The 45,142-nt window shown below is 71.8% G+C and carries 35 protein-coding genes and 1 pseudogene; 21 read left to right on the top strand and 15 right to left on the bottom strand.

The genetic code is table 11. From position 1 onward, the window contains the following. The first annotated feature begins 493 nt into the window (after nucleotides 1-493). The 7 genes and pseudogenes from CM1CMNOD_RS10465 to CM1CMNOD_RS10435 all read left to right on the top strand — a co-directional run bounded on the left by CM1CMNOD_RS10465 (nucleotide 494) and on the right by CM1CMNOD_RS10435 (nucleotide 8,412). A complete protein-coding gene (locus tag CM1CMNOD_RS10465; protein ID WP_013873621.1) occupies nucleotides 494-871 on the top strand; it encodes an ArsR/SmtB family transcription factor in 378 nt (125 codons plus the stop codon). A gap of 177 nt (nucleotides 872-1,048) precedes the next feature. Continuing rightward, complete coding sequence (locus CM1CMNOD_RS10460) at nucleotides 1,049-1,531, top strand: NADH-quinone oxidoreductase subunit B family protein (protein ID WP_013873620.1); 483 nt, start codon at nucleotides 1,049-1,051, stop codon at nucleotides 1,529-1,531. Then, nucleotides 1,528-3,608 (top strand): annotated as a pseudogene (locus tag CM1CMNOD_RS24405) (proton-conducting transporter membrane subunit). The gene CM1CMNOD_RS10460 and the pseudogene CM1CMNOD_RS24405 overlap by 4 nt, the downstream one beginning before the upstream one ends. Next, nucleotides 3,605-4,558 (top strand): respiratory chain complex I subunit 1 family protein, encoded by a 954-nt coding sequence (locus tag CM1CMNOD_RS10450; RefSeq protein ID WP_013873619.1) that lies wholly within the window; start codon nucleotides 3,605-3,607, stop codon nucleotides 4,556-4,558. The pseudogene CM1CMNOD_RS24405 and the gene CM1CMNOD_RS10450 overlap by 4 nt, the downstream one beginning before the upstream one ends. Before the next feature lie 61 nt (nucleotides 4,559-4,619). Continuing rightward, nucleotides 4,620-5,279: a hypothetical protein gene (locus tag CM1CMNOD_RS10445; RefSeq protein WP_013873618.1), complete on the top strand. Its 660-nt coding sequence runs from the start codon at nucleotides 4,620-4,622 to the stop codon at nucleotides 5,277-5,279. Beyond that, complete coding sequence (locus CM1CMNOD_RS10440; RefSeq protein WP_013873617.1) at nucleotides 5,279-6,862, top strand: proton-conducting transporter membrane subunit; 1,584 nt, start codon at nucleotides 5,279-5,281, stop codon at nucleotides 6,860-6,862. Before CM1CMNOD_RS10445 ends, CM1CMNOD_RS10440 begins: the two co-directional genes overlap by 1 nt. Nucleotides 6,863-6,867: 5 nt before the next feature. Beyond that, the gene (locus tag CM1CMNOD_RS10435) at nucleotides 6,868-8,412 is read left to right on the top strand and encodes an NADH-quinone oxidoreductase subunit C (RefSeq protein WP_013873616.1); all 1,545 of its coding nucleotides are present in this window, start codon (nucleotides 6,868-6,870) and stop codon (nucleotides 8,410-8,412) included. Nucleotides 8,413-8,500: 88 nt separating this feature from the next. Here CM1CMNOD_RS10435 and CM1CMNOD_RS10430 read toward each other — a convergent pair whose 3' ends face one another. Continuing rightward, the gene (locus tag CM1CMNOD_RS10430) at nucleotides 8,501-8,944 is read right to left on the bottom strand and encodes a winged helix-turn-helix transcriptional regulator (protein WP_013873615.1); all 444 of its coding nucleotides are present in this window, start codon (nucleotides 8,942-8,944) and stop codon (nucleotides 8,501-8,503) included. A gap of 81 nt (nucleotides 8,945-9,025) precedes the next feature. On the opposite strand from CM1CMNOD_RS10430, the gene CM1CMNOD_RS10425 reads away from it, so the two are divergent. Then, nucleotides 9,026-10,495, top strand: a complete 1,470-nt coding sequence (locus CM1CMNOD_RS10425; protein WP_013873614.1) for a DHA2 family efflux MFS transporter permease subunit — start codon at nucleotides 9,026-9,028, stop codon at nucleotides 10,493-10,495. A 149-nt stretch (nucleotides 10,496-10,644) separates the two neighbouring features. Then, complete coding sequence (locus CM1CMNOD_RS10420; protein WP_043603483.1) at nucleotides 10,645-11,154, top strand: hypothetical protein; 510 nt, start codon at nucleotides 10,645-10,647, stop codon at nucleotides 11,152-11,154. Nucleotides 11,155-11,234: 80 nt separating this feature from the next. On the opposite strand, the gene CM1CMNOD_RS10415 is transcribed toward CM1CMNOD_RS10420, so the two are convergent. The 3 genes from CM1CMNOD_RS10415 to CM1CMNOD_RS10405 form a co-directional block, all read right to left on the bottom strand. Then, on the bottom strand, nucleotides 11,235-12,311 hold the full coding sequence (locus tag CM1CMNOD_RS10415) for an MFS transporter (RefSeq protein WP_013873613.1): 1,077 nt from the start codon (nucleotides 12,309-12,311) through the stop codon (nucleotides 11,235-11,237). A gap of 430 nt (nucleotides 12,312-12,741) precedes the next feature. Next, nucleotides 12,742-13,542 (bottom strand): HAD family hydrolase, encoded by an 801-nt coding sequence (locus CM1CMNOD_RS10410; RefSeq protein ID WP_013873612.1) that lies wholly within the window; start codon nucleotides 13,540-13,542, stop codon nucleotides 12,742-12,744. Nucleotides 13,543-13,705: 163 nt separating this feature from the next. Next, nucleotides 13,706-14,374 (bottom strand): HD domain-containing protein, encoded by a 669-nt coding sequence (locus CM1CMNOD_RS10405; RefSeq protein WP_013873611.1) that lies wholly within the window; start codon nucleotides 14,372-14,374, stop codon nucleotides 13,706-13,708. A 230-nt stretch (nucleotides 14,375-14,604) separates the two neighbouring features. On the opposite strand from CM1CMNOD_RS10405, the gene CM1CMNOD_RS10400 reads away from it, so the two are divergent. Beyond that, the gene (locus tag CM1CMNOD_RS10400; RefSeq protein ID WP_013873610.1) at nucleotides 14,605-14,799 is read left to right on the top strand and encodes a hypothetical protein; all 195 of its coding nucleotides are present in this window, start codon (nucleotides 14,605-14,607) and stop codon (nucleotides 14,797-14,799) included. Here the strand turns inward: CM1CMNOD_RS10400 and CM1CMNOD_RS10395 are convergent. Further along, nucleotides 14,788-15,108, bottom strand: a complete 321-nt coding sequence (locus CM1CMNOD_RS10395; RefSeq protein WP_131769537.1) for a hypothetical protein — start codon at nucleotides 15,106-15,108, stop codon at nucleotides 14,788-14,790. The two genes, CM1CMNOD_RS10400 and CM1CMNOD_RS10395, sit on opposite strands and share 12 nt — an antisense overlap. 38 nt (nucleotides 15,109-15,146) lie before the next feature. Here CM1CMNOD_RS10395 and CM1CMNOD_RS10390 point away from each other — a divergent pair, with 38 nt between their 5' ends. Both CM1CMNOD_RS10390 and CM1CMNOD_RS10385 read left to right on the top strand, forming a co-directional pair. Beyond that, nucleotides 15,147-15,575 carry a hypothetical protein gene (locus tag CM1CMNOD_RS10390; RefSeq protein WP_013873609.1) on the top strand — a complete coding sequence of 143 codons (429 nt, stop codon included), beginning with the start codon at nucleotides 15,147-15,149 and terminating at the stop codon, nucleotides 15,573-15,575. Further along, nucleotides 15,572-16,120: a GNAT family N-acetyltransferase gene (locus CM1CMNOD_RS10385; protein ID WP_013873608.1), complete on the top strand. Its 549-nt coding sequence runs from the start codon at nucleotides 15,572-15,574 to the stop codon at nucleotides 16,118-16,120. Before CM1CMNOD_RS10390 ends, CM1CMNOD_RS10385 begins: the two co-directional genes overlap by 4 nt. Before the next feature lie 136 nt (nucleotides 16,121-16,256). On the opposite strand, the gene metH is transcribed toward CM1CMNOD_RS10385, so the two are convergent. After that, nucleotides 16,257-19,775 carry a methionine synthase gene (metH, locus tag CM1CMNOD_RS10380; protein WP_431307083.1) on the bottom strand — a complete coding sequence of 1,173 codons (3,519 nt, stop codon included), beginning with the start codon at nucleotides 19,773-19,775 and terminating at the stop codon, nucleotides 16,257-16,259. Nucleotides 19,776-20,086: 311 nt separating this feature from the next. Here metH and CM1CMNOD_RS10375 point away from each other — a divergent pair, with 311 nt between their 5' ends. Beyond that, the gene (locus tag CM1CMNOD_RS10375; RefSeq protein WP_013873606.1) at nucleotides 20,087-20,926 is read left to right on the top strand and encodes a PAC2 family protein; all 840 of its coding nucleotides are present in this window, start codon (nucleotides 20,087-20,089) and stop codon (nucleotides 20,924-20,926) included. A gap of 116 nt (nucleotides 20,927-21,042) precedes the next feature. Here the strand turns inward: CM1CMNOD_RS10375 and CM1CMNOD_RS10370 are convergent, their stop codons facing one another. The 5 genes from CM1CMNOD_RS10370 to CM1CMNOD_RS10350 all read right to left on the bottom strand — a co-directional run bounded on the left by CM1CMNOD_RS10370 (nucleotide 21,043) and on the right by CM1CMNOD_RS10350 (nucleotide 25,950). Next, the gene (locus tag CM1CMNOD_RS10370) at nucleotides 21,043-21,912 is read right to left on the bottom strand and encodes a hypothetical protein (RefSeq protein WP_013873605.1); all 870 of its coding nucleotides are present in this window, start codon (nucleotides 21,910-21,912) and stop codon (nucleotides 21,043-21,045) included. Nucleotides 21,913-21,957: 45 nt separating this feature from the next. After that, nucleotides 21,958-23,199 carry a cysteine--1-D-myo-inosityl 2-amino-2-deoxy-alpha-D-glucopyranoside ligase gene (gene mshC / locus CM1CMNOD_RS10365; RefSeq protein WP_013873604.1) on the bottom strand — a complete coding sequence of 414 codons (1,242 nt, stop codon included), beginning with the start codon at nucleotides 23,197-23,199 and terminating at the stop codon, nucleotides 21,958-21,960. 94 nt (nucleotides 23,200-23,293) lie between these two features. Further along, nucleotides 23,294-24,079 carry an SCO1664 family protein gene (locus CM1CMNOD_RS10360; protein WP_043603479.1) on the bottom strand — a complete coding sequence of 262 codons (786 nt, stop codon included), beginning with the start codon at nucleotides 24,077-24,079 and terminating at the stop codon, nucleotides 23,294-23,296. Between the two features lie 68 nt (nucleotides 24,080-24,147). Next, a complete protein-coding gene (locus tag CM1CMNOD_RS10355; protein ID WP_013873602.1) occupies nucleotides 24,148-24,939 on the bottom strand; it encodes a histidine phosphatase family protein in 792 nt (263 codons plus the stop codon). A 156-nt stretch (nucleotides 24,940-25,095) separates the two neighbouring features. Then, on the bottom strand, nucleotides 25,096-25,950 hold the full coding sequence (locus CM1CMNOD_RS10350) for an undecaprenyl-diphosphate phosphatase (RefSeq protein ID WP_050803478.1): 855 nt from the start codon (nucleotides 25,948-25,950) through the stop codon (nucleotides 25,096-25,098). Nucleotides 25,951-26,481: 531 nt separating this feature from the next. Here CM1CMNOD_RS10350 and CM1CMNOD_RS10345 point away from each other — a divergent pair. Both CM1CMNOD_RS10345 and CM1CMNOD_RS10340 read left to right on the top strand, forming a co-directional pair. Next, nucleotides 26,482-28,716, top strand: a complete 2,235-nt coding sequence (locus CM1CMNOD_RS10345) for an AAA family ATPase (RefSeq protein WP_013873600.1) — start codon at nucleotides 26,482-26,484, stop codon at nucleotides 28,714-28,716. Beyond that, complete coding sequence (locus CM1CMNOD_RS10340; RefSeq protein WP_013873599.1) at nucleotides 28,713-30,626, top strand: glycosyltransferase family 39 protein; 1,914 nt, start codon at nucleotides 28,713-28,715, stop codon at nucleotides 30,624-30,626. Before CM1CMNOD_RS10345 ends, CM1CMNOD_RS10340 begins: the two co-directional genes overlap by 4 nt. Here CM1CMNOD_RS10340 and CM1CMNOD_RS10335 read toward each other — a convergent pair. Further along, nucleotides 30,584-32,128 carry a glycosyltransferase 87 family protein gene (locus CM1CMNOD_RS10335; RefSeq protein ID WP_131772479.1) on the bottom strand — a complete coding sequence of 515 codons (1,545 nt, stop codon included), beginning with the start codon at nucleotides 32,126-32,128 and terminating at the stop codon, nucleotides 30,584-30,586. The genes CM1CMNOD_RS10340 and CM1CMNOD_RS10335 overlap by 43 nt on opposite strands. Before the next feature lie 245 nt (nucleotides 32,129-32,373). On the opposite strand from CM1CMNOD_RS10335, the gene CM1CMNOD_RS10330 reads away from it, so the two are divergent. The 5 genes from CM1CMNOD_RS10330 (at nucleotide 32,374) to CM1CMNOD_RS10310 (ending at nucleotide 38,695) form a co-directional block, all read left to right on the top strand. Continuing rightward, a complete protein-coding gene (locus CM1CMNOD_RS10330) occupies nucleotides 32,374-33,873 on the top strand; it encodes an NAD(P)/FAD-dependent oxidoreductase (RefSeq protein ID WP_013873597.1) in 1,500 nt (499 codons plus the stop codon). 30 nt (nucleotides 33,874-33,903) lie between these two features. Further along, nucleotides 33,904-35,496: a glycosyltransferase family 39 protein gene (locus CM1CMNOD_RS10325; RefSeq protein WP_013873596.1), complete on the top strand. Its 1,593-nt coding sequence runs from the start codon at nucleotides 33,904-33,906 to the stop codon at nucleotides 35,494-35,496. A 40-nt stretch (nucleotides 35,497-35,536) separates the two neighbouring features. Continuing rightward, on the top strand, nucleotides 35,537-36,904 hold the full coding sequence (locus CM1CMNOD_RS10320) for a mannosyltransferase family protein (protein WP_013873595.1): 1,368 nt from the start codon (nucleotides 35,537-35,539) through the stop codon (nucleotides 36,902-36,904). A 105-nt stretch (nucleotides 36,905-37,009) separates the two neighbouring features. Then, nucleotides 37,010-37,204 carry a DUF5703 family protein gene (locus CM1CMNOD_RS10315; protein WP_013873594.1) on the top strand — a complete coding sequence of 65 codons (195 nt, stop codon included), beginning with the start codon at nucleotides 37,010-37,012 and terminating at the stop codon, nucleotides 37,202-37,204. A gap of 417 nt (nucleotides 37,205-37,621) precedes the next feature. Further along, entirely contained in the window at nucleotides 37,622-38,695 is a 1,074-nt protein-coding gene (locus tag CM1CMNOD_RS10310) for a DUF2637 domain-containing protein (protein WP_050803477.1), read from the top strand. A 221-nt stretch (nucleotides 38,696-38,916) separates the two neighbouring features. Here the strand turns inward: CM1CMNOD_RS10310 and CM1CMNOD_RS10305 are convergent, their stop codons facing one another. The 3 genes from CM1CMNOD_RS10305 to CM1CMNOD_RS10295 form a co-directional block, all read right to left on the bottom strand. Further along, the gene (locus tag CM1CMNOD_RS10305; RefSeq protein WP_013873592.1) at nucleotides 38,917-39,273 is read right to left on the bottom strand and encodes a four-helix bundle copper-binding protein; all 357 of its coding nucleotides are present in this window, start codon (nucleotides 39,271-39,273) and stop codon (nucleotides 38,917-38,919) included. 351 nt (nucleotides 39,274-39,624) lie between these two features. Next, nucleotides 39,625-41,016 carry a metal-dependent hydrolase family protein gene (locus CM1CMNOD_RS10300; protein ID WP_013873591.1) on the bottom strand — a complete coding sequence of 464 codons (1,392 nt, stop codon included), beginning with the start codon at nucleotides 41,014-41,016 and terminating at the stop codon, nucleotides 39,625-39,627. A gap of 674 nt (nucleotides 41,017-41,690) precedes the next feature. Next, a complete protein-coding gene (locus CM1CMNOD_RS10295; RefSeq protein ID WP_013873590.1) occupies nucleotides 41,691-42,971 on the bottom strand; it encodes a hypothetical protein in 1,281 nt (426 codons plus the stop codon). A 585-nt stretch (nucleotides 42,972-43,556) separates the two neighbouring features. Here CM1CMNOD_RS10295 and CM1CMNOD_RS10290 point away from each other — a divergent pair. Beyond that, nucleotides 43,557-45,038, top strand: a complete 1,482-nt coding sequence (locus tag CM1CMNOD_RS10290; RefSeq protein WP_013873589.1) for a multicopper oxidase domain-containing protein — start codon at nucleotides 43,557-43,559, stop codon at nucleotides 45,036-45,038. Nucleotides 45,039-45,142: the final 104 nt, after the last annotated feature.

Here is a 45,142-nt window from a genome sequence, read left to right as displayed (position 1 = left end):
AGACAACGGTTTCCACCGACGGCTTCCACTGGTGTAGGTGGAAACCGCTGTCATAACGACGGAAACCACCTACGCTTTGCGCCGCTTGCGACGGGAGTGTCCGACGATCTTTACGGGTGATCTTCGGAGCGAGGCCATGAGCCGTGGAGGCAGGTGAACGTCGCTGTCCGTCACACCGTTTGGTGAGCGGACCCCGCCGCCATAGGGCTCGTGGGCGGTGGCGTGCACCACCCATTTTTGGCGTCTCCTTCAGTTGCTAATGTTTGCAATTGGTAAGGTCGCCGTGCCGCGTGCGGGGAACAGCCAGTGGCCGGCCACGGGCCACCGGGCGCGCCAGACGCCGGCAACACGGACCGTGGCGACACGAACCGTGCCGTGGCGATGCGGGGCATCTCGGCCTGGGCGCGATGGGGCGGGTAGCCGGGCACGAACAGCGAGGGGGGCGTACGAAAGGTGAGCCGGTGACGCGACGGTGAGCGGCGGGGCTGCGTCGGTGACCGCGCCTCTCTACCAACTGAAGGCGGAGCTCTTCAGGACGCTGGGGCATCCGGTGCGTATCAGGGTGCTGGAGCTGCTCAGCCAGCGTGAACACGCGGTGGCGGAACTGCTGCCGCAGGTTGGTGTGGAACCAGCCCACCTCTCCCAGCAACTGGCGGTGCTGCGCCGGGCAAACCTGGTCGTGGGCCGCAAGGAGGGCTCCTCCGTTCACTACTCGCTGACGAGCCCCCACGTCACCGGCCTGTTGACGGTCGCGCGGACGATCCTGACCGGAGTGCTGACCGGCCAGGCCGAGTTGCTCCAGGACCTGCGTGCCGTCGCGCCGGAGACCGGGCCGCCACCACACCAGCCACACCAGCCGCAGCTGCCGTAGCTGTCGTACGGTCCCGCGGCACCACCCGGCGGGCATCCCGCGCCAAGCCCCGTCTCCGGCCAGGGCGGTCACCGCGGGTACGGGTTCCGGCTCGAGTTCCGAGCCGGTCCAGACCAGTTCCAGAGCATTTTTTCGACCACCACGAAGGACGTCGTCACCGAACATCAGGAGCATGTGGTGAATCTGCTGCGCAAGATCCGCAAAACCGGGCGGGTGGCCGAACAGGCCCCGCCAGCGCCGCAGGCGGAGCGCCTACCGGCGGCCCGCGAGCTCGCCGGCTCGGTACAGGTCCGATGTGTCGATGCCGGGTCCTGCAACGGGTGCGAGATCGAGATTGCCGCCGCGTTCGGCCCGGTCTACGACGCCGAGCGGTACGGGGCGCGCGTGGTGGCGTCACCCCGGCACGCGGACGTGCTGCTGGTCACCGGGCCGGTGACACGCAACATGGCCGAGCCGCTGCGCCGCACGGTGGAGGCGACACCACGGCCACGGCTGGTGATAGCGGTGGGTGACTGCGCGCTGAACTGCGGGGAGTTCGCCGGCGGCTACGGCGTGCAGGGCCCGGTGGCCGACGTGGTGCCGGTGGACCTGCAGGTGCCGGGCTGCCCACCGGAGCCGGACGCGATCGTGGCCGCGCTACGCACCGTGACCCGCCGGTGAGCGGTCTGGTCGGGCCTGCGCTGGCCACCGCCACCGGGCTGGCCGGCGCCGGGACGCTGGCCGGGGCGTTCACCCCCGAGCGGGTGCGGCCGGCCCTGGTGGGGGTGTGCACCGCCGGGGTCGGCGTGGCCGGGCTCACCGCCGGGCTTGCGGCGCTCGGCGGTGGCGCGCCGTGGCCGGCGAGCCTGCCCGACCTGCTGCCGTTGGCCGGGGTGCATCTGACGGTGGACGCCCTGTCCGGGCTGTTCATGGCCGTCTCCGGCGCGGTGGTGGCGCCGGTGGCGCTCTACGGGATCGGCTACACCGGGCACGGGGTGTCCGCCCGCGGGGTGCAGGCGGTGTTACCCGTCTTCGCGGCCACGCTGCTGCTGGTGCCGGCGGCGTCCAGCGTGTCGTCCTTCCTGCTGTTGTGGGAGCTGATGGCGGTCGCCTCGCTGCTGCTGGTGCTGGCCGAGCACCGGTCGCGGGCCGCGGTGCGCGACGCCGGGGTGTGGTACGCGGTGATGACGCATCTGGGCCTGGTGGCGCTCCTGATCGCCTTGGCGCTGTTCGCGGCCCGCGCCGGGGGTGAGACGTTCACGGCGCTGCGCGCGGGCGCGGGCGAGGTGTCACCGGCCGTCCGTAGCACGGTCTTCGTGCTGGCGGTTGCCGCGTTCGCGTCCAAGGCGGGCACGGTCCCGCTGCACGCCTGGCTGCCGCGGGCGCATCCGCAGGCGCCCAGCCACGTCTCGGCGCTGATGAGCGCGGCCATGGTGAACCGGGCGTCTACGGGGTGATCCGCGTCGGGTTCGACCTGCTCGGGGGCGGGCCGCGCTGGTGGTGGCTGGTGCTGCTGACCGCCGGGGCGGTCTCGGCGGTGTACGGGATGTTGCAGGCGGCGATGGCCACCGACGTCAAACAGCTGCTGGCGTACTCGACGAGCGAGAACATGGGCCTGGTCCTGATCGGCGCCGGGGCGGCGGGGATGTTCGCCGCCGCCGGGGAACGGCCCCTGGCCGCCCTGGCGCTCGCCGCCGCGTTACTGCACGTGGTCAGCCATGCCGCGTTCAAGGCGCTGCTGTTCTGCGCGGCCGGGTCGGTGCTGCGGGCCACCGGGGTGCGTGACCTGGACGCGCTGGGTGGGCTGCGGGCCCGGATGCCGGTGACGGCCGGGCTGTTCGCGGTGGGCGCGCTGGGGGCGGTGGCGCTGCCGCCGGGCAACGGGTTCGTCAGCGAGTGGCTGCTGCTGGAGTCGCTCGTCCACGGGCTGGGGGTGCCGGGGACGGCCAGCGCCGTGGCGCTGCCGCTGGCGGTTGCCGCGATCGCCCTGTCCGCGGGGCTGGCCGCCGCCACCTTCGTCAAGGCGCTCGGGGTGGGGTTCTTCGCCCGCCCGCGCGGTGCCGAGGCGGCCGCGGCGCGGGAGAGCCCGCCGGTGATGCTGGCCGGGATGGGGCTGCTCGCCGCCGGCTGTGTCGCCCTGGCGCTGGTCCCGGGGACGCTGACCGGCGGTCTGTCCGACGCGGTGGCGGCGACCGGCCTGACCGGGCCGATCGGGCCCGCCGGGACGGCCGGAGCAACTGGCCCAACCGGGGTGGACGTCGGGCGGGCGTTGTCCGACAGCGGGGTGGACATCCGGCTGGACCGGCTCGCCACGACGCTGTCGCCGCTGTGGGTGGCGGTCGCGCTGGCGGTCGCGATACTCGCCGTGGCGACGGCGACACGCCTGCTTACGCGCCACCCCCGTCGCGTCGGGGCCGAGCTGTGGGACTGCGGCGGCGGCGCGCCGAGCGCCCGCATGCAGTACACGGCCACATCGTTCGCCGAACCGTTACAGCGTGTGTTCGACGACGTGCTCGCGCCCGAGCAGGACGTCGACGTCACCCCGACCCGCGAATCGGCCTACCTGGTCGAACGGGTCCGCTTCCAACGGAGGATCCCGGACCGGATCGAGTACCGCCTGTACCGGCCGGTGCTGGCGGCGCTGGCCGGGGTGGGCGCGTCCGCACGGAAGCTGGCCAACGGCAGTGTGCACCGCTACCTCGGCTACGGGTTCTGCGGGCTGGTCGCCGTCCTGCTGGTGCTGGCGGTGACCCGGTGAGCGCCGTCGGGACGGTGGCGGTGCTCACCCAGGTCACCGTCGTGGTCGCCGGGGCGCCGCTGCTGACCGGGCTGATGCGGCAGGTACGGGCCCGGATGGAGGGGCGCGCCGGCGCCGGCGTCGGGCAGCCATGGCGGGACCTGCGCAAACTGCTGCGCAAGCAGCCCATCACCCCGGTGGGTACCGGCCCGGCCTTCCGGCTGGCACCGCTGCTGCTGGTCGCCACCACCCTCGTGGTCGCCGCACTGGTGCCACTGGCGTCCACCGCCACCCCGGTGCGTGACAGCGCGGACCTGCTCGTCGTGGTGACACTGCTGGCGCTGGGCACGGTGATCCTGGCGCTGGCCGGCCTGGACACCGGGACCGCCTTCGGTGGCATGGGCGCGTCCCGTGAGATGACCGTGGTCGCCCTGGTGGAGCCGACCATCCTGCTGTCGGTGGTCGCGCTGTCGATCCCGGCCGGGTCGACCAACCTGCCCGCCATCGTCGCGCACGGCGTCCACGACCCGGCCCGGCTGGCCTCCCCCGCCAGCCTGCTGGCCGGTGTCGCCCTGGCCGTGGTCACCCTCGCCGAGACCGGCCGGCTGCCGGTGGACAACCCGTCCACGCACCTGGAACTGACGATGATCCACGAGGCGATGATCCTGGAGTACGCGGGTCCGGATCTCGCCCTGATCGAGCTCGGCGCCCAGATGCGGCTGACGGTGCTGCTGGGCCTGCTCACCAGCCTGTTCGTCCCCTGGGGGATCGCCACTGGCACCGCGGCGGCGGCCCTGCCGCTGGCGCTGGCGCTCTTCGCCGGGAAGGTCGCCCTGCTCGGCGCCGGGCTGGCCGCGGCCGAGGTGTTCTGGGCGAAGATGCGCCTGTTCAAGGTGCCCGAACTGCTCGCCGGCTCCTTCCTGCTCGCGCTGCTCGCCGTCGGCGCCTCGTTCTTCCTACCCGGAAACTGAAGCCCGCCATGATTCTGTCTCGCCGCCCCGCGCCTCGCCGCCCCGCACAAGGTGGGCCACGATGAGCACCGGCACGTACACCCAACTGCTCGACCTGGCCTGCGGGGTGTTCCTGCTCGCCGCCGTGCTGGTGCTGTGGCGCCGCGAACTGACCGCGCTCGTGCGCCTGTTCGCCGTCCAGGGGGTGGCGCTGGCCGCCATCGCCGCCCTGTCCGGCATCCACGAGCACCGGTTCGAACTGCTGGCCGTGGCCGTCGGGATCCTGGTGCTGCGCGCCGGGGTGCTGCCGTACCTGATGCGGCGGGTGCTGGCCGCCAGCGGGGAGACCCGGGAGACCGAGCCGCTGGTCAACGTGGCGGCCTCGCTGCTGACCGCCGCGGCGCTGACCCTGCTTGCCTACGCCGCGTCCCGCCCCCTGGTGGAGCTGGCGCCCAGCCCGGCGACCCGGGCGCTGCCGGTCGGCCTGGCCGTGGTCCTCATCGGCTTCTTCACCCTGGTCACCCGGCGCCGCGCACTCGCCCAGGCGGTCGGATTCCTGCTACTGGACAACGGCATCACCGCCGTGGCCTTCCTGGCCACCTCCGGCGTGCCGCTCATCGTCGAACTCGGGGTCTCCTTCGACGTGCTGCTCGCCGTCCTGGTCCTGCAGATCCTCACGACCCGGATGCACGCCACCTTCGGCGGGACCGACATCGACGACCTGCGGGAGCTGCACGACTGATGACCCTCGCCGCCACAACATCCGTCGCCGCGGCATCCGTCGGCACGACCTTTGCCGCCTCAGCACCAGCCGGCACCACATCCGTCGCCGCCACGCTGCTGCTGACCGCCCCGGTCGCGGTCGCGCTGGCCACCGCGGCCGGCTACGCCGTGCTCGGCTGGCGGCCGGCCACCGCCTGGGCGGGTCTTGTCTCCCCCGCCACGATCCTGGGCTGCGCGATCGTGCTGGCCGTCCGCGTCCCCGGGCACGGGCCGGTCACCGGCTACGGCGGGCTGGCCCGCGCCGACGCCCTGTCCGCGTGGATCCTGCTGGTCATCGGCGCGGTCGCGGTCCTCGCCTGCGCGGCCAGCCCCGCCTATCTGGCGGCGGAGAACGCCGCCGGGCACACCGACGCCCGCGGCGCGCGCCGCTACGGCATTCTGGTACACGCCTTCCTGGCCGCGATGGCCGTCGCCGTCCTGGTGGCCAACCTCGGCGTGCTGTGGGTGGCGATCGAGGCCACCACCATCGTCACCGCCTTCCTCGTCGGCCACCGGCGGACCCGTGCCTCGGTCGAGGCCGCCTGGAAGTACGTCGTCATCTGCTCCGCCGGGATCGCCCTGGCCTTCCTGGGCACCATCCTGATCTACTACGCCGCCCGGCAGGCCGGCATCTCGGAAGCCTCCGCCCTGGACTGGCCGGTGCTCGTCGCCCGGGCGCACGAGCTGGATCCAGCCGTCACCCGGATGGGGATCGCCCTGGTCATCCTGGGGTTCGGCGCCAAGGCCGGGCTGGTGCCGCTGCACGCCTGGCTGCCCGACGCGCACAGCCAGGCCCCGGCGCCGGTGTCGGCGCTGATGTCCGGGGTGCTGCTGGCGGTGTCCTTCACCGCGATCCTGCGCTACAAGGTGATCGCGGACGTGGCGCTGGGCCCCGGGTTCGCCCGGACCCTGCTGGTCGGTGCCGCCGTGCTCACCCTCGCCCTGGCCGCCGCCCTGCTGCTCGGGCAACGTGACTACAAGCGCATGCTCGCCTACTCCAGCATGGAGCACATGAGCCTGATCGCGCTCGGCGCCGCCGCCGGCAGCCGGCTGGCGACCTCCGCGGTGCTGCTGCACATCGCCGGCCACGGGCTGGCCAAGAGCGTCGCGTTCTGCTCCAGCGGGCACATCCTGCACCTGCGGCACACCACCCGCATCGGCCGGGTGCGCGGCCTGCTGGGCCAGGCGCCGGTCCTCGCCGCCGCGTTCGGCCTGGCCGTGCTGGCGCTGCTCGGCTTCCCGCCGTTCAGCCTGTTCGCCTCCGAGCTGGCCATCGCCCGCGCCGGTTTCACCGGGCCCGCGGGGCTGGGCTGGGCCACCGCCGCCGCGCTGGTGCTGGTGCTGGCCGCGTTCGCGGCGATGACCGTCCGCACCGCCCACATGCTGCTGGGGCCCGCCCCCGGCCGGGACGGCGGCACCACCGCCGCGGTCCCGGTACGGTTCGGTGCCGCGGTGTGGGTGCCACTGGCCGTCGGGCTGCTGGCCTGCGCCGCCCTGGGCGTCAGCGACGTCCCCCTGAGCAGCCTGCTGTCCACCGCCGCCGCGATCACCGAAGGGCCCTGACACCCATGTGCCCCGACCCGACCTCCCGCACCGACCAGCCCTGTCCCGGCCAGCCCCACGCCGCCCGGGACGTGATCGACACCGGGGTCACCGAGCTGCCCCGGCGGGTCCGCGAGATGCTGGCCGACGGCCACCGCCTCGCCCTGGTCGCGGCCCACCACGACGGCGCCGACGCCCCGGGCGGCCCGGCCATCCGGGTGGTGTACCTGTTCGTCAAGGGCCCGCCCGACTCCCGCGTCGAACTGCACGTCCGCCTCGACCCGGACACCCCGGCGCTGCCGAGCCTCGCCCATCTGTCCTTCCCCGCCGGCCGGTTCGAACGCGAGATGCGTGACCTGCACGGCATCGTCCCGCTGAACCATCCGCTGCCCCGCCGGCTGGTGCGCCATCCGCACTGGCCCCGCGGCTGGTATCCGATGCGGCCCGACGCCGGCCCGCCGCCGCCGTTCGCCGAGTCCGAGGGCCCCTTCCCGTTCCTGACCGTCGAGGGCGACGGCGTCTACGAGATCCCGGTCGGGCCCGTGCACGCCGGACTGATCGAACCCGGCCACTTCCGCTTCTCCGTCGTCGGCGAGACCATCCTCAAGCTCAAGGCCCGGCTGTGGTTCGTCCACAAGGGCATCGAAAAGCTCTTCGAACGGCGTGACGTGGAGCGGGGGCTGCCACTGGCCGAACGGATCAGCGGTGACACCGCCGTCGGCCACGCGCTGGCCTACTGCCTCGCCGTCGAGGAGGCCACCGCCACCGCCGTCCCCGAGCCGGCCCGGCGCGCCCGGGCGCTCCTGCTCGAACTCGAACGGCTGCACAACCACGTCGCCGACCTCGGCGCGCTGTGCAACGACGTCGGGCACGGCATCCTCAACGCCCAGGCCCAGCGCGTCCGCGAACAGCTGCTGCGCCTCAACCAGGAGGTCACCGGGCACCGTCTGCTGCGCGGGGGCGTCATCCCCGGCGGCGCCGCCGTCCGTGCCCTGCCGGATCCGGCCCGCATCCGCGCGATCGGTGACGACATCCGCGACATTGTCGCCCTCGCCCTCGGCCACAGTACCGTGCGTGACCGTTTCACCGGCGCCGCCCGCCTCGACGGCCGCGCCGCCCGCGACCTGGGCTGCCTCGGCTACGTCGCCCGGGCCAGCGGGGTGCGGGTGGACGCCCGGCAGGCCCATCCGTTCCTCGACTACGGCGACGCCCTCACCGTCCCCGTGCACACCAGTGGGGACGTCCTGGCCCGTTTCCTCGTCCGGGCGGACGAGATCGACGTCTCCCTGGCCCTCGTCGAGAAGCTCGCCGCCGGCCTCACCCCCGGCGTCACGCGCGCCGAATCGGGTGCGGGTCTCGGCTCGGGCGTGGGCATCGTCGAGGGCTGGCGCGGCACCATCACCACCCGTGTCGAACTCGCCCCCGACCGCGCCCTGGCCCGGGTGAAGGTCGTCGACCCGTCCTTCTTCAACTGGCCCGCTCTGCCCATCGCCCTGGCAGACACCATCGTCCCCGACTTCCCCCTGACCAACAAAAGCTTCAACCTCTCCTACGCCGGCAACGACCTGTGACTTCCAGACGGAAATATCCGAAGATCTTCCATGAGGATCTTCGGATATTTCCGCGGGTCGCGGAGACAGCGGAGATACCCGAACATCATTACGGGCTGGACGCGGGAACCTGTGCCCGTCCGCGCTCCGGCTGCGAGCGGGGCGGATCCGCCGGCGCCGCCGCGGTGTCGTAGGCGGCGCGGGCGTGGGCGATGGCGCCGCTGTGCCGCTCGGCCCATTCCACCAGGCCGGTCAGGTAGGAGTACAGCTCCTGTGCCATGGCGGTGAGGCTGTACTCGACCTTCGGCGGCACGGTGGGATAAACGGTCCTTGTCAGCAGGCCGTCGCGTTCCAGTCTGCGCAGGTTCAGGGTGAGCATCCGCCGGCTGATGCCCTCGATGGCGCGTTCCAGCTCGGTGAACCTGACCGGGCCGCGCGCGGCGGCGACCAGGATGCTGATGCTCCACTTACCCGCCACGTGGTCGAGCACCTCGACGAGTGGACACGCCTGCTCGATGACCTCTCCGGGCACATGCGTGTGACTGCGTGACATAAAAGTGCCTCCTTCCCCCGGCACCTCATGGTTACAGAAGATGACGGCTGTAACAAATGATGCCCCAAAGGGAGGTTCACAATGACCCCGCCCACCACACGGGCGAACGCATCGCCGTGGCTGACCGTCGTCCTGCTCTGCGTCGGCCAGATGATGATCATCCTGGACCAGAACATCGTGAACGTGGCGCTGCCCGCCGTGCAGCGCGGCCTCGGGTTCTCCGCCGAGAACCTCGTCTGGGTGGTCAACGCCTACGTCATCCCGTTCGGTGGCCTACTGCTTCTGGCCGGACGGCTTGGTGACCTGATCGGACGGAAGGCCGTGTTCCTCACGGGAATCGCGCTGTTCAGCGCGTCCTCCATACTGTGCGGTGTCGTGACCAGCGACGCGGCGCTGATCGCGTCCCGCTTCATCCAGGGGGTCGGCGGCGCGGTCGCCTCCGCCTGCGTCCTCGGCATGATCGTAACCGCGTTCTCCGAACAGCGCGGGCGGGCACAGGCCATTGCCGCCTACAGCTTCGCCTCCGCGGGCGGTGGCGCGGTCGGGCCACTGCTCGGCGGCATCCTCACCGATCTGCTCAGTTGGCGCTGGATCTTCTTCATCAATGCGCCGATCGGCGCCGTCCTCATCGTGGCCGGCGTGCGAGTACTCCCCAGGGACCGCGGTAAGGGAACGGACAGGGGCATCGACTTCCTGGGAGCCCTGCTGGTCACGGCCGGCACGATGCTGCTGGTCTACACGATCGTGGACGTGGAGCAGGTCGGTTGGGGAGCGGTCCGGACCCTGCTGCTCGGCCCGCTGTCCCTCCTGTTGCTGATTGGGTTTGTCGCCCGCCAGGCCACGGTCGCCAGTCCGCTGCTGCCGCTGGGGCTCTTCCGCTCGCGGAGCCTGGTCGCGGCCAACATCGTTCAGTTTCTGATGGTTGCCGGCATGTTCGGACTGCTGTTCTTCGGCACGCTCTACCTGCAGCGGGTGCTGGAGTACAGCTCACTACGGGCCGGTGTCGGGGTCGTGCCCGTCGCCATGGTGATCGCGGCGGTCTCCCTCGGCCTCTCGACCCGGCTCATCATCGGATTCGGCCAGCGCCTGATACTCCTGCTGGGACTTGTCCTCATTATCGCGGCGTTCGTCATGCTGTCGTTCGCCCGGGCCAACGGCAGCTATCTGGTGGACTTCCTACCTGCCGGCCTCGTCATGGGGCTGGGCTTCGGCCTGGCCGCGCCGGCCATCATGGGGCTCGGCATGGCCGCCGTTACGCCTGCCGAGTCCGGCATCACCTCCGGACTGTTCAACACCACCCAGCAGATCGGGGGCGCGATCGGCCTTGCCGTGCTGAGCGCCCTTGTCAGCGCGCGCACGAACAACCTCACCGCCGCCGGGGAAACCGAGGCGGAATCGCTGATCGGCGGCTATCACGTGGCCTTCCTGACCGCCGCCGGATTCGTCCTGATCGCCTTGATCATCGGTGCTGGGATACTCAGGGCCACACCGTCCGCGGCCATCGGGCAACAAAGCATTACGCCTTCCGAACAGGACGCCGTGGTCTCCTGACCAAGTGGTCGTCGGACACCGACTTCGCTGGGGAAGCGGACAGGCTCACGCCGGCATGTTGCGAGACTACGACCCAGTCAAGCGGATCGCGTTGCTGGCCTGCCTGCCTCCACAAGGCGCAGTGCCGGGCCCGTGACGACCTGGCGGCGATGTTCGACTTGACCGACCTGCTGGTGCTGACGGCGACCAGTGCCGACCGCCGGGGCCTCGATGCGGTGGAGCACGCCCAGGCCCACCGCACGCGCACCCGCGACTTCATTCCCGATCACGATCGGGATGGCCGACCGGTCGATGTGTCGTTCGCCTCACAGAACTGGCAGAAGACGTTGACCAACTGTGCCCATCCGGGCCGGTTCGCCCGCCGGCACTGCGAGGCGTGCGTGTTCACCTACCTGGCTGAGGAACTGCGCACCGGGGACGTGGCAGTCGCCGGCTCAAAGGACTACGCGGACTGGAGCGGCCAACTGCTGGCCTGGGAGGAATGTGAGGCCAGGCTGCCCGTCTACCTGGCCGCGACGTCGGCCCGCACCGACCTGGCGATGGCGATCCGGCCGCGCACGCGGCATCCCTGCCTCGCAGCTCGACTGGCCCACATGAGACCCTCACACCTTCGGCTGCTGCGCTCACCTGGAGCCTTCGCGCGTCCTCTGCCGCGATGAGAGGAGCGCACCGGCAAGTCCCGCGAGGACCAGCGCGGCGCCGAGGAGGTTGACGCCGGTGAAGCCCGCCCTGTGAAGGATCAGGCCGCCCGCAGCGGAGCCGCTGGCGATACCGGTGTTGAACACCGAGATGTTGACCGCGGCGGCAACATCGGCCGCGGAGCCGGCTTGATGGGACACGGTGAGTTGAGCGGGGTGCTGAAGGCGGGGAAGGCCGTCGCCCAGACCAGGGCGACCAGCCACGTCAGGACCGGGTCGGTCATGACCAGCGGGACGACGCCCAGGCTGGCGGCGACCAGGGCCGCGGCGGCGATCATGGTGTGTTGGGTGTGCCGGTCGGCGGCCATCCCCCCGACGATGTTGCCTGCTGTGGCGGCTATGCCGTTGGTCAGCAACAAGGCGCTGGCCGCGGCGGTACTCAGGCCGGTCTGCTGGGTCAGCAGGACGACGAGGTAGGTGGACGCTGTGTAGTGGCCGGCGGTGATGACGGCGTTGATGGTGAGGGTGGCCAGCAGCCGGGGTCGGGTCAGTGTCCTGACCGGGGCTGGCCGGGGTGGCGACGACCCGGCCGCGGGTTGCGGCACGACCCGGACGGCAGCTACCAGCGCTCCCGCCGCCACGACCGTCAGCACGCCGTAGACGGCGCGCCATCCGACCGCGCTTCCCAGCACGGTGGCGACCGGAACCCCGACGACGGTCGAGACGGTCACCCCGCCGAAGACGACCGCGATGGCACGCCCTTGCCGGGCGGGGCCGACCAGTCCCGTGGCCACGGTCAGGGCGATCGCCACATACACCGCCGCGGCCGCGCCGGTGAGTGCACGGGCCGCCAGCAGGGCCGGGAAACCGGGTGCGACAGCGGTGGCCCCGTTGCCGACGGCGAGTGTCCCCAGCGCGGCGACGAGGACGCGTCGGCGCGGCAGACGCCTCAGCGTCGCGGTCAGCACCGGCCCCGCCAACGCGACGGCCACGGCGTACACCGCGACGAGGGCGCCCGCCGCGCCGGCGGAGACGTTCAGATCCGCGCTGATGGCGGGGATCAATCCGGAGACGCCGAGTTCGCTGGTGCCCAGCACGACAGTGCCCAGCGCCAGCACTGCCAGCACCGGCGCCGCGGGTAGTCGCTGAGAACCACCCAGGCAAGAGTCAGGTCGCATGCCACCTTCTCGGAGGACAGGCAGGTCCAAGGGGTCGGCAGTCCGGCGTCACCGCTACCCGCACGGCGGGCACGCGCGCAGACGTGTTTAAGGGGAGAGGGGAGAGTTGAGCCAAAGCGCCAACAGAGGACGCGGCGAGCGACGGGTCCGCAGATTGACAGCGGTCACCCGGAAGACGACGGGTCACGCCCCGCCGATCGGCTCACACAGAGTGTGAAGACCGGCTCACAATACCCCGGTGACATGGGCGTCGGAAGGGTTCAGCCAAAGCACACACGCAAGAGACATTGGGTCGATCTTGACAGGCAGTCCCGCACGGCGATCTCGGCTGGTCCAGCTTTCTGGTCCAGCTCCGGAATCCGGTTTAGAGAACAGGGATGTCTGACCAGGCACAACATCGTTCTAGATCATTCCATTGCCGATTTCCCGCTTACCTTGACTGAACCCCTGCTTGAGTGGCCAGGATGTCGAGCAGGTCGAGGGTGACCTCGTGCAGGCTCGGGCGGACGGTCACCTGGGCGGCCAGCGGAGGGGCCACCACGGCCGGTATCGACGGGACGAGGATCGTCGGGCAGCCGGCGTCGAGGCCCGCCCGGGCGCCGGCCTCGCTGTCCTCCAGGACCACGCAGCGCGCCGGGTCGGCCCCGAGCAGCCGTGCCGCCGTCAGGTACGGCTCCGGATGCGGCTTGCGCCGGCTCACCTCGTCCCCGGCGACCGTCACCGCGAACCGGTCCGCACCGACCGCGGCGAGGACAGGGTCCATCAGGACCCGGAACGACGACGACACCAGCGCGGTTGCGATCCCGGCGGCGGCCAGCACGTCCAGCAGCGCCACGGCGCCGGGCATGGGGACGATCCGCTCGGGCTCGCCGAACAGCTCGGCGGTCCGTTCGATCAGGAAGCGGGCGGCGGCGTGTGGGTCGGCGTCGGGCACCCCGAGCATCGACAGCATCAGCGGCAGGGCGGTGTCCACCCCGTGGCCGATCATCGCGGCCTTGATCTCGGGGGTGAAGCGGGCACCCAGGCTGGCCGCCAGCTCGTGCTCGGCCACCGTCCACAGCGGCTCGGTGTCGACGAGCAGCCCGTCCATGTCGAACAGGACGGCGGCGACACCACTACGCCCCCGCGACTCACCGCCGTCCGCGGAGCTCGCCGGCAACGTACCGTCATCGGGGCCGTGAACGTCGAACAGGGCCGCGCTCCCAGGGTCCACAACGTCCACGGGATCCACCAGGGCCTGCTCTCCTCGGGGCGGGCCGGCTCCCTGACAGCGGCCGGTTCCCTCTCAGCCAACCAGGTCCTGCGCCATCGGTACCAGAGCACGTGACACGGATCATCCCGGCATTAGGCCACCTTACGGATCTCGCCGACTTCCCACGGACGACCGTTTATGGTCAATCCTTTCGGTGGTGGATGGGAGTGGATGGGAACAGCCCGGATCCGCGGCAGGCCGGGCCGAAGGTGGAGTCCGGTTCTGGCAGGCCCGGTCGGCGGCGGTAAGCAGGCCGGTGAGCTCGGCTGCCATTGCCGGGGGCAGGAACGGCACTGCCGCGGTGGTGAAGGCGTGAAAGTACGGGCATCTGCTCGCGGAAGGGATGGCGTGCCTGCCAGAAGGCGTTCGGGTCGTCGGCGCGGGCCGCGCGGCGGAGGATCGACCCGAACGCGACGATCTTGTCTGCGGTGGTGGCCAGCAGCGCCGGCATGTCGGTGGCGGCGAGCCGGTGGACACGGTCGAGCGTCTGTTCGCTGCTGGTATGCGGGTTGTGCATGGTGTGATGTTCGGCTTCCAGCACGCGGATGATCCGGAGAGTGTCCGCGCCGAGCAGAGACGTCACCAGTGGGTCGAGTTGGTCAGGTGGGGCCAGTTCGGGGGCGTCGTACAGGAGGACCGCGGCCAGCAGCGTGGGCGAGGCAGCCGGATGATGCCGACCGAGGACGACCGCGACACGGACCGCGTGGGCGAGCGCCGGGGCGCCGTCGATGCTGTGACCGGAGCACCAGTGCCAGGCAAGCTGTAGCGCGCTGGTAACGGTGGGATGGCGCGGTGGGGACAATATGGTCATGACCGGGTCTCCCGAGCGGCCGGCCGATGATGCTCTGATCTGTGTGACCTGCCCGTCCCGGGCCCTGCCCCGTGGACGGTTCGATGTCGCCGCGGGCCCTGACCCCCGCCGGTACACACTCGACCGGGCGGCCGGCTACCAGGTCGACCAGGCCAGCGGGGTGGCGGTCTGTGTGCATCCTCACAAGGTCGGTCTGCCCGCCGGGGCCTACGCCAGCGACGGCGGCCACGGTGCCGGCCGACACCGTGGCCGCCGTCGAGACGGGGGACGGGTGGGACGACCCGGACCTTGTCGACCGTCTGCTCGACACCGACGGGCCGGACGTGGTGGACATGCGGCGGGCGCTCGTCGCTGAAACGCCCGCCGCGGCCCGGCAGAGATTCCCTCGGCTACGGGGCGTGTTCCGACGTCGGTCAGCCGGGTAGGGCCGGCTCCGGTACGTCGAAGGTGATGCGGTGGGCGCGGCCGCCGGGATTGATACCGACGGAGGCGTACAGGCCGTTGAGGATCGTGTGCCGTCGGGCGGTTTCCTGCGCGCCGATCCAGTACCGGCGATTGGGTTCACCCCAGCCGGCGGCCTGGTAGCAGGCGTCGGTGTAGCAGCCCGGTTCGTAGTCGAACTGTTCCTGGTCGGTCATGTGGACCAGGTCGAGCGCGAGGCTGCGTTGCATGCGGGAGATGAGAGTGTGCTGGGCGAGGCCGGCGCGCGTCGGGCAGACCCCCGCCCTGCTCACCAGGCACGGTCGGCGGCGCCCAGACCACACTCACAGCGATGGCCAACAGCCTGTTCGACTCGGCGCCGATGTTCGGTGAACCCCCGTTCGACGCCGAAGCCGTCGCCGGGTTCACCGCGGTCGTCGCCGGACGGCTCGGCGACGGGGAACGCGCCGAGACGCACGCCCGGCAGTCCATCGCCATCCTGGACGCGCACGGCGGCGGCTACCCGGAGGACTACGGCAACACCCTCGTGGCGCTGTCCGTCGCGCTGCTGGCGCGTCCGCGTCCGGAGCCGGAGGAAGCCGCGGCGGTCGCGATGCGCGCGCTGGACGTCGTTGCCGCGTTCCCGACCCGTACGGTCGTGCAGCGAGCCCGGGACCTCTCCGGCCTGTTCACCGACCACCGCGGGCTGCCCCCGGTGGCGGACTTCCGGGAACGGCTCGCGGCCGAGGCGCCGCGGCTGATGCTGACCGTCGGCGTATGACCCTGCGGTTCGGCCAGCCGGCGGCCGTCACCATTCCCACAGTCATCACCGACCGGCTGATCCTGCGCTGCTGGCAACCGGAAGACGTCGGCCCGTACACCGCGATGGCGGCTCATCCGGACATGTCCCGGTACACCGGCAGCCCCCGCGACCGGGAAGCGGTCCGGGACATGGAAGCGGCCCTGACCGGCCACTGGCATCTGTGCGGGTTCGGCATGTGGGCCGCGGAAGACCGGTCGAGCGGCGAGTTCGTCGGCCGTGCCGGGCTGTACCGGCCGGAGGGCTGGCCCGGCATCGAAGCCGCCTGGACGATCCGCCGGGACCGGTGGGGGCAGGGGCTGGCCACCGAAGCCGGAGCGGCGGCACTCGAGTTCGCCTTCACCCGTGTAGGGGCCGACGAGGTCATCTCCCGGATCCACCCGGACAACGCCGCGTCGATCCGGGTTGCCGCCAAGCTCGGCCTGACCGACGCACACCGCACCTTCCGCGGCGACGCCGTCTACGCCATCACCCGGCGGACGTGGACGTCCCGCACCGGCGGGTGAGGCCTCACGCGACGCAGGCGGCCTGATCGTGAATGGCGCGGGACGGGCACCGTCATCCCGGCCCGTCGTCGACAGCGGCCGGCGGGCCGGTCATCGCCGCGTCGGCCAGGACGTCGGGCAGCCGGCGGCGCGAGGGTCAGGTGGCGAAGTACTTGGCCTCGGGGTGGTGGGCGATGATCGCCGAGGTGGACTGTTCGGGGACGAGCTGGAACTCCTCGGAGAGCTCCACACCGACCCGGCCGGGGGTCAGCAGCTCGAACGCCCCGACCTGCTGCTCAAGGTCGGGGCAGGCGGGGTAGCCGAAGGAGTAGCGGGAGCCGCGGTAGCCCTGGCGGAAGACGGCGGCCAGCTCGTCGGCGTCGGCGGCGCCGGTGGGGGTGCCGTCCGGCAGGAGCAGTTCGGCGCGGATCCGCTTGTGCCAGTATTCGGTGAGCGCCTCGGTGAGCTGCACGGACAGTCCGTGCAGCTCCAGGTACTCCCGGTAGGAGTTGGCGGCGAACAGCTCCGCGGTGACCTCACTGATCCGCCGACCCATCGTGACAATCATGAACGGGACGACGTCGACCTGGCCGGACTCCTCCGACCGGTAGAAGTCGGCCAGGCACAGCCGGCGGTCCCGGCGCTGGCGCGGGAAGGTGAACCGGGCCCGCTCCGCGCCGTCCCCGGACAGGACGATCAGATCCTCACCCTTGCTCACGCAGGGGAAGTAGCCGTAGACGACGGCCGCCTCCAGCATCCGCTCGGAGGCGATGCGGTCGAGCCACATCCGCAGCCGCGGCCGCCCCTCGGTCTCCACCAGCTCCTCGTAGGACGGCCCCTCGCCGCCGCGGGCGCCACGCAGCCCCCACTGGCCGAGGAAGGTCGCCCGTTCGTCCAGGTAGGACGCGTAGTCGGCCAGCGGGATGCCCTTGACGATCCGGTCCCCCCAGAACGGCGGGGTGGGCACCGGGTTGTCGGTGGCCACGTCCGAGCGCGGCGGCGCTTCGGTGGGGGGCTGCTCGCCGCGTTTCTCGGCCCGCGCGGCCCTGATCCGCTCGGTGCGTGCCCGGCGGGCGCGGCGCTCCGCGGCGCGCGGGTCGTCGGCCAGCGGCGGCGCCTGCCCGCGCTTGGCGGCCATGACCGCGTCCATCAGCGCGAGCCCCTCGAAGGCGTCCCGGGCGTAGCGGACGTCGCCCTGGTAGAGCTCGGCGAGGTCCCCCTCGACGTAGGCGCGGGTGAGCGCGGCGCCGCCGAGCAGCACCGGCCAGGTGGCGGCCACCCCGCGGGTGTTCATCTCCGCGAGGTTCTCCTTCATGACCACGGTCGACTTGACCAGCAGCCCGGACATGCCGATCGCGTCGGCGTCGTGCTCGGACGCCGCGGCCAGGATCGCGCCGATCGGCTGTTTGATCCCGAGGTTGACGACGGTGTAGCCGTTGTTGGACAGGATGATGTCGACGAGGTTCTTGCCGATGTCGTGGACGTCGCCCTTGACCGTGGCGAGCACCAGGGTGCCCTTGCCGCGACTGTCGGTGCGCTCCATGTGCGGTTCGAGGTAGGCGACGGCGGCCTTCATCACCTCGGCGGACTGCAGCACGAACGGCAGCTGCATCTGCCCCGAGCCGAACAGGTCGCCGACGACCTTCATGCCGTCCAGCAGCGTGTCGTTGATGATCGCCAGCGGGTCGCGGGAGCGCATCGCCTCGTCGAGGTCGGCCTCCAGACCGGTGCGTTCCCCGTCGATGATCCGCCGTTTGAGGCGTTCGTCCAGCGGCAGGGCGGCCAGCTCCTGCGCCCGGGTCGGCCCGGCGCCGCTGCCGTCCACCTCGGAGAACAGCTCCAGGAAGCGGGTCAGCGGGTCGTAGCCGTCGCGGCGGCGGTCGTGGACGAGGTCGAGGGCGACCTCCCGCTGCTCGTCCGGGATGCGCGCGGTCGGCAGGATCCTGGACGCGTGGACGATGGCCGCGTCCAGCCCGGCGGCGACGCACTCGGCCAGGAACACCGAGTTGAGCACCACCCGGGCGGCGGGCTTGAGCCCGAAGGAGATGTTGGACAGCCCCAGGATGGTCTGGACGTCGGGACGCCGGCGTTTGAGCTCGCGGATGGCCTCGATGGTGGCCACCCCGTCGCCGCGGGACTCCTCCTGGCCGGTGCCGAGGGTGAAGGTGAGCGTGTCGACGAAGATGTCGGCCGTGCGCATCCCCCACCGGTCGACGAGATAGTCGATCGTCCGTTCGGCGATCTGTACCTTGCGTTCGACGGTGCGGGCCTGGCCCTCCTCGTCGATGCACATCACCACGACGGCGGCGCCGTGCTCGACGACGGCGGGCATCACCCGGGCGATCCGGGAGTCCGGCCCGTCGCCGTCCTCGAAGTTGACCGAGTTGACCACGGAGCGTCCGCCGAGGCACTCCAGGCCGGCCTCGATGACCGGCGGTTCGGTGGAGTCGAGCATGACCGGCAGGGTGGAGGCGGTCGCGTAGCGGCTGGCGACCTCGCGCATGTCGACTGTGCCGTCCCGGCCGACGTAGTCCACGCACACGTCGATCATGTGGGCGCCCTCGCGGGTGGCGGCCCGGGCGATCTCGACGACGTCGTCCCAGCGGCCGTCGATCAGCGCGTCGCGAAACGCCCTGGACCCATTGGTGTTGGTGCGTTCCCCGACCATCAGGACCGAGGTGTCCTGCCGGAACGGCACGGACTGGTAGAGCGAGGCCGCGGCGGCCGGTTGCCCGGCCTCGACAGCGGGGGAACCCGTCCCGGCCGCCGTCGGGGAACCCGCCCAGGTGGCGGGGCGGCGGGTGCGCACGCCCCGGCCGGCGACCCGCTCCACGACCTGGCGCAGGTGCTCGGGGGTGGTGCCGCAGCAGCCGCCGACGAGCGCCGCGCCGTAGTCGCGGGTGAAGGCGTCCTGGGCGTCGGCGAGCTCCGCCGGGGTCAGCGGGTAGGTGGCGCCGTCCCTGCCCAGCTCGGGCAGGCCGGCGTTCGGCATGACCGACAGCCCGACCCGGGCCTGCTGGGACAGGTAGCGCAGGTGCTCGCTCATCTCGGCCGGGCCGGTGGCGCAGTTCAGGCCGATCAGGTCGATACCGAGCGGTTCCAGCGCGGTGAGCGCCGCGCCGGTCTCCGAGCCGAGCAGCATCGTGCCGGTCAGCTCCACGGTGACCTGCGCGATCAGGGCCACCCGCCGGCCGGCCTCGGCCATCGCGCGGCGTGCCCCGATGATCGCGGCCTTGGCCTGCAGGAGGTCCTGGGCGGTCTCGACCAGGATGGCGTCGACGCCGCCGGCGAGCAGGCCGGCGGCCTGCCGCTGGTAGGCGTCCCGCAGCGGCCGGTAGGTGATGTGGCCGAGGCTGGGTAGCTTGGTGCCGGGGCCCACCGAACCGAGGACGAAGCGGGGCTGGCCGGGCCGGCTCCAGAAGTCGGCAGCCTCCCGGGCTATCCGGGCGCCCGCTTCGGCCAGTTCCCCGATACGGTCGGCGATGCCGTACTCTCCAAGATTGGCGAGGTTAGCCCCGAACGTGTTTGTCTCGACTGCGTCACACCCGACAGCGAAGTAGGCGTCGTGGACAGCTCGTACCACGTCTGGACGCGTCACGTTCAGGATCTCGTTACAGCCTTCGTGCCCGTCGAAGTCGTCGAGTGTCAGGCTGGCGGCCTGCAGCATCGTTCCCATGGCGCCGTCGGCCACCACGACGCGCTCGGCCAGGACGGACAGCAGATCTCCTCGCACGTCCGAAGCGTACCGGTAGCATCACCGCCGCCCACGGTCGCAGCGTGCGCCCAGCACGGGGTTCGCCCTGCTTACGGGCCTACCGGCCGGCAATATTTTCGTCAGCCGGACGGTGGGGTGGGACGGGCCGGGGCGGTTTCGCGGCATTTCTCCGACAGTGGGTCACAGGGATCCGCCGGCACGCACGAACGTAGGACGTACCGTTGCACTGTCACAGGGGCAGTGAACCGCCAGGGGGCGGCAGGAGGTGGCAGGTGATCGAGTTCTCCGATGTCGGTCAGCTACGATCGCCGATCGTAGTGGCTGCCTTCGAAGGCTGGAACGATGCCGCGGACGCGTCGTCCGCGGCCGTCGAGCATCTGGAGTCGACGTTCGACGCGAGAGTCGTCGGCGCCATCGATCCGGACGACTACTACGACTTCCAGGTGAACCGGCCGACGGTGAGCGGGGCAGGTGATGCCCGTAAGATCGCCTGGCCGACGACCCGGCTGTCGGTGGCGAGTCCGACCAGCGGCGACAGCGACCTGATCCTCATCCGTGGTCTTGAGCCGAACATGCGCTGGCGCAGCTTCACCGACGAGCTGATCGAGGCCGTGCACGCCCTGGGCGGCGAGACGGTGGTCAGTCTCGGCGCGCTGCTCGCGGACTCGCCGCACACCCGCCCGGTGCCGATCAACGGCACCGCCGGGGATGCCGGCACCGCCGCCCGTTTCCGGCTGGACGCGTCGAAGTACGAGGGTCCGACCGGTATCGTCGGGGTTTTCGCGGACGCGTGCACCCGCGCCGGGCTGGCGTCGGTGTCCTTCTGGGCCGCGGTCCCTCACTATGTGGCGAACCCGCCCTGTCCGAAGGCGACGCTGGCGCTGCTGCGCCGGGTCGAGGACCTGCTCGACATCGAGATCCCCCTCGATGACCTGCCCGAGCGGGCCCGGGCCTGGGAACGCCAGGTGGACGAGCTTGCCGCCGGTGACACCGAGGTCGCCGAGTACGTCCGTGCGCTCGAGTCGAGGGAGCCGGAGACCGAGTTGCCGGAGGCCAGTGGGGACGCGATCGCCCGCGAATTTGAACGGTACCTGCGCCGTCGCGGGCGGTAGTCACCCAATCCCTGATCTGATCTTCGAACATCCTGTTCGAATGTGATATGCGACACAGGGCCTCCCCGTCGCCCGTCATGGCACTCCACCGCCCGACGGCCGCCGTTCCTCAGCGGCTACTCCTCGACGACCTCGGCGTCGATGATGTCCTCGTCGTCACGGTAACGCGAGGAGCCACCGGCCGCCTTCGCCGTCCGGGCGAAAAAGCTCGTATCCGCAAAGCTCGTAGCAGCGTTTGTATCGGTGCTTGTATCAGTGCTCGCGACAGTGACTTTCTGTTCCGAGTCTATCACCGTCTGCGCGGATGTAGTCGCGTCCGGACGGTACGCCGCGGTCCGTTCACGCTCCTCGGCGCCCGCGGGATCGCTTGTGCCCGCAGCGGCGGACGCGGCCCCGGCCCGGGCCAGCTCCGTGACCGCCCGGTCGATCTCCTCGTTGTTGACCAGGCTGCGCAGTCGCAGCAGCGCGCCGAGCACCTCGCCCTGCTGGTGGCGCAACGTCTCCAGGTTGCCGGACAGCCGCGCGATCTGCGTCTCGACGTCGGCGTGCCGCTGCCGGGCCTGAAGCCGGGACTGCTCGACCGCGTCGAAGAGCAGCTTGTCCGCCTGCTCACGTGCCCTGCGCACGATGGGATGGTTGGCGGCGGAGTCCTCGACGACCTCCTGAAGGGCCCGTTCCGCGATGCCGCGGGCACCCGCGACGATCTCGTCGGCCTCCTGCTGCGCGATGGCCAGCATGATGCCGATCCGTCCACCCGCCTGCGCCGCGGACGTGTCGGGCAGTTGGGACTCGGCGTCCCGACGGAGGCGTTCGCTCTCCAGCGCCGCCTCGGCCGCGGCCGCCCGGGCCGTCACCTGGCCCGCGTACCGCCACAGCGTGTCCAGGTACTCCTCGACCTGCTGGGGGTCGTAGCCCCGCGCCACCTCGCCGAATGCCGGCCGTTCGCCGTAGGTTCCAGCGTCTGCCCGCTGGTAGTGGGCGCCCATCAACGTGAACATCCTCCAGGCACGACAGGGTCAAGGTACAACCGGTCAAGGTACAACCGGGTCAAGGTCCACCCCGAGTAGCGAGTCGATGATGGCACGCGCCAGTTCGGGAGCCTCAGGGTCCTGCCCGCCCACGGTCAGCGCCGTGGCCGCCCAACGGTCGACCGCGGCGAGCGCACCCGGAGCGTCGAGATCGTCCGCGAGGTGCCGGCGGACGTCGTCGAGCAGTGGCCGGGCGTCGGGGGCACTCGCACCGGCGGTTGCCGCCTGCCAGCGGGCCAGCCGGTCACGGGCGGTGTCGATAGCGCCCGGCGTCCACTCCCACCCCACGGTGTGCCGGTGGTCGAGCAGGGCAAGTCGGATCGCCGCCGGCTGGACACCGCCGCGCAGCAGCCGGGAGACGAACTCCAGGTTCCCCCGCGACTTCGACATCTTGTGCCCACCGAGCGAAACCATGGCGGTGTGCACATAGGTGCGGGCGAACGGCCACACCCCACTGGCCACCTCGGCGTGGGCGACGCCGCACTCGTGGTGAGGAAACACCAGGTCGGTGCCGCCGCCCTGAATATCGATGCTGTCCCCGAGATGCGCCAGGGCGATAGCGGCGCATTCGATGTGCCAGCCCGGCCGGCCCGGCCCGAACGGGGAAGGCCATGAGGGTTCCCCGGCGCGTTCCGCCCGCCACAGCAGCGGATCGAGCGGATCATCCTTGCCCGCGCGCCGCGGATCACCACCGTTGCCCGCGGCCCGGGTGACCATTTCGGCATGGCTGAGGTGGGAGACCTCGCCGAAGCGGGGAGCCGCGCCGATCGGGAAATAGATGTCCTGTTCCACCGGATAGGCCGCGCCACGGTCGCGCAACTGCTCGATCAGTTCGATGACGAGGGGAATCGACTCGACCGCCCCGGCGTACACCGCGGGCGGAAGGATGCGCAGCGCGGTCATGTCGGCGCGGAACAGTTCGGTCTGACTGCGGGCAATCTCCCGCCAGTCCAGGCTGTCCCGCCGGGCCCGCTCGAACAGCGGGTCGTCGACGTCGGTGACGTTCTGGACGTAGACGACGTCATGCCCGGCATCCAGCAGAACCCGGTACGCCAAGTCGTAGGTGAGATAGGTGAATGCATGCCCAAGATGCGTGGCATCATACGGGGTGATCCCGCAGACGTACATTCGGACTGTCTGCCCCGCGGCGAGTGGGCGCACGGCGCGGGTGGCCGTGTCGGAAACCCGGAGGGGTAATCCCCGGCCAGGCAGCCGGGAGCGGGAGGGAGCCGGCCAGGATTGCATACAGTCAGCGTAGCCGGACGCGCGGAACGCGCAGTCGCTTCGTGGGATCCGTGGGTCCGCGCTGGCCGGCCGGTTGGTCTAGTTGGTCAGTTGGTCAGAAGGGCGGCCAGGGGATTGCCGGCCAGTCACCGGACGGCATCGGAAAACGGCGTTCGGTCAGCAGACGACCCACTCGGGCCCGCAATCCGTTGATTTCCGCGTTGCTGAGAAGGTCCGCGAGCGCCGCCGCGAGCGGGCCGCCGAGAGCCTCTCGCAGGCAGCTGAGCAGTTCGACCTCGTCCGTGCGCAGGCGCTGTCCCCGCCACGTCCACAGCACTGTCCGCAGTTTGTTCTCGACGTGAAAGGTCACCCCGTGGTCGACGCCGTAGACGCGGCCGGACGGGGCGGGCAGCAGATGCCCTCCCTTACGGTCGGCATTGTTGATCACAGCGTCGAACAGGGCGATCGTCCGTAGCCGGGGATCATCGGAGCGGGTGAGAGCGATCAGGTCGACGGTCTCGTCGACGTCGATCCACAGCTGGACCATGCCCGTCCCGAACGGGCCGCCCCGCAGCGCCGTGGGCGGCACGATCCCCGTCCCGATCGCCTCGGAGACCAGGTAGGCCGCGCGTTCACGGCCGGCCAGCGTCCCGTCGGGGAAGTCCCACAGCGCGCGTTCGCCGCGCACCGGCTTGTAGATACACCGGCCGTCGACCCCGTCCAGGCTGATCTCGCAGTACAGGGTGGTGTTGCTGGCCTCGAGCAGGCGTCCGGTGACGGTGATCTCGCCGTCCCGCAGCAGTGTGAGGGCATCGGACGCGTCGAGGCCTCCGGTGTCGGCCGGATCGGGCGCTGGCCCCGGCCGTCCAGGCGGGGTGACGTTGGAAGCGGGCTCGCTCACGCCACCCAGTCTGGACGGCCGGGCACGCGCCCGTCCCACCGTGTGGCCCACCCTGCTTATGGTTCGGCCTACGCCCCGCCGCCGACGACCGCGTCGCCCTCGTCGGCGGGGAACGTCCACGGCGCTGGCAGCAGGTCGGCGACGGAACCACCCCGGTCGTTCACCCGGATCACGAACGGCCGCCGTTCCGTGTAGCGGATGATGGTCAGCGAGCAGGGGTCGATCAGTATCCGCTGGAACAGGTCGAGGTGGATGCCCATGGCGTCCGCGACGATCGCCTTGATGACGTCGCCGTGGGAGCAGGCCAGCCAGACCGCCGCCGGCCCCAGCCGGGCGTTCCAGTCCCGCACCGCGGTGACGGCCCGGTGCTGGGTGTCACGCAGCGCCTCGCCGCCGGGGCCGGGGAAGACCACCGCGCTGGGATGGTCCTGGACGGTCCGCCACAGCGGGTCGGCGGTCAGCACCTTCGTCTCCTGGCCGGTCCAGTCGCCGTAGTGGCACTCCCCCAGCCGGTCGTCGAGCGTGACGGCGTCCCGCTCCCGCGGGCCAGAGCCTCCCTCGGCGCTGGTACCGGTGCCCGGCCCGGCCCGGCTGGCGTCACCGTCCTGACCGTCCTGTGCGCCTTCGCCCTGGCCCGCGGCGGCCGCCCGCTGCCGCGTGACGATCGCCTCGGCGGTTTCCCGGCAGCGTTGCAGCGGGCTGGAGACGACGGCGGTGAGCGGGACGGACGCCAGCCGCCCGGCCAGCGCGCCGGCCTGCGCCCGGCCTCTGTCGTCGAGGCCGACACCCGGCGTCCAGCCGAGCAGGATGGAGCCGGTCACCGCGGTCAGCCCGTGGCGTACGAGCAGAACGGTGGTCACCGCGGCTGCCCGACGGTGCCCCGCACGACGATCCCTACCGCGATCTTTGCCGCGGCCTGCATGACGATCTGCACGATGCCCACCCGCGAGACGCTGTGTTGCCGGGACGAGTTCCCGGAACCTGCCCCCGGGACCTGGTTCCCGGGATGATCGCCGTCATGGCGTGGCCGCGACCACTCCGGAAGCGACCAGAAGGAGTACCAGGCTACCCAGCGCCACCCGGTATGCGACGAACACCATCGTGCTGTGGCGAACGAGGAACTTCAACAGACCGGCTATGGAGGCGTACCCGACGGCGAAGGCGAGGATGGTCGCGATCACCGTGGCCCCGGTACCGGCGCCGCCGTCCGCACCGATCTTGCGGAGCTCCAGCAGGCCGGAGAGCACCACGGCGGGGATCGACAGCAGGAAGGAGTAGCGCGCGGCCGCCTCCCGGGTGAGCCCGACCAGCAGCCCGGCGGTCATCGTCGACCCCGATCGGGACACCCCCGGGATGAGCGCGCACGCCTGGGCGCACCCGATGATGGCCGCGTCCCGCGGCCCGATGTCGTCGACGTCGCGTTTGAGCGTGGCCTTCCGCTCGGCGTACAGCAGCGCCAGACCCAGCAGGATCAGCGCCGTGCCGATCACCCACAGGTTGCGGGCACCCGTTTCGATCTGGTGCTGGAAGGCGAAGCCCACCAGCCCGATCGGGATCGTGCCCAGCCCGATGTACCAGCCGAGGCGGGAGTCGAGCGTACGGCGGATCTCCGGGTCCCGCAGCCCTCGCGCCCACGCCAGCGCGATCCGGCTCAGATCCCCGCGGAAGTAGATGAGGACCGCGGCCATGGTCCCGAGCTGGGTGACCGCGGTGAACGCCGCGCCGGGATCCTCCCAGTCGAAGAACGCCGGGACGATCCGCAGGTGAGCCGTACTGGAGATCGGCAGGAACTCCGTCAGCCCCTGCACGGTGCCCAGCACGACTGCTTCCAGGGCGTTCACTCCCGGTCTCCTCTGTGTGTGGCTCTGCATACGGCACTACATGATCAACACTGGGCATGGTTGCCGTCACCGCGATCGGCACGACAGGGCCGGTGTCGATGATCGGAATACGAGCCGCCACCGCGAGACCTGCTCAGGGTAGCTGCCCCGACGCCACACGCCCGGCTGCCCGGATCTGTCGTGGCGGAGCCCGACGGGTCGCAACGACCTTAGCGGCACCTGCCCGCGGGTCTTCGCCCGAGGTTCCCCCGGGGGCAGGGGCCGTCGTTCCGCTGATCGTCCGTGGATCCCCCGTCGCTCCCGCATCGGTCATCCGTCGGCCGCCACGCCGACGCCGACACGGCCGGCAGGGACACCGGGACGGCCGGCGGGAAGAAAAGGATGGGAAGCGGGAAGAACGGGAAGGACGGGAAGGACGGGAAGGACGGGAAGAAGACGGCCAGGCAGGAGACAGGACAGGCAGGAGAGATCCAGCATCGGACGTCACTGTCAGTAACTATTGGTGGCACGTCGGGATTCGGCGCGCAACGGCCGGTCCGTCGGCCGCTCTAGACTGCCGGCATGCCGGCCGAGACCATCTCCACCGACGCGCTACCCAGCCTGGCCAGCGCCGGGGTGCCAGCGGACGGCCCGGCGAACGGCACGGCCGTCGACCCGGCAGTGCTGTTCACGGCCTTCTGCGCCGCCGGGCTGTGGCCGGGTCTCGGCCGGACGACCGCGGCCCGCCTGCCCGACGCCGGGATCCGCGCCCCGTCCGACGTGGACGCGACCCGGCTGGCGACCGTCCCCGGTGTCCCTCCCGCACGGGCCCGGCGGCTGGTGGAGTCCTTCTCCGCCGCCGGGGGCGCCTATGCCGCGGCCGAGTTGCTGATCCTGGCCGATCTGCCGGTCCGCCTGGTCCGCCGGCTGGTCGACGAACTCGGGCCGGGGGTGGCCGACGCCCTGCGCGCCGATCCGTGGGCGTTGCTCGCCGCGGGCGAGGCGGAGCTCACCCAGGCCGACCGGTTGGCCCGGGCCATGGGTGCGCGCCGCGACGACGACCGCCGTGGCCCCGCGGTGGTCACGTACCTGCTGCGCCGGGCCGCGTCCCGCGTCGGGGACACGGCGGCGGAGGTGGGCCCACTGCTGCAGGCCGCCGCCCGCGACGGGGTCGGGGACCCGGTGGCGGCGCTGGGCAGCGCCGTCGAGGACGGTCAGGTGGTCATCACCGGTGAGCTGGCCGCGCTCGAGCGGTACGCCACGGCCGAGCAGGCCCTGGCCGAGGGGGTCGCGCGGCTGCTGGCCCTCGCCGAGCCGCTGCGCCCCGGATCCGTCCGCCCCCGGCCGACCACGGCGACCCCAACGGGCGCGACACCGGCACGTCGACCGGCCGCCGCCGACGATGATCTTCCTGGCATGTTCGACGCCCTGGACGACATCGACGCTCTCGATCTTGAGGAGGGCAAGGACGGCGAGGAGCCAGGCGGCCCCACGGACGCCGCTGCCGGGGAAGCGGCCCCGGCAGCGGACGCGGACGGGCCCGAGGGGGCGGACGAGAACGACGAGGACGACGAGAACCTTGCCGCGGTCCTGGCCGGCCTGGACGAGACCCAGCTGCGCGCCGCCCGCACCGCCCTCGACGCCGGCGTGAGCCTGCTCACCGGCGGGCCGGGGACGGGCAAGAGCCGGACGGTCGCCGCGGTCGTGCGGCTCGCCCGCGCCGCCGGCGCGCAGGTGGCCCTGGCGGCGCCGACCGGCCGGGCCGCCAAACGGCTGGAGGAGCTGTGCGAGTGGCCGGCGAGCACGCTGCACCGGCTGCTGCAGGCGCAGGGCACCTCCGGGACCTTCGCGCGCGACGCCGACAACCCGGTCGAGGCGGACCTGGTCGTGGTCGACGAGGTGTCCATGCTCGACGCCGAGCTCGCCGCGGCCCTCGTCGACGCCTGCGCGGACGGCACCCATCTGCTGCTCGTCGGGGACCCCGCGCAGCTGCCCAGCATCGGCCCGGGCCGGGTGCTGGCGGACCTGCTGGCGGCCGGGGTGGTGCCCGTGACCGAGCTGCAGCGCCTCTACCGGCAGTCCGAGGGCGGGGGGATCGCGACGCTGGCGACGGCCGTGCGCGCCGGTGAGCTGCCCCCACCCCCGTCCGGGCCGGACCGCGAGGTGGTGGTGGTGCCCACCCGCGGCGCGGGCGAGGCGGCACACCGGGTCGTCCAACTGGTCACCGACTCCATCCCACGGGCGCTGGGCATCCCGGTCGCGGACATCCAGGTGGTGACCCCCGTCCACGGCGGCCCCGCGGGGACGCAGGCGCTCAACGCCGCGCTCAAGCAGGCGCTCAACCCCGGTACCCGGGCGGGCGGCGGGTTCGACGTCGGGGACCGGGTGGTGGCCACCGCGAACCATCTCGACGACGGGTTCGCCAACGGCGAGATCGGCGTGGTGACCGCGGTCGGTGACAAGGGCGCGCTCACGGTGGCGTTTCCCGGCGGGGCGGTGGAGGTCCCGGGCGGGATCGTCGGGGACCTGCGGCACGGCTGGGCGGTCACGGTCCACCGGGCCCAGGGCAGCGAGTGGCCGGCGGTGGTGGCCGTGTTCCCGCCGGAGGCGGGCCGGATGCTGACCCGTCCGCTGATCTACACCGCGTTGACCCGGGCGCGGCGGCATCTGTCGGTGGTGTCCGTCAACGGCCCGGCGCTGCGGGCCGCGGTGCACCGCTCCGGCGGTCGGCAGCGCGCCACCCTGCTGCCGGCCCTGCTCGCCCAGGAGGTCCAGCCTGAGGCGGCCGACGAGGAGGGACGGCAGGCCGAAGCATGAGCCCATCCGAACTTTCCCCCACCCCCGTGCGGGCCGCGGCCGATCAACCGGCCGACACCGACGATCGGCAGGCCGGCACTGTGAGTACCGTCTCGCTGGTGAGAGCCGATTTTTCCGGGAGCCCGGTGGCGGATCCACCCGCGCCGGTGCCCCTCGCGCTGACAGCGGTGTCGGTCATGCCGGCCCCGGCCCCGCCGCCGGCGGCGGTGACGGAAACGGCGGTGGCGTCGAGCACGGCACCGGTGGTGGTACCGGCGGCGCAGGCGGCGGTGGCGTCCCTTCCGGAGGCGACGCGCGTCCCGCCGGCGGCCGGTCCCGGCGAGGCCGAGCGGCCGCCGACCGCACGCGACTGGGCGGCGCACGGGGAGCGCTGGCTGCGCCGGCTGCTGGTCGTCGGCACCATCGCCGCGATCGTGATCGGGGTCATCGCCCGCTTCGCGACCCCGAGCCATCTGTGGCTGGACGAGTCGCTGACGGTGGAGATCGCCCGCAGGCCGGTCGGCGGACTGCTCGACGCGCTGCGGCGGGACGGCTCACCCCCGCTGTACTACCTGTCGCTGCACGTGTGGATCTCGATGTTCGGGACGGGCGACGTCGCCGTCCGCGCGCTGTCGGGCATCCTGTCGCTGATCACCCTGCCGGTCGCCTGGATCGCCGGCCGCCGGGTCGGTCGGGCGGCGGCGATGTTCGGCAGCGGTGACGCCGACACCCCGCGCCGCACGGGCCTTGCCGCCCTGCTGCTGTTCGCCTGTTCGCCCTACGCGATCCGCTACGGCAGCGAGACCAGGATGTACTCGCTGGTCGTCCTGCTGGTCCTGCTGTTCGGGCTGGCCCTGGTGCGGGCGCTGGAGCGGCCGACCCGCCGCCGACTGGTGGTGCTCACCGTGGCCACCTCGGCGCTGGTCTACACCCACTACTGGACGTTCCTGCTGCTCACCACGGTCGCGGTCTTCCTCGCGGTGCAGGCGCTGCGCCGGGTGAGCTACCGCCGTCCCGCGCTGTCGGCCCTGGCGGCGATGCTCGCCTCGGCGGTGCTGTTCGCGCCGTGGATGCCGTCCTTCCTGTCCCAGATGCTGCACACGGGCACGCCGTGGGCGGCCCGGGTGCAGGCGCAGGTGCTGCTGGACACGGTGTTCGACTGGGCGGGCCCGACCTCGACCGGCGCGCTGCTCGGGGTGGTCCTGCTCGCCGCGGCCCTGCTCGGCCTGACCGGGCGCCCGCAGGACGACGGGCTGCACATCGTCCCGACCGGGCGGGTGCCCGGCCGCTACCTGGTCGCGGTGTGGCTCATCCCGCTCGCCCTCGCCTACCTGGTCAACACCACCGGCGGCAGTGCGTACACGGAGCGTTACACCGGGATCTCGCTGCCGGCCTTCCTGCTGCTCGCCGCGCTCGGCATCGGCCTGCTGCCCGGCCGGGCGCGGGCCACGCTCCTGGTCATCGTCTGCGTGACCGGGCTGTTCGGCGGCTGGCACATGGCCCGGCAGGAACGCACCCAGGCCGGGGAGATCGCGAGCCGGATCGCGGCGCTGGCCCGGCCGGGTGACGTGGTCGCCTACTGCCCCGACCAGCTGGGCCCGGCGGTGTACCGGGCCATCGAGCGCCGTGGCGACCTCGACGTCCGGCAGATCGTCTACGCCGACACCAGCGGGCCGGCGCTGGTCGACTGGGTCGACTACGCGGAACGGATGCGACGGGCCTCCGGCGCGGACTTCGCCGCCCGGGTGAACACGATGGCCGGGCCGGGCCACGCGGTGTTCCTGGTCCGGGCGGACGGCTACAAGACCCTGGAGGGGGCCTGCGCGGTCGTCTCCGACCAGCTGGCCGCCCTGCGAGACCGTACCTTCCAGGTCGACCGTCGCATGGTCTACGAGGGCGCCTCGCTGGAACGGTTCTCCACCCTGCGCTGACCGGCCGGCCGCCGCCGCCGCTGGCGGCCCGGCCGCCGGCAGCTCACCGTCATCACCAGCAGCGCCATCGGCAGCGTGTAGTGGTTGAAGTACGACTGCTTGTTCATGACGTCGAGGGTCAGCAGCACCACGGCGGCGCCCAGGCAGAACCCGGCCGCGTCCGCGCGCACCCGCCAGGCCAGCAGGTAGGCGCCGGCCAGCGCGAGCGGCATCGGGGCGAACCCGGTCGTGATCCCGGCGTGGACCAGCACGCCGGGGACGGACAGCGAGTCACCCCGGACGGGGTAGCCCAGGTTGGTCGTCACCGCGTCCGCCCAGAAGTCCGCCGGCCCGGCCAGCACCCAGGGGGCGACCAGCGTCGCCGCGGCGCCGGCCGCCACAAGCACCCGCCGGGGCCCGAACGCCGGCCACATCGCCGCGACCGGCAGCAGCAGCGCCAGATGCTGCTTGCTGGCCAGGGCCAGGGCGAACGTGACGACCGCCCAGCCCGGCCGGCCCGCGCGCACCGCCCACACCATCCCGGCCAGACAGGCGATGAGCAGCGGTTCGGTCCAGGACTGCTGCAGCGCGTACATGGCGCCGGGGATGACGAGCACCATCAGCGGCAGCGCCGCCGGGACAGCGGGATCCGGGACGTCGGGATCCGAATCCGAATCCGTGGTCCCGGCCCACGGGCTGGCCCCGCCACCCGGTGTGCCCGCGTCCCGCCGCGCCTGCCAGCCGGGGGCGGTCACGCCGGCGATCCGGCGGACCGTGACGGCGGCGAGCACCAGCGCGGCCAGCAGGCCGTAGCGGACGTCCCCGAACAGCAGATGGAACGGCGCGAGCAGCAGTGTCGTGCCGGGCAGGTAGGGGTAGACGTCGAACAGCCCGTACACCGGATACTCGGCGCGGCTGGGCGCCCACTGCTGTCGGTACATGTCGTGGCCGTCGAACAGGCCGCCGGCGGAGACCTGCAGCAGATGGAAGACATCGATCCGGGGCTGCGGCGCCGCCAGGATCATCGCGACGCCGGCGGCCACGACCAGGCCGGTCACCAGCCAGAAGCAGGCCGGGGATGCGAGTCGGTGGGCCGCCCACCAGCGGCCGTCCGGCGCTGGCGGGCGGGCCCACACCAGGACCGCCCCGGCGGTGAGCAGCCCGGCGGCCACCCCGAGCACATCGGAGAGGTCCGCCCACCGTCCGGCCGCGTAGTAGCGGGGCCGCAGCGCCACCCCGGCCGCGAGCAGCCCGGCCACCCCCGTCCACACGGCGGTGTGCCAGCGCCCGGCCCACCGCCGCGCCCGCTCGGCGGGGCCCGCGGCCAGCAGGACGGCGAACCAGCCGACGAGCACGAACACCAGCTGCCACGGCCCCCGCCCGTCACCGGCGCCGATGCCCACCGCGACACCGCCCCAGCCGACCAGCAGCAGGGCTGTCGTCCCCCGATCCGGGTGGCCCGGGGACGCCCACCCGGGTGCGGCGGCCGGATCGTCCGTCCGGGCGGGTATGGGCGCTGCCATGACGTGCACCATGCCAGAGCGCGCGGCACCGGCGTGCGCACGGCAGCCGGCGGGTGGGGTACGGCCCGGCGGCGGGGCGAGAGCAGGCTGTCGCGGCCGGCTCGCCGTGGCCGTCAGGGGGCGCGGACGGGCGCCCGCGGGGGGCATGCCAGACTGAGAAGCCAAAGTCGGATCATCGTCCACCGGCTTTCTGGTATGTCGCGCGGATGACCGTCGCGTGCGAAGGTGAGGAGAGGTCAGGCACAGTGGCCGAAAAGCCCGAGGTCGTCGTTATCGGAGCCGGACCGGCAGGTCTTACAGCAGGCTGGGAGCTGGTCAAACGGGATGTGCCCGTAACGGTCCTCGAAGGTGACTCGGTGGTGGGAGGGATCAGCCGTACCGCGCAGCGCGAAGGCTGGCGGTTCGACATCGGCGGGCACCGCTTCTTCACCAAGGTGCCCGAGGTCGAGGCACTCTGGCACGAGATCCTGCCCGACGAGGACTTCCTGATGCGCCCGCGCTCGAGCCGCATCATCTACGACGGCAAACTGTTCGACTACCCGCTGCGCGCCGGCAACGCCCTGCGTGGCCTGGGTCTCCTCGAGGCCGCGCGCTGCATCTTCTCCTACTTCTGGGTGCGGGTCCGCCCGCCGAAGGACCAGACGAAAATCGAGGGCTGGGTCGCGGCCCGTTTCGGCTGGCGCCTCTACCGGATCTTCTTCAAGACCTACACCGAGAAGCTGTGGGGTGTGCCGGCGAACACGATCGAGGCGGACTGGGCCGCGCAGCGCATCAAGAACCTCTCGCTGTTCAACGCCATTGTGAACGCGGTCACACCGAAGCGGAACCAGAAGGACATCACCTCCCTCATCGAGGAGTTTCAGTACCCGAAGTACGGGCCCGGAATGATGTGGGAGACCGCCGCGGACAAGATCATCGAACGGGGCGGGAAGATCGTTTTTGAGGAGAAGGTCCGCGCGATCCACCACGAGGGCGGCCGGGCAACCGGGGTGAGCACGGTGGTCACCGGCGGGTACGGCCCGGGCGCGGGCGCGCCGGAGGCGTCCCGGACCGACCTCGGCAGCGAGCACCACTACGACGCGGACGAGATCGTGTCGTCGATGCCGTTCTCCTCCCTGGTCCGCGCGATGGATCCCCCCGCTCCGGAGCACGTCCTGGCGGCGGCGAACGGGCTGCGTTACCGGGACTTCCTCACCGTCGCGCTCGTGGTGCCCGAATCCGCCGGTTTCCCGGACAACTGGATTTACATCCACTCTCCCGAGCTGCAGGTCGGGCGTATCCAGAACTTCGCGTCGTGGTCGCCCTTCCTGGTGAAGGAGGGACGGACCTGCCTCGGGCTGGAGTACTTCGTCTTCGAAGGTGACGAGACCTGGTCGATGGCCGACGACGACCTGATCGCACTCGCCTCCAAGGAGCTCGCCGCCCTCGGTCTGGTACCGGCGGACCAGGTGGAGGGCGGTTTCGTGGTGCGCATGCCGAAGGCCTATCCGTTCTACGACTCCGAGTACAAGAAGAACGTCGACATCATGCGCGGATGGCTCGCCGAGGTCGCACCGAACGTCTATCCGGTCGGTCGCAACGGCATGCACCGCTACAACAACCAGGACCACTCGATGTACACCGCTCTGCTCAGTGTGCAGAACATGGTGGACGGCACCAACCACGACGTGTGGAGCGTCAATGTCGAGGAGGACTACCACGAGGAAGTCTCCCCTGGTTACACCGGCAACAAAGCGTCGCACTGACCCCAGGTCGCGGGACTGGAGGATCTGACCGTGACCGATGTCGTGGTTCGGCCGGTGGAGAACATCCCCGATCCGGCCGACACGGGCCTGAGGCGTCCTGACCGGGCAGCTGTCCTGTTCAGGGCAGTGCTGTTCGTCATTGTTGTCGCGGCGGTGGTGGCGCGTTTTTCCGCCCGGCAGGCATTGTGGCTGGACGAGGCCCAGAGCGTGGCCATCGCCCGGCTCCCGCTGACCGGGTCGGGCCCGACACTGTTCGACGGCCTGCTCCAGGACGGCTCACCACCGCTGTACTACCTGCTGCTGCACGGCTGGATCGAGCTGTTCGGGACCGGCACGTTCGCGGTACGGGCGCTGTCGGCGCTGGTGAACCTGGCCGCGGCCGGGCCGCTGTACCTGCTGGCCCGGCGGGTGGTCGGGGTACGCGCCGCGCGGGTGGCGGTGGTGCTCTATCTCACCTCGCCGTTCGCGCTGTACTTCGCGACCGAGACCCGGATGTACAGCCTGGTGGTGCTGCTGACCGCGGCCGGCGGGCTGGCGCTGGAGAGCACCCTGCGCCGGCGCTCGGTCGGGCCGGCCGTCGCGTTGGCGCTGTGCTCCGGCCTGCTGGCGCTGACCCACTACTGGTGCCTCTACCTGCTGTTCACGGTGGCCGGTTGGCTGCTGCTGGTCACGGTGCGGCCACGGCCGGGCTGGGGCCGGCGGGCACCGTTGACAGCGCTCGGCGGCATCGTCGGCGGGGCGGTGGTGTTCGCCCCCTGGCTGGGCTGCTTCCACTATCAGCTGACGCACACCGGGACGCCGTGGGGCGAGCCGGCCACGTTCGCGGCGATCTCGCACGCCTACGGGCAGTGGGCGGGCGGCCCGACCACCGGCGGGCGGACGCTGCTGTTCCTCATCACCGGGCTCGCCGCCGCCGGGATGGCCGGCCGGGCGATCGACGGCCGGTACGTGATGGTGGACCTGAAGGGGCTCGAACCCGGGCGGACGCTGTTCTTCCTGGCCACCCTCACGCTCGTGGTGGCCGTCGCCGTGGGCAAGGTGGTGGGCAACGCCTGGGCCGACCGTTACACCGCCACCGCGTTCGTCCCGTTCCTGCTGGTGATCGGCCTCGGGATGACCGTCATCGTCGACAGCCGGCTGTTCCGGGGCATCGCCCTGGCGTGCGCGCTGCTCGGGCTCGTCGGCGGCTACACCGACCTCTCCCGCGCCCGTACCCAGGCCGGACAGGCCGCGAATGTGCTCGAGCGTCTCGGGCGGCCCGGCGACGTGCTGCTGGTCTGCCCGGACCAGCTCGGCCCGGGGCTGGCCCGCACGGTACCGGCGTGGATGCGGGTGCACGTCGTCCCGACCTACGCCCCACCCGACCGGGTCGACTGGACGGACTACGAGGATCGCAACACCACCGCCAACGGGGTGGCCGTCGCGGACCGGGCGCTGGCGGAGGCGGGCCCGGGCAACACCGTCTTCCTCGCCGGGTCGGGCGCGTACCGCACCTACGAGACCCTGTGCACCCAGGTGCGCGGACGTCTTGAGGCGCAGCGCCCTCGCGTCGACCAGGTCATGGAACAGGGCCAGCCGGCCAGGGTCTGGGAGAACTTCGCCCTGCTGCGCTTCCAGCCGTAGCCGCCGGGACGCTCTGGTGGATCTTCGGTCGGACGGATCGATGGCCGCTGTCCGTGTGACGGTGGCCGCTCACCGCGTGCGCACGCATCGTACGCGCGCTGCGTCCCGGCGGGACGGTGCCGTCCTGCCGCGGCGTCCGTCCGGGCAGACCACCGGGCGGACGCCGAAGCTCGCGGCGATCGGCCGCCGCTGGCGTGCTGGCCGGGCCGATCAGCACGCCCGGCCACCGCGGTGGCGCGCGCGATGGTCTGCCAGGTGGCCCGCGTGGTGGCGTGAGCTGCCGTTGCGTGAGATCGCCCTCGCCTGGCTCGCCACGCGTGTGGCGACCGCCGCCGCGTACGCGCTGGCCCACTACATCGACGGGCAGGTGCGGGCCGCCCATCCGGACGGCGGCACTGGCACTGGCGTGGGCACCGGCGGGCTGACGCTGACCGGCCCGCTCGGGTGGGACGCCGGCTGGTACGCGGGTATCGCCGAGCACGGGTACGCCGGGTCCGGCGAGCAGAGCCTGCGGTTCTTCCCCCTGCTGCCGCTGCTGGTGCGTGCGGTCACGGTGCTGCCCGGGCTCGGTGGGCACACCGGGGTCCGCGTCACCCTGGTCGTGCTGGTGAACCTGACCGCGTTCGCCTTCGTGGCGGCGCTTGCCCAGTTGGCGCGCCGGGAGGGTTTCGGCCCCGCGGCGGTCTCCCGTGTGATCTGGCTGGCCTCGCTGGCCCCGCCCGCGTTCGTGCTGGTCATGGGCTACACCGAGGCGTTGTGGGGGCTGCTGGCCGTCGGGGTGTTCGCCGGGATCCGCTCCCGGCGCTGGGAGCTCGCCGCCGTCTGCGGGCTGTTCGCCGGGCTGTGCCGGCCGGTGGGCGTCCTGCTGGTCGCCCCGGTGGCTCTCGAGGCGGCCCGCGGGATCACGGCCGCCGCGACGGCCGACCGGCTGCGGCGGGCGGCGGCCGTCGCGGCGCCGGCCGTGGGCCTGGGCGGCTACCTGCTGTGGGCGGGAATCGCCCACGGGGACGCCCTCGCGCCGATCCGGCTGCAGCGGCAGCAGTCGCTGCACGGCAGTTCCTCGAATCCCGCGGCGGTGCTCTGGGAGGCGGCCCGAGGTGCCGTCCACGGCGAGGTGGGCACCGCGCTGCACGTCCCGTGGCTGCTGCTCGTCGCCGTCCTGCTCGTGGTCATGGTGCGTACGTTGCCGGCGTCCTATCCGCTGTGGGCCGCGCTGACCGTCGCCGTGCTCCTGACCGGCAGCAACCTGGACTCCAGCGAGCGGTATGCCTACGGGGCGTTCCCGTTCCTGTTCGTCGCGGCCGCGCTGACCCGCCGTGACGAGGTGTTCCGCGCCGTGCTGACGGCGTGCGCCGCGATGATGGTGGTGTACGCGTCCCTGGCCTTCCTCGGCCTGTACGTACCGTAGGGCTTTTACGTACCGTAACCACGGTACCCGGTAGCCCCCATCTGTCCCCGGGTGCTCTTACAGGTTCGTCACACCGGCGGTCCACCTCGTCGTTACGGTGACGTCATGGACGTGGAGTACCAGCGGCTGTACCTGCCGCCCGGGACGGACCGCCGGCAGGCTCTGGCTGTCCTCACCCTGCACGCCGAGTTCGGTGACTGGGAGCTCGAGCGGCTGCGCCTGTTCCCGGACGGCTCCCGGCGCGTGGTCCTGCGCCGCCCGCGTCAGCGCGGCGGGCTGCCGGGCTACCTGCCCACCTGACCGCTGTCGGCCGTCCGCGCCGTCCGCGCCGTCCGCGCCGCGAACCTACCGGTTATGGATAGTAATGGCCGCTACGGCGGCCGGACCGCGCTGCGGGCGTGTCCGGACGCTGACCATCCCGGCCACGGAATCGTAGTTGACCAGTCACCATGAGAAACTCCTCGCAGGCCCGCAACCTGGACGGGCCGGCAGGCGTCAGGATGGCTGGTAAGTGGTGGAAACCGCACCAGCCTGCCGGCCCTCCAGGAAGGACCTGCCGTGACGGTCGACAGCGGATCCGTACCACCCGGCGGTGAGCCCGTTCCGAGCGCCCTCGCGCCAGGCGGCACCGTCCCCGACGGCTCACCCGGGCCAGCTGACACCGGCCCGGGAAGCAGCCCGGGGAAGCGCCCAGGGAACACAACGGGCCCACATGATGTGGCAGGCCCGGGAATCCCGGGGAACACGGCGCAGCCCGGTGGCGGCACCGGGCCGGACGGCGAGGCCGAGCCGCGGGCGGAGCGGGCCATCCAGGCGACCACCATCGTCGCGGTGGTCGCGGTCGCGGCGGTGGCTGCCTTCGTCTCCTACCGGCACATGCGCGGGGTCGCCCTTGAGCAGGGGGAGGACCGCCTCGCCGCGACGGTCATCCCGTTCAGCGTCGACGGCCTGATCGTGGCCGCGTCCATGACGATGCTGCGGGACCGGCGTGCCGGGCACCCCCGCTCCTGGCTGTCCTACACGCTGCTGACGCTGGGTGCGTGCGCGTCGCTGGCGGCAAACGTCATGCACGCCGAGCCCACCCTGGCGGCCAGGATCATCGCCGGCTGGCCGCCGCTGGCACTGCTCGGCTCCTACGAGCTGCTCATGCGCCAGATCCACGCCGGCCGCGGTACGGCGGGCGGCCGGCGGCCCGCCGACATCCCGATCACGGTTCCGGCGCAGCGCGGTGAGCAACTGGCGGCACGACCGGCCGTGCACCGCGCTGCGCCGGCATCACCGTCGTCGCCCGGCATCCCGGCCGACGGGGTCGGCACGGCTGGCATTGCTGGCACGGCTGGTATTGCCACCCGCCCGGACACGGGTACCAACGCCCGGCCGCCCGCGGGCATCCTGGTCGCGGGCATCAGCGCCCGACCGGCCGAAAACCCCGGCGAAGCCGGAAAGTCGAACGAAGACAAGTCCGGCGCGGAGCACAACGGACCCGTTCCGATATCCATGGCGACGGCGTCCGCATCACTTCCTGTTACACTGACCGCACTGGACGCGGCCGGAAAACGCGATGCCATTGTCCGCGCGCTCGAACAGACCGGAGGCGCTGCCACCGATGCCGTCGCGCTGCTGGCCGCGCAGGGGGTGAAAGTCAGCAGAAGCTGGGTCTATCAGGTCCGGAAAGACACCCGTCATCATGGCGCCGACACCGTCTCGCCCGCTCTGGTGGCCGCCACGAAATCCGACCGACCGAACATCCCGGCCGGTATCCCGGTCGGCACCGACAGTAATATCAGATAGAGCTGACAGACAGAACCGGCAGGAGACGGCAGCCGCCAGGAACAGCGCCGACCCGGAACAATGCCGGACGAGGACGGCGCCGGCGGGTACCTGTGGGTTTTCCGTCGGGTCCGGGCGACACGGATGGCGCCCCGTGACGTCCCGGATCCGACGGTGACACGTCCGTGCTCCCCACCATCGCCGATCAGGAGAGGGCTGCGGACGTCAGGCCGTGCCGAGGCTCAGACCGTGGCACCGGCCATCGTCTGGCAGGAGGCGGCGCACGCACGGCACGCCTCCGCCAGCTTCATCATCTGGGCGTCGCCGGGCATCTTCATGGCCATCTCGGCGCACATGGTACATATGCGCGCACACATGGCACACATTTCCCGGTACATCGACGACATGCGGCACATCATGTCCGCGCAGACCTTCGTGACGGCCGCGCAGTCCATCAGGACACGCATGTTCGCCGCGTCCATCATCGTTCCCGGCATGTCCATGCAGTAGGCAATCGTCTCCTCGCACGTGGTCGAGCAGGACATGCAGTTGTCGATCGCCTTGCGCATTTCATTACTGATCTTCTCGGCATGTTGCACGATGGCCCTCCTGACGGTCGCGCGGCGTGAACCGCAGCCTCCGATGGGTACTGCGAACCGCTCACGTCGAATGTTCCGCCGTTCCGTGAGGGGTTCGGACCAACGATAAGCCTCGTATGACGAACGCGCATCGGCAACTGTGGCGGTCAACGCCCCCGCGGGCCAATTCAGCGGCGATTCGCGTAACGAAAAGAGCGGCGGAATCGACGTGTTCGCGGATATTAGCGGGTTTTGTTCGGTTCTTTTCCTGTTCCCGGCGCGCCAACGGACACACATTGGTGACACGCCGGCAACAGCACATCGGCCCGCCACCGACAGGAACTTCGGCCGGTGGCGGGCCGGCCGAAGTTCTCAGGGCGTCGCGGGATTTGCCGCCGGCGGCAGGTCACCAACGGGGCCGGGCACCGGGGACGGCCGGAGGTCACCGCCCACAGGTACGGTCATGGCTGCGGGCAGGCGGCTGTGCGGGACGACGGGAACGCCGCCGAGAAAGACCCCCGTCACCGCGTCGGGACGTTCGAACAGCGACAGGTCGCCCGGATCCTCGTCCAGCAGAATGGCGTCGAACTCATAGCGTGGGGCAATACGACCGACATTTTCCGAGATACCGCACAGGCGCGCGCCGTTAGCCGTCGCCGCGAGCAGTGCCTCGGACGCCGACAGCCCGCTCTGGCGCAGCCGGGTGATCTCGGCAAGGTTGGCGCCGTGGCGGTCCCGGTGCCGGCAGCCACTGCCAAGGGCGATCCTGACCCCGGCGTCGCGGGCCACCTCGATCGTGTCGGCCAGCATGGCTCGGGTCACGTGCGCCCGGTCGGCAGCCCACTGGGGCAGCTGCCCGGTGTCGGCCAGCTGCCCCAGCTCGTGGTATGGCGACAGGGTGGGGACCAGCGTGACACCATACCGCGCCATCAGGTCGGCCTCACGCTCCGTGAGACCGATCCCGTGCTCGATCGAACGGACGCCGGCCGACACCGCCGCGTCGACGGCGGCCGCGCCCAGCGCGTGCGCCATGACCCCGCGTCCGAAGGCAGCCGCCTCCGAGACCGCGACGGCGAGTTCCGCGGCGGTGAACTCCGGCAGCGGCTGCCCCGGGCGCACCGACATGATGCCGCCGCTGGCGAAGATGTTGACCCAGTCCGCGCCCGCCCGCACCACCGAGCGGACCGCCGCGCGCATGTCGTCCGGCTCCCGGACGACATGCCGGGGCCGGCCGGGATAGTCCAGCGCCGTCAGAGCCTCCGGCGCCTCCAGGCCGGGGCCGAGCAGCGCCCCGTCGCCATGGCCTTCCGAGCGGGTCAGCCCGACCACCGAGACCGCCAGCCGCGGCCCGGGGACGTGCCCGGCGAGCAGCGAGTCACGCACACCCGCGTCCGCGCCGCCGGCGTCCCGGACGTACGTCACCCCGGCGGCCAGGGTGCGCCGCAGCATCGCCGCTGTCTGGAAGAAGCGCTCCGACAGCGATGTCGTCATCATCTCCAGCGGATCGTATGTGCAGAGCGTGACACGGGAGTGGCAGTCGATGACGCCGGGCATCAGCCACAGCCCATGCGCGTCGACATCGACCGCGCTGGCGTTCAGCGGAAGATGCGGACGGACGTCAGTGATGTGTCGATTGCATACCGCGACATCCACGGGGCCGTCGAAGTAACCGTGCTCGTCGAGAGCGTACACGCCCCGCAGGACGAACCCGTCCGACAGGGCGGTGCCGCCCCGCCGTGGGACATCGGTGCTGGTGATCGTCATCGTGCCGTTCCTGCCGCTGGAGTCCGGCGTCCACCACTGGATGGATCACTGCCCTGGGCGCGGGGACGCCATGGAGATCACATAGGATATGCCGGCTCGGGCCGGGGTACCGCGCTGGGCCCGCTCGGCCAGGCCACACACCGGATCACCGGTCAGGACGACGTGGCGGAGACGACAGCGACGAAGCGCCGGGCGGTTGCCAGGTTGCCTGGCAACCGCGACGTCCGAGCGGGCACTCAGATCACGGTCGACAGGCCGTGCTCGACACGCGGCAGGTGTCGATGTACCGGCGGACGGTGAAGCCGCGCGCCTGCGCGACATGGTCGGTCGCAGTACCTGCCGCTGGCTTCAACCTGGCGCTGTACACCTGTACCTCCATTGTCGGCGCCGGTGGATGCGCCGTCACAGACCGAGCCGCCCGGCCCGGGCGTCACCACGGCCCTCGCCCGGACAGCCCAACCGGCCGTGGCGTCCGCCGGTGAGGCGGATACCGTAGTCGATGGTTCCAGTCCGCTCGTGAACGTAACTGACCGTCATTGGCAGGGTCAAGGGCCAGCGACCTGAAGACCGCGTCCGACGGATGTCGGTCGCGGCCCGGCGAACGGTGACCGGCCACCGCCTGACAACTGCCTGACAACCGCCCGATGGCGGTCGACAACGGCGGCCGGCCGTCGTCATCCGACTGTCGCGGCGGTGACCGGCGGGTCCACCGGATGGCGTGCCGGCGCGGGCTCCGGCGCGGCCACCGCGCCGGCTGCCACCGCACCCGCTGCCGTCACGGGGCCCGCTGCCGCTGAACCGGCCGTCGCGTCGCCGTCCGCGCTGTCACCGTTGCGGCCGGCCCGCGTCGCGGCCAGCTCGGCCCGGGCGACGCGCAGCTCGGAGGTGAGCTCGTCGACCTGGCGCTCGGCGCGCTCGGCCCGGGAACGGGCGTCCGCTCTGGCCTCTGCGAGCACGGCCTGGCGTTCGTCCGCGGCCCGGTGGGCAGCCTCGAGCCTGCGCTCGGCGTCGGTGTGGACGCGGGCGATCTCGGCGTCCGTGGCGTCGCGCTGGCGTACCAGGTCGGCGTGCAGCCGGTCAGCCTCCGCCCTGGCCTGGGCCGTGGTGTGCTCCAGAGCCTCGGCCCGGGCCAGCGCGGCGTCGCGGGCGGCGGTGGCGGTGGCAACCGCCTGCGCGGCGTCCTGCCGCGCCTGAGCCACCGCCGCGGCGGCCTCGTCACGTGCCGTCCGGACGGCGGCGTCCGCGGCCTGGTGCGCCTGGCGGATCTCCGCGGTCGCCCCGGCGCGGACCGCGTCCAGGCGTGCCTCGGTGTCCTGCCGTGCCGCTTCCGCCGCCGCGGCGGCCTCGGCGCGGGCCTGCTCGAGCGCTGCCTGCGCCTGCGCCCGGGCCGCCGCGGACGCGTCGCGTTCGGCTTCCAGAGCGGTGATCCGCTCCTCCAACGTGTCGACCACGCCGACCGCCTCGGCCGCTACGGCCTCCGACTCGTCCCGGGCGACCTGCGCCTCACGAGCGGTCTGCTCGGCTCGCACGGCCCGGGCGATCGCCTCGGCGACGCGCTCGGCCGCCTCCGCCTCGACCGTTTCCACCCGCGCCTCGGTGGCGGCTATGTCGCCGAGAGCGGTCATCTCCCGGACGAAGGCGTCCAGCGTCTGGGTGAGGTTGCCGGCCAGCGCGGTGATCTGCTCGGCCATCACGTCGGCCCGCCCGCGCGCGCCCGCGGCGCGCTCCGAGCCGGCCTTGCCGATGACCACTCCCATCCCGGCCGCTCCCGGCCCGGACTGCCCGGCGAGCTCCCGTCTACGGCGGTAGGCCGACAGCCGGTTGTGGGCGGGATCGTCGCAGTACGCGGGTGGACGCCCCGGCCCGGCCGGGGCGCTCGGCGGCTGACGGCACCCCGGGTAGGCGCACCGTACCGGTGCGCTCCCGTCGACCGTCGCGTCCTCGGTCATGCTCATCGCTGTCCGTTCTCGCTCCCGGCATCCCGCCCGCACCGACCCGACAAGAATGCACCAGGACGCACGATCAGGGGGGCCAGCGGCCAACGCGGTTTGCGACGGCCCTGCCCCCAGCCGACCCGCCCCGCCGGTTCGGGCGACCGGACGCCGTCTGACGCTCTCTGGCCGGCATCCGACCAGGCGTCCGGCCGACCTCCGCCCGGTATTCTGCGCCCTTCCCGTCCTCGATCGTCTTTTGTGACGTTCAGTATCAGCGCACATCGCTGTTTTCACCGTGTAGGTGGATGATGCGGACCCCTGCCAGACAGCTTCGCTCACAATCAGTTACTGTCACGCTCCGTGATTGAGGAATTGCGCGCCGGCAGGCGTACAGGTATGGAGGGCAGACCGCCAGGGAGGGCAGCGGCGGCGCGATCATTCTTTCGTGGCCGGGGAACGGCAGCCGATCCGACAACTCCGACAACTCCGACCGCTCTGACGGCTCCGGCAGGACTGGGACGCCCGGGAGGACCAGACAGATCGGCTGGGCCGGATGGGTCGCGGCGCCCGCTGCGGCGGTACGTCCGGCGAGCCGCCGCAGCGGGCATGCTGGTGCTGCTCCTCGCCGCGGTGACCGCCGGGCCCGCGATGGGCGACACACCGAGCGCCCACGGCGCTCCCGACTCTCACGGCGCCCACGGTATGGACGGGCCCGCGCCGGGTGCGCAGGCCGGCACGGCCGGGTCGTACTGGAACGAGGTCGCCGGCGAGCCCTTCCACCCGACTGGGCGCGTGCGCACCTACTACATCGGTGCCGACGAGGTCGTGTGGAACTACGCCCCGGACGACCGCAACGACATCACCGGCCAGCCCTTCAGTCCGCAGGAGAAAACCTTCCTCGAGTCCGGTCCGGGACGGATCGGTATGCGATACGTGAAATGCCTCTACCGTGGCTACACTGACGCCGGCTTCGCCACGCTGGCACCGCGCCCGCCACAGGACGCGTACCTGGGCCTGCTGGGGCCCACGATCCACGCCGAGGTCGGCGACACCATAAAAGTCGTCTTCCGCAACGGCTGCCGGATTCCCGACAGCGTGCACCCCCACGGGGTCTTCTACACGAAAGCCAGCGAGGGGGCGCCGTACGCCGACAACACCTCCGGTGTGGACAAGTACGACGACGCAGTTCCCACCGGCGGCCGGCACACCTACACCTGGCTGGTGCCCGACCGTGCCGGCCCCGGCCCGCACGACGGCAGTTCCGTGATGTGGATGTACCACTCCCACACCCAGGAGGCCAGCGACACCGCCGCCGGCCTCCTGGGCGCGATGGTCATCACCGGCAAGGGGCTGGGCCGCCCGGACGGCAGCCCGAAGGACGTCGACCGCGAGATCGTCGCCCTTTTCGAGATCATGGACGAGAACCGCAGCCCGTACCTGGAGGAGAACCTCCGCCGTTTCGCCCAGCCGCCCTATCCGGCGCGCGACGACGTGAACTTCACCAGGTCCAACCGGCGGCTGGCCATCAACGGCTACATCTTCGGCAACGGGCCGATGATCACCATGAGGAAGGATGAGCACGTCCGCTGGTACGTCATGGGCATGGGCGGCGAGCAGGACCTGCACACCCCGCACTGGCACGGCAACAGTGTGCTGTGGAGCGGAATGCGCATGGACACCGTCTCGCTGCTGCCCGCCACCATGATCACGGCGGACATGGTGCCCGACGACGTGGGGACCTGGCTGTTCCACTGCCACGTCAACGAACACCTCCTCGGCGGCATGATCACCCGCTACCAGGTCCTCACCCCCGACGGAAAACCCGGCCCGTCCTCAGACTCGGCAGGGTCGGGGGCGGCGGGAGCGGGCACAGGGGCGACGTCGTCGTCCGGCTCCGCTTCCGGCTCGGCATCCGCGTCGTCGGCAGGCTCCCCGTCCACGAAGATGCCGATCCCGGCAGGCGGCGTACCAGCCGGCGAAGGCGGCACCGCCCACCCCTCGTCCTTCCCGATCGTCCCCGTACTGATCGTTTTTATGATGGCGCTGGGCGCTCGCAGACTCATCGTCCGCCGCCGCACCACCCCCTGACCCAGGCTCCGCGGACCATCTGACCCCCGACGATTCCGCCCAGCCCAGCACACGGGCACCGCAGGTGTCCCGGCCCAGCCCCACCCGGGACACCTGCATCCCCC

The organism is Protofrankia symbiont of Coriaria myrtifolia, from assembly GCF_900634755.1.
Lineage (GTDB): Bacteria > Actinomycetota > Actinomycetes > Frankiales > Frankiaceae > Protofrankia > Protofrankia coriariae.
Note: the sequence above shows the minus strand (reverse complement) of the source record. Positions and strands in the feature narration are given on the sequence as shown.

Coding starts and splice junctions, on each gene's coding strand:
- CM1CMNOD_RS10315 (WP_013873594.1), top strand. CDS start 37,010: ATGGACGTGGAGTACCAGCGGCTGTACCTGCCGCCCGGGACGGACCGC.
- metH (WP_431307083.1), bottom strand. CDS start 19,775: ATGGGAACGATGCTGCAGGCCGCCAGCCTGACACTCGACGACTTCGAC.
- CM1CMNOD_RS10435 (WP_013873616.1), top strand. CDS start 6,868: ATGTGCCCCGACCCGACCTCCCGCACCGACCAGCCCTGTCCCGGCCAG.
- CM1CMNOD_RS10335 (WP_131772479.1), bottom strand. CDS start 32,128: ATGGCAGCGCCCATACCCGCCCGGACGGACGATCCGGCCGCCGCACCC.
- CM1CMNOD_RS10300 (WP_013873591.1), bottom strand. CDS start 41,016: ATGACGATCACCAGCACCGATGTCCCACGGCGGGGCGGCACCGCCCTG.
- CM1CMNOD_RS10320 (WP_013873595.1), top strand. CDS start 35,537: ATGGCCGCTGTCCGTGTGACGGTGGCCGCTCACCGCGTGCGCACGCAT.
- CM1CMNOD_RS10385 (WP_013873608.1), top strand. CDS start 15,572: ATGACCCTGCGGTTCGGCCAGCCGGCGGCCGTCACCATTCCCACAGTC.
- CM1CMNOD_RS10405 (WP_013873611.1), bottom strand. CDS start 14,374: ATGACCATATTGTCCCCACCGCGCCATCCCACCGTTACCAGCGCGCTA.
- CM1CMNOD_RS10295 (WP_013873590.1), bottom strand. CDS start 42,971: ATGAGCATGACCGAGGACGCGACGGTCGACGGGAGCGCACCGGTACGG.
- CM1CMNOD_RS10350 (WP_050803478.1), bottom strand. CDS start 25,950: ATGCAGAGCCACACACAGAGGAGACCGGGAGTGAACGCCCTGGAAGCA.
- CM1CMNOD_RS10440 (WP_013873617.1), top strand. CDS start 5,279: ATGACCCTCGCCGCCACAACATCCGTCGCCGCGGCATCCGTCGGCACG.
- CM1CMNOD_RS10415 (WP_013873613.1), bottom strand. CDS start 12,311: ATGCGACCTGACTCTTGCCTGGGTGGTTCTCAGCGACTACCCGCGGCG.
- CM1CMNOD_RS10430 (WP_013873615.1), bottom strand. CDS start 8,944: ATGTCACGCAGTCACACGCATGTGCCCGGAGAGGTCATCGAGCAGGCG.
- CM1CMNOD_RS10425 (WP_013873614.1), top strand. CDS start 9,026: ATGACCCCGCCCACCACACGGGCGAACGCATCGCCGTGGCTGACCGTC.
- CM1CMNOD_RS10390 (WP_013873609.1), top strand. CDS start 15,147: ATGGCCAACAGCCTGTTCGACTCGGCGCCGATGTTCGGTGAACCCCCG.
- CM1CMNOD_RS10290 (WP_013873589.1), top strand. CDS start 43,557: ATGCTGGTGCTGCTCCTCGCCGCGGTGACCGCCGGGCCCGCGATGGGC.
- CM1CMNOD_RS10420 (WP_043603483.1), top strand. CDS start 10,645: ATGTTCGACTTGACCGACCTGCTGGTGCTGACGGCGACCAGTGCCGAC.
- CM1CMNOD_RS10340 (WP_013873599.1), top strand. CDS start 28,713: ATGAGCCCATCCGAACTTTCCCCCACCCCCGTGCGGGCCGCGGCCGAT.
- mshC (WP_013873604.1), bottom strand. CDS start 23,199: ATGCAATCCTGGCCGGCTCCCTCCCGCTCCCGGCTGCCTGGCCGGGGA.
- CM1CMNOD_RS10445 (WP_013873618.1), top strand. CDS start 4,620: ATGAGCACCGGCACGTACACCCAACTGCTCGACCTGGCCTGCGGGGTG.
- CM1CMNOD_RS10370 (WP_013873605.1), bottom strand. CDS start 21,912: ATGGGCGCCCACTACCAGCGGGCAGACGCTGGAACCTACGGCGAACGG.
- CM1CMNOD_RS10345 (WP_013873600.1), top strand. CDS start 26,482: ATGCCGGCCGAGACCATCTCCACCGACGCGCTACCCAGCCTGGCCAGC.